General features: G+C 69.3%; 53 protein-coding genes, 2 tRNA genes and 1 riboswitch (2 of these 56 cut by a window edge). Of the genes, 21 read left to right on the top strand and 34 right to left on the bottom strand.

All coding sequences use genetic code 11. The features are described 5' to 3' along the window. From GVY64_RS03780 to GVY64_RS03750, 7 genes are all read left to right on the top strand, one after another. Positions 1-1756: the 3' portion of a sensor histidine kinase gene (locus GVY64_RS03780; RefSeq protein WP_159838720.1), read on the top strand. The gene continues 791 nt to the left of window position 1, outside the view; 1756 of the gene's 2547 nt are visible here — the last part of the coding sequence; its start codon lies off the left edge, out of view; it ends in the stop codon at positions 1754-1756. Between the two features lie 52 nt (positions 1757-1808). Beyond that, positions 1809-2492 carry a response regulator gene (locus GVY64_RS03775; RefSeq protein ID WP_159838905.1) on the top strand — a complete coding sequence of 228 codons (684 nt, stop codon included), beginning with the start codon at positions 1809-1811 and terminating at the stop codon, positions 2490-2492. Between the two features lie 101 nt (positions 2493-2593). Continuing rightward, on the top strand, positions 2594-3061 hold the full coding sequence (locus GVY64_RS03770; RefSeq protein WP_159838718.1) for an OsmC family protein: 468 nt from the start codon (positions 2594-2596) through the stop codon (positions 3059-3061). Continuing rightward, the gene (locus GVY64_RS03765; RefSeq protein ID WP_159838716.1) at positions 3061-3339 is read left to right on the top strand and encodes an acylphosphatase; all 279 of its coding nucleotides are present in this window, start codon (positions 3061-3063) and stop codon (positions 3337-3339) included. The genes GVY64_RS03770 and GVY64_RS03765 overlap by 1 nt, the downstream gene beginning before the upstream one ends. A gap of 31 nt (positions 3340-3370) precedes the next feature. Further along, entirely contained in the window at positions 3371-4186 is an 816-nt protein-coding gene (locus GVY64_RS37650) for a hypothetical protein (protein WP_236566587.1), read from the top strand. Beyond that, positions 4187-5350 carry a glutathionylspermidine synthase family protein gene (locus tag GVY64_RS03755; protein ID WP_159838714.1) on the top strand — a complete coding sequence of 388 codons (1164 nt, stop codon included), beginning with the start codon at positions 4187-4189 and terminating at the stop codon, positions 5348-5350. It begins immediately after the preceding gene. Positions 5351-5414: 64 nt separating this feature from the next. Further along, positions 5415-5870 (top strand): DUF350 domain-containing protein, encoded by a 456-nt coding sequence (locus GVY64_RS03750; protein WP_159838712.1) that lies wholly within the window; start codon positions 5415-5417, stop codon positions 5868-5870. 68 nt (positions 5871-5938) lie between these two features. On the opposite strand, the gene GVY64_RS03745 is transcribed toward GVY64_RS03750, so the two are convergent. From GVY64_RS03745 to GVY64_RS03690, 12 genes are all read right to left on the bottom strand, one after another. After that, positions 5939-6127, bottom strand: a complete 189-nt coding sequence (locus GVY64_RS03745) for a hypothetical protein (protein WP_159838710.1) — start codon at positions 6125-6127, stop codon at positions 5939-5941. A 97-nt stretch (positions 6128-6224) separates the two neighbouring features. Then, the gene (locus GVY64_RS03740) at positions 6225-8354 is read right to left on the bottom strand and encodes an amylo-alpha-1,6-glucosidase (RefSeq protein WP_442939510.1); all 2130 of its coding nucleotides are present in this window, start codon (positions 8352-8354) and stop codon (positions 6225-6227) included. A 2-nt stretch (positions 8355-8356) separates the two neighbouring features. Continuing rightward, complete coding sequence (locus GVY64_RS03735; RefSeq protein ID WP_236566599.1) at positions 8357-9547, bottom strand: glycosyltransferase family 4 protein; 1191 nt, start codon at positions 9545-9547, stop codon at positions 8357-8359. A gap of 348 nt (positions 9548-9895) precedes the next feature. Continuing rightward, positions 9896-11002 (bottom strand): winged helix DNA-binding domain-containing protein, encoded by a 1107-nt coding sequence (locus GVY64_RS03730; RefSeq protein ID WP_159838708.1) that lies wholly within the window; start codon positions 11000-11002, stop codon positions 9896-9898. A gap of 54 nt (positions 11003-11056) precedes the next feature. Continuing rightward, positions 11057-12583: a PstS family phosphate ABC transporter substrate-binding protein gene (locus GVY64_RS03725; RefSeq protein ID WP_159838706.1), complete on the bottom strand. Its 1527-nt coding sequence runs from the start codon at positions 12581-12583 to the stop codon at positions 11057-11059. 103 nt (positions 12584-12686) lie between these two features. After that, positions 12687-13748 (bottom strand): PHP domain-containing protein, encoded by a 1062-nt coding sequence (locus tag GVY64_RS03720; RefSeq protein WP_236566586.1) that lies wholly within the window; start codon positions 13746-13748, stop codon positions 12687-12689. 3 nt (positions 13749-13751) lie between these two features. Continuing rightward, entirely contained in the window at positions 13752-14333 is a 582-nt protein-coding gene (locus GVY64_RS03715; RefSeq protein ID WP_159838704.1) for a dihydrofolate reductase family protein, read from the bottom strand. Between the two features lie 64 nt (positions 14334-14397). Then, positions 14398-15258 (bottom strand): bifunctional DNA-formamidopyrimidine glycosylase/DNA-(apurinic or apyrimidinic site) lyase, encoded by an 861-nt coding sequence (mutM, locus tag GVY64_RS03710; RefSeq protein WP_159838702.1) that lies wholly within the window; start codon positions 15256-15258, stop codon positions 14398-14400. Between the two features lies 1 nt (position 15259). Then, positions 15260-15973: a ribonuclease III gene (gene rnc, locus GVY64_RS03705; protein ID WP_159838700.1), complete on the bottom strand. Its 714-nt coding sequence runs from the start codon at positions 15971-15973 to the stop codon at positions 15260-15262. 22 nt (positions 15974-15995) lie between these two features. Then, positions 15996-16178, bottom strand: coding sequence for a 50S ribosomal protein L32 (rpmF, locus tag GVY64_RS03700; RefSeq protein WP_014987105.1), 183 nt, complete (start codon positions 16176-16178; stop codon positions 15996-15998). Between the two features lie 52 nt (positions 16179-16230). Further along, a complete protein-coding gene (locus tag GVY64_RS03695; RefSeq protein WP_159838895.1) occupies positions 16231-16860 on the bottom strand; it encodes a YceD family protein in 630 nt (209 codons plus the stop codon). 96 nt (positions 16861-16956) lie between these two features. Then, positions 16957-17703 (bottom strand): DivIVA domain-containing protein, encoded by a 747-nt coding sequence (locus tag GVY64_RS03690; protein WP_159838893.1) that lies wholly within the window; start codon positions 17701-17703, stop codon positions 16957-16959. A 380-nt stretch (positions 17704-18083) separates the two neighbouring features. Here GVY64_RS03690 and GVY64_RS03685 point away from each other — a divergent pair, with 380 nt between their 5' ends. After that, positions 18084-18602 (top strand): GtrA family protein, encoded by a 519-nt coding sequence (locus tag GVY64_RS03685; RefSeq protein ID WP_159838698.1) that lies wholly within the window; start codon positions 18084-18086, stop codon positions 18600-18602. Between the two features lie 89 nt (positions 18603-18691). On the opposite strand, the gene coaD is transcribed toward GVY64_RS03685, so the two are convergent. The 3 genes from coaD to GVY64_RS03670 are packed head-to-tail and all read right to left on the bottom strand — an operon-like array spanning position 18692 to position 23194. Further along, complete coding sequence (coaD, locus tag GVY64_RS03680; RefSeq protein WP_159838696.1) at positions 18692-19177, bottom strand: pantetheine-phosphate adenylyltransferase; 486 nt, start codon at positions 19175-19177, stop codon at positions 18692-18694. 52 nt (positions 19178-19229) lie between these two features. Then, complete coding sequence (gene rsmD, locus GVY64_RS03675) at positions 19230-19793, bottom strand: 16S rRNA (guanine(966)-N(2))-methyltransferase RsmD (protein WP_159838694.1); 564 nt, start codon at positions 19791-19793, stop codon at positions 19230-19232. Continuing rightward, positions 19790-23194 (bottom strand): pyruvate carboxylase, encoded by a 3405-nt coding sequence (locus GVY64_RS03670; protein WP_159838692.1) that lies wholly within the window; start codon positions 23192-23194, stop codon positions 19790-19792. Before GVY64_RS03670 ends, rsmD begins: the two co-directional genes overlap by 4 nt. A 264-nt stretch (positions 23195-23458) precedes the next feature. Continuing rightward, positions 23459-23688: riboswitch (cobalamin riboswitch) on the top strand. A 148-nt stretch (positions 23689-23836) separates the two neighbouring features. Here GVY64_RS03670 and metE point away from each other — a divergent pair. Then, the gene (gene metE / locus GVY64_RS03665; RefSeq protein ID WP_159838891.1) at positions 23837-26107 is read left to right on the top strand and encodes a 5-methyltetrahydropteroyltriglutamate--homocysteine S-methyltransferase; all 2271 of its coding nucleotides are present in this window, start codon (positions 23837-23839) and stop codon (positions 26105-26107) included. 329 nt (positions 26108-26436) lie between these two features. Here the strand turns inward: metE and GVY64_RS03660 are convergent, their stop codons facing one another. The 4 genes from GVY64_RS03660 to GVY64_RS03645 form a co-directional block, all read right to left on the bottom strand. Next, positions 26437-26808 (bottom strand): nuclear transport factor 2 family protein, encoded by a 372-nt coding sequence (locus tag GVY64_RS03660; RefSeq protein ID WP_159838690.1) that lies wholly within the window; start codon positions 26806-26808, stop codon positions 26437-26439. A gap of 96 nt (positions 26809-26904) precedes the next feature. Further along, positions 26905-28029 carry a bifunctional 2-methylcitrate synthase/citrate synthase gene (locus GVY64_RS03655; protein WP_159838889.1) on the bottom strand — a complete coding sequence of 375 codons (1125 nt, stop codon included), beginning with the start codon at positions 28027-28029 and terminating at the stop codon, positions 26905-26907. Positions 28030-28034: 5 nt separating this feature from the next. Next, complete coding sequence (gene prpB / locus GVY64_RS03650; RefSeq protein ID WP_159838688.1) at positions 28035-28943, bottom strand: methylisocitrate lyase; 909 nt, start codon at positions 28941-28943, stop codon at positions 28035-28037. Between the two features lie 199 nt (positions 28944-29142). Then, entirely contained in the window at positions 29143-30666 is a 1524-nt protein-coding gene (locus GVY64_RS03645; RefSeq protein WP_159838686.1) for an MmgE/PrpD family protein, read from the bottom strand. Between the two features lie 147 nt (positions 30667-30813). Here GVY64_RS03645 and GVY64_RS03640 point away from each other — a divergent pair, with 147 nt between their 5' ends. Next, the gene (locus tag GVY64_RS03640; protein ID WP_201297888.1) at positions 30814-32235 is read left to right on the top strand and encodes a short-chain fatty acyl-CoA regulator family protein; all 1422 of its coding nucleotides are present in this window, start codon (positions 30814-30816) and stop codon (positions 32233-32235) included. Positions 32236-32305: 70 nt separating this feature from the next. Here GVY64_RS03640 and recG read toward each other — a convergent pair whose 3' ends face one another. Both recG and GVY64_RS03630 read right to left on the bottom strand, forming a co-directional pair. Beyond that, positions 32306-34588, bottom strand: coding sequence for an ATP-dependent DNA helicase RecG (recG, locus tag GVY64_RS03635; protein WP_159838684.1), 2283 nt, complete (start codon positions 34586-34588; stop codon positions 32306-32308). Positions 34589-34591: 3 nt separating this feature from the next. Next, positions 34592-36364: a DAK2 domain-containing protein gene (locus GVY64_RS03630; protein ID WP_159838885.1), complete on the bottom strand. Its 1773-nt coding sequence runs from the start codon at positions 36362-36364 to the stop codon at positions 34592-34594. A gap of 332 nt (positions 36365-36696) precedes the next feature. On the opposite strand from GVY64_RS03630, the gene rpmB reads away from it, so the two are divergent. The 3 genes from rpmB (at position 36697) to GVY64_RS03615 (ending at position 38368) form a co-directional block, all read left to right on the top strand. Beyond that, complete coding sequence (gene rpmB, locus GVY64_RS03625) at positions 36697-36888, top strand: 50S ribosomal protein L28 (RefSeq protein WP_063019880.1); 192 nt, start codon at positions 36697-36699, stop codon at positions 36886-36888. Positions 36889-36990: 102 nt separating this feature from the next. Continuing rightward, the gene (locus tag GVY64_RS03620) at positions 36991-37521 is read left to right on the top strand and encodes a GNAT family N-acetyltransferase (protein WP_159838682.1); all 531 of its coding nucleotides are present in this window, start codon (positions 36991-36993) and stop codon (positions 37519-37521) included. A 58-nt stretch (positions 37522-37579) separates the two neighbouring features. Next, positions 37580-38368 carry an enoyl-CoA hydratase/isomerase family protein gene (locus GVY64_RS03615; protein WP_159838680.1) on the top strand — a complete coding sequence of 263 codons (789 nt, stop codon included), beginning with the start codon at positions 37580-37582 and terminating at the stop codon, positions 38366-38368. Between the two features lie 7 nt (positions 38369-38375). On the opposite strand, the gene GVY64_RS03610 is transcribed toward GVY64_RS03615, so the two are convergent. From GVY64_RS03610 to thiL, 4 genes are read right to left on the bottom strand one after another with little or no spacing between them, the layout of a single operon-like run. Beyond that, positions 38376-39239 carry an alpha/beta fold hydrolase gene (locus GVY64_RS03610; RefSeq protein ID WP_159838678.1) on the bottom strand — a complete coding sequence of 288 codons (864 nt, stop codon included), beginning with the start codon at positions 39237-39239 and terminating at the stop codon, positions 38376-38378. A 58-nt stretch (positions 39240-39297) separates the two neighbouring features. Continuing rightward, positions 39298-39537, bottom strand: coding sequence for a hypothetical protein (locus GVY64_RS03605; protein WP_159838676.1), 240 nt, complete (start codon positions 39535-39537; stop codon positions 39298-39300). Positions 39538-39587: 50 nt separating this feature from the next. Next, positions 39588-40271, bottom strand: a complete 684-nt coding sequence (locus GVY64_RS03600) for a uracil-DNA glycosylase (protein ID WP_159838675.1) — start codon at positions 40269-40271, stop codon at positions 39588-39590. An 11-nt stretch (positions 40272-40282) separates the two neighbouring features. Next, a complete protein-coding gene (thiL, locus tag GVY64_RS03595) occupies positions 40283-41473 on the bottom strand; it encodes a thiamine-phosphate kinase (RefSeq protein ID WP_159838673.1) in 1191 nt (396 codons plus the stop codon). A gap of 408 nt (positions 41474-41881) precedes the next feature. Between thiL and GVY64_RS03590 the strand changes: the two genes are divergently transcribed. Continuing rightward, the gene (locus GVY64_RS03590; RefSeq protein ID WP_442939514.1) at positions 41882-42394 is read left to right on the top strand and encodes a DUF3515 domain-containing protein; all 513 of its coding nucleotides are present in this window, start codon (positions 41882-41884) and stop codon (positions 42392-42394) included. A 283-nt stretch (positions 42395-42677) separates the two neighbouring features. Here GVY64_RS03590 and GVY64_RS03585 read toward each other — a convergent pair whose 3' ends face one another. After that, positions 42678-43781: a D-alanine--D-alanine ligase family protein gene (locus tag GVY64_RS03585; RefSeq protein WP_159838669.1), complete on the bottom strand. Its 1104-nt coding sequence runs from the start codon at positions 43779-43781 to the stop codon at positions 42678-42680. Positions 43782-43867: 86 nt separating this feature from the next. Further along, positions 43868-44863, bottom strand: a complete 996-nt coding sequence (locus GVY64_RS03580; protein WP_159838667.1) for an NAD(P)H-dependent glycerol-3-phosphate dehydrogenase — start codon at positions 44861-44863, stop codon at positions 43868-43870. Between the two features lie 31 nt (positions 44864-44894). Between GVY64_RS03580 and cofC the strand changes: the two genes are divergently transcribed. From cofC to GVY64_RS03565, 3 genes are all read left to right on the top strand, one after another. Then, positions 44895-45578 (top strand): 2-phospho-L-lactate guanylyltransferase, encoded by a 684-nt coding sequence (gene cofC / locus GVY64_RS03575; protein WP_159838665.1) that lies wholly within the window; start codon positions 44895-44897, stop codon positions 45576-45578. 71 nt (positions 45579-45649) lie between these two features. After that, positions 45650-47821 carry an RNA degradosome polyphosphate kinase gene (locus GVY64_RS03570; RefSeq protein ID WP_159838663.1) on the top strand — a complete coding sequence of 724 codons (2172 nt, stop codon included), beginning with the start codon at positions 45650-45652 and terminating at the stop codon, positions 47819-47821. Further along, positions 47818-48780, top strand: coding sequence for an NUDIX hydrolase (locus tag GVY64_RS03565; protein WP_159838661.1), 963 nt, complete (start codon positions 47818-47820; stop codon positions 48778-48780). The genes GVY64_RS03570 and GVY64_RS03565 overlap by 4 nt, the downstream gene beginning before the upstream one ends. Before the next feature lie 196 nt (positions 48781-48976). Here the strand turns inward: GVY64_RS03565 and GVY64_RS03560 are convergent, their stop codons facing one another. From GVY64_RS03560 to leuC, 3 genes are all read right to left on the bottom strand, one after another. Beyond that, positions 48977-49624, bottom strand: a complete 648-nt coding sequence (locus tag GVY64_RS03560) for an HU family DNA-binding protein (RefSeq protein WP_159838659.1) — start codon at positions 49622-49624, stop codon at positions 48977-48979. A gap of 156 nt (positions 49625-49780) precedes the next feature. Further along, entirely contained in the window at positions 49781-50389 is a 609-nt protein-coding gene (gene leuD / locus GVY64_RS03555) for a 3-isopropylmalate dehydratase small subunit (protein ID WP_159838657.1), read from the bottom strand. 39 nt (positions 50390-50428) lie between these two features. After that, on the bottom strand, positions 50429-51850 hold the full coding sequence (gene leuC, locus GVY64_RS03550; RefSeq protein ID WP_159838655.1) for a 3-isopropylmalate dehydratase large subunit: 1422 nt from the start codon (positions 51848-51850) through the stop codon (positions 50429-50431). Between the two features lie 155 nt (positions 51851-52005). Between leuC and GVY64_RS03545 the strand changes: the two genes are divergently transcribed. From GVY64_RS03545 to GVY64_RS03535, 3 genes are all read left to right on the top strand, one after another. Further along, a complete protein-coding gene (locus tag GVY64_RS03545; protein ID WP_159838653.1) occupies positions 52006-52707 on the top strand; it encodes an IclR family transcriptional regulator in 702 nt (233 codons plus the stop codon). Positions 52708-52740: 33 nt separating this feature from the next. After that, positions 52741-53241: a PPOX class F420-dependent oxidoreductase gene (locus GVY64_RS03540; RefSeq protein WP_159838651.1), complete on the top strand. Its 501-nt coding sequence runs from the start codon at positions 52741-52743 to the stop codon at positions 53239-53241. A 148-nt stretch (positions 53242-53389) separates the two neighbouring features. Continuing rightward, on the top strand, positions 53390-53569 hold the full coding sequence (locus GVY64_RS03535) for a DUF5302 domain-containing protein (RefSeq protein ID WP_159838649.1): 180 nt from the start codon (positions 53390-53392) through the stop codon (positions 53567-53569). Between the two features lie 678 nt (positions 53570-54247). On the opposite strand, the gene GVY64_RS03530 is transcribed toward GVY64_RS03535, so the two are convergent. The 4 genes from GVY64_RS03530 to GVY64_RS03515 all read right to left on the bottom strand — a co-directional run bounded on the left by GVY64_RS03530 (position 54248) and on the right by GVY64_RS03515 (position 56930). Beyond that, positions 54248-54320, bottom strand: a tRNA-Glu gene (locus GVY64_RS03530). A 145-nt stretch (positions 54321-54465) separates the two neighbouring features. Next, positions 54466-54537, bottom strand: a tRNA-Gln gene (locus GVY64_RS03525). A gap of 115 nt (positions 54538-54652) precedes the next feature. After that, positions 54653-56143 (bottom strand): glutamate--tRNA ligase, encoded by a 1491-nt coding sequence (gene gltX, locus GVY64_RS03520; protein WP_159838647.1) that lies wholly within the window; start codon positions 56141-56143, stop codon positions 54653-54655. 13 nt (positions 56144-56156) lie between these two features. Then, positions 56157-56930, bottom strand: coding sequence for a fumarylacetoacetate hydrolase family protein (locus tag GVY64_RS03515; RefSeq protein WP_159838645.1), 774 nt, complete (start codon positions 56928-56930; stop codon positions 56157-56159). A 203-nt stretch (positions 56931-57133) separates the two neighbouring features. Here GVY64_RS03515 and GVY64_RS03510 point away from each other — a divergent pair, with 203 nt between their 5' ends. Beyond that, on the top strand, positions 57134-57671 hold the 5' portion of the coding sequence (locus tag GVY64_RS03510) for an MFS transporter (protein WP_159838643.1). Its footprint extends 644 nt past the window's final position; only the first 538 of its 1182 coding nucleotides appear in the window; it begins with the start codon at positions 57134-57136; its stop codon lies beyond the right edge, outside the window.

The following is a 57671-nucleotide window of genomic DNA, read 5'->3' as shown; positions in this document are numbered from 1 at the left end:
CGTGCACGTGGTGCGCGGCGACGGCCTGGCCGGGGTCTCCACCGAGCGGCTGGCCCGGCTGCGCGAGCTGGCGGCGAGCCTGGACGCCTCGCTGCATACCGTCACCGGCGAGGACGTGCCCACCGCGCTGCTCGAGTTCGCCCGCGAGGTGAACGCCACCCAGCTCGTGCTCGGCACCTCCCGGCGCTCGCGCTGGGCGCGCATCTTCGACGAGGGCATCGGCTCCACGGTGGTGCAGCGCTCCGGCAAGATCGACGTGCACATGGTGACGCACGAGGAGGCCCACCGCGGATTCCGGTACGCGGCTCTGCATCCGCGCCGCCCCGTGGCGGCCTGGCTCGCGGCGGTTCTCGTACCGGCCGTGGTCTGCGCCGTCAGTGCCGCCTACCTCGACGACGTGCTCGATCTCGGCGGGATCAGCGCCGTGTTCGTGGTCGGCGTAGTGGCGGTGGCGCTGCTCGGCGGCGTCGTGCCCGCGTCGTTCTCGGCGCTGCTGTCGGGCCTGTTGCTGAACTGGTTCTTCGCGCCGCCGCGCTACAGCCTCACCATCGCCGAGCCGAACAGCTTCATCACCGTGGTGGTGCTGCTCATCGTCGCCGTCGCGGTGGCGGCGCTGGTCGATCTGGCCGCGAAGCGAACCGCTCAGGCGCGCAAGGCATCCCGGCAGGCGGAACTGCTCACCATGTTCTCCGGCGCGATCCTGCACGGCGCGGATCTGCCCCGGCTGCTCGAACAGATCAGGGAGGTCTTCGCGCAGCGCGCCGTCGGCCTGGTGGCGGGCGACCGAGTGCTCGCCGAGGTGGGCACAGACCCGCCGCGGCAGCCCTCCGACGCGGACACCGTGGTGGAAGCCGGCGACGCCCACCACCGGCTGCTGCTGTCCGGCCGCCCGCTGGCGGCGGCGGACCGTCCGGTGCTCAACGCGGTCACCAACCAGGCCGTCGCGCTGGTGCGGCAAGCGCGCCTGGCCGAGGAGGCCGGCGCCGCCGCGGCCCTGCTGGAGGCCGACCGCCTGCGGCGGGCGTTGCTCTCGGCGGTAAGCCACGATCTGCGCACCCCGCTGGCAGGCGCCAAAGCGGCGGTCTCCAGCCTGCGCAGCGACGACATCGAATTCTCCCCCGAGGACACCGCCGAACTGCTGGAGACGATCGAGGAATCGGTGGATCAGCTCACCGCGCTGGTCGGCAATCTGCTCGACTCCTCCCGGCTCGCGGTCGGCGTGGTCACGCCGCAGTTGCGGCGGGTCTACCTGGACGAGGCGGTGCACCGCGCACTGGTGAGCGTCGGGATGGGCGCGCGGGGGCTGCGGCGCGCGGCGGTGGACCGGGTCCGGGTGGAGGTCGACGACGTCTCGGTGCGCGCCGACAGCGGCCTGCTGGAACGGGTGCTGGCGAACCTGATCGACAACGCGTTGCGGCACGCGCCGCGCGCGGGCACGGTCCGGATCACCGCCGAACGCGCGGGCGACCGGGTCGCGATCGCGGTCGTCGACACCGGTCCCGGTGTCCCGCACGGCACCGAGGAGCAGCTGTTCGAACCCTTCCAGCGCCTGGGCGACCGCGACAACACCACCGGCGTCGGGCTCGGCCTGTCGGTGGTGCGCGGGTTCGTCGAAGCGATGGGCGGCACGGTGCATGCCGAGCCGACCCCCGGGGGAGGATTGACCGTGCTGGTCGACTTGCCCGGCGGCGAGCCGCCGGACGCCCACGGCGCGGGCGGCGCCGTAGCGCACGAGACGACGAACGCGGGTGAGTGAGGTGTCCGCGACGACACAGGAGGCGGCGGTGGTGGCGAAGACGTCCGAGGCGGTGGCGACGAAGGTGCTCGTGGTCGACGACGAACCGCAGATCGTGCGCGCGTTGCGGATCAATCTGTCCGTCCGCGGCTACGACGTGATCACCGCCGCGACCGGCGGGGCGGCCCTGCGCGCGGCCGCCGACCGGCACCCGGACGTCGTGGTTCTCGACCTCGGCCTGCCCGATATGGACGGCATCGAGGTGCTCGCCGGATTGCGCGGCTGGACCTCGGCGCCGGTGATCGTGCTGTCGGCGCGGACCGATTCCGCCGACAAGGTCGAAGCGCTGGACGCGGGCGCCGACGACTACGTCACCAAGCCCTTCGGCATGGACGAGCTGCTGGCCCGGCTGCGCGCCGCGGTCCGGCGCGGCGCCATCGATCCCGACGCCTCGGCGCCGGTCGTGACCACCGATTCGTTCACCGTCGACCTGGCCGCCAAGAAGGTCACCAAACGCGGCGAGACCGTGCACCTGACCCCCACCGAGTGGGGCATGCTCGAGATGCTGGTGCGCAACCGCGGCAAATTGGTCGGACGGCGTGAGCTGCTCCGCGAAGTGTGGGGCCCCTCCTACGCCACCGAGACCCACTACCTGCGGGTCTATCTGGCGCAATTGCGCCGCAAACTGGAGGACGATCCGTCGCGCCCCAAGCACCTGCTCACCGAGGCGGGCATGGGTTACCGGTTCCAGGAGTAGTAATCCCGGCCACGGGCCGCCGACCGCGCGGAATGGCGCGACCTGGCGCGGCGTTGCCAGGCGCGCGAGTTGATTGCGACGACAATGGCAGGATCGAACCCATGGCTGAACAGACCGCTACACCCGTCACCGCCACCGCGGCGCCGAGCGCGCCGGAACCGACCACCTTGTGGGTCGAGCGCACCGGTACCAGGGCCTACACCGGGCGCAGCTCCCGCGGTGCCGAAGTCCTGATCGGTTCGCAGGGCGTTCCCGGTGTGTTCACCCCCGGCGAGCTGCTGAAGATCGCGCTCGCCGCCTGTTCCGGCCTGAGCGCGGACTTCCCGCTGTCGCGCAAACTCGGCGACAACTTCGACGCGACCATCCGTGTCTCCGGCGACGCCGACCGGGAGAACGAGGTGTACCCGCACCTGGCGGAAGTGTTCGAACTCGACCTCAGCGAGCTCGACGACGAGGCCCGCGAACGGTTGCTGGTCACCGTGCAGCGGGCGATCGACAAGGTCTGCACGGTGGGACGGACGCTGAAGGCGGGATCGAGGGTGACGCTGTCGTTCGATGTCGAGGCCTGATGGACGAGGCCGTTCGGTTGAGCGCCTGGGTGCACGGCCTGGTGCAGGGTGTGGGTTTCCGCTGGTGGACCCGGTCGCGGGCTCTGGAACTCGGCCTGGTCGGGCACGCCACCAACGCCAGGGACGGCCGCGTGCACGTGGTCGCCGAGGGGCCGCGAGCGGCGTGCGAGCGGTTGCTCGCCCACTTGCGATCCGGCGATACACCTGGTCAGGTGAGGTTGGTTGTGGAAAGCTGGGAGCCCGCGCGGGGTGATTTGACCGGTTTCGAGGAGCGGTAGTGGTGGTTCGGGCGACGAGGGGGACGCAGCGGTGAGCACGCGGAATCCGGGTGAGGGCGAGCGCCGGGACGAGCCCGAACGGCCGTCCGGGCCGCAGCGCCCGAGCGAGGACGAGCAGCCCGCTACTGCGGCTACGCCCGCGTCCGGCGACGAACAGGATTGGTCGACGCCCGTCTCCCGGGGCACGGAGCGGCCGGATGCCGGTGACGCCGAGCAGCCCGGCGTCGACTGGTCGACGCCGGCTTCGGTGCCGCCCGGTGAGGCGAGCGGTCCGGGCGGCGAACCTCCCCCGGCATCCGTCCCGCCGCGGCCCGGCCGTATCCAGCGCCAGGAAGCAGGCGTCACCCAGCCCCGTCCGCCCACCGTGGCCGAGGCGCGGGCGAGGGAGAAGGCCCGCAGGCGCGCCGAGGAGGAACAGCGCGCGGCCGCCTGGGCCGAGGAGGCCAAGAAGCGCACCCGCAAGCGAGTCATGATCGGCGGTGTCGCCATCGTCGGCGTCGCCGCCCTGGTCGGCGGCGGCTATCTGGCCTATCGCGCGCTGGCCGCGCCGGACCGGGTGACGGCGCAGTGCGTGAAGACCGAGAACGGCCAGGAGATCGTGGTCGACGACTCGTACTGCGGCGACGGCCGTCCCGGCTTCATCGGCGATACCGGCGTCAATCCGGGCTTGATCATCCTGGGCGGCGGGCCGCAGTACCGCTACTACTACGGCGGCACGGGCACCATCGGCAAACCGCCGACGGGCGGCACCACGATCAAACCGAAAGGCGCCGAGATCAAGACCAAGAGCGGCACCACGATCCAGCGCGGCGGTCTGGGCAGCAAGAGCACCGGCGGAGGGTCGTAGATGCGACGCGTGCGGGATACGCCCCGGGCGGGCTGGCAGCAGACCATCGAAAGCCAGGGCCTGGTCTACGGGTCGCCGGGCCGGGATGCGAGCGGTCAGCCGCGCCCGTACTGGGACGAGTCGGTGCACTACGAGTTCGAGATGTCGGAGATCCTCGCGTTGGAGGCCGACGTCGAACTCCTGCATTCGATGTGCCTGAACGCGGTGGAGCACATCGTGCTCACCGAGCGGTACGCCGATTTCGGCCTGCCCGAGTGGAGCTGGGGTCCGATCGCGGAATCCTGGCGGCGCTCCGATCCGTACGTGTACGGGCGCTTCGACCTGCGCTACGACGCGCGGCGTCCGGCGAAGCTGCTGGAGTACAACGCGGACACGCCGACATCGCTGCTGGAGGCGGCGATCGTGCAGTGGCACTGGCTGACCGACCGCTACCCGGGCGGTGACCAATGGAACTCGTTGCACGAGAAGCTGGTCGAACGATGGGGCGAGCTGCGCGACGTGCTGCCCACCGCGCAACTGCACTTCAGCTGGTCGGGCGCGGACGCCACCGGCGAGGACAACGTCACCACCGCCTACCTGCAGGAGACCGCGGCCGAGGCCGGGTTCGACACCGTCGCTCTGCCCATCGAGGAAATCGGATTCGATTCGGAGCTGGAACGCTTCGTGGATCTGGCGGAGGCCCCCATCGAGGCGATCTTCAAGCTCTACCCATGGGAGTGGGTGCTCGACGACGAGTTCGGCAAGCGCGTCGTGGACAGCCTGCCCGAGACCATGTGGATCGAACCGCTGTGGAAGACGCTGTTGAGCAACAAGGCGATCCTGGCGGTGCTGTGGGAGATGTACCCCGGCCACCCGAATCTGCTGCCCGCCTACCTCGACTCGCCGCACGAGCTCACCGAGTACATCCGCAAACCGAAGCTGGGACGCGAAGGCGCCAATATGACGATCGTCGGCGCCGGTCTGGAAACCGCGACCGGCGGTGTCTACGGCGAGGAAGGCTACGTGTACCAACTGCTCGACCCGCTGCCGGAATTCGACGACATGCGCCCGGTGCTCGGCGCGTGGATCGTCGGCGACGCCGCGGCGGGCCTCGGCATCCGCGAGACCGCGGGACTGATCACCGACGACGGCTCCGCCTTCGTCCCGCACCGCATCACCGATTGAGCCTCGTCACCGTCGAACACGAATCCGTCTCGGCCGTACGCCAACCCGTCTCGGAAGGATCAAGATGACCGCAGTCGCCCTGGAATCGGGGTACTGGAGTTCGCTGGGCGAGGGTGTGGGAGCGATCATCCTCTACGCCCTCGCCGGCTTGGTGCTCATGCTCGTCGGCTTCTTCGCCATCGACCTGACCACGCCGGGCAAGTTGCGCACGCTGGTGATAGCGGGCAAGCCGAACGCCATCATCGTCACCGCTGCGGGCATGATCAGCATGGCGTTCATCGTCGTGCTCGCCATCTTCGCCGTCGGCGGCGGTGGCAAGCTGTCCGAGGGTCTGATCGCCGCGCTGGTGTTCGGCCTGGTCGGCATCGTCGCCCAGGTCATCTCGGTGCGCGTCATCGAGCGTGCGCTCGGCATCGACATCGGCGCCGCGCTGCACGCCGACACCTACACCACCGAGGTGCTCGTGGTGGCGGCCGCGCATTTCGCGCTCGGGCTGGTCGTCGCCTTCGCGATTCTGTAGGCGGCCGCGCGTATCCCGGCGTCTCGACGGGTGAAGAGTGCGCTACCCGTCGCCGCGGTGCCGCCGGGTCAGTGCTCGTCCCCGTGGTCGAGACAATACGCGGCCGCCGCGAGGTACTGGCGGCACTCGGGGCCGTGACCGGCGTGCACGCTGCGGATGAACAATGCGCGATCCATGTCGAGATCTGTCGACGGCTCCACGGAACAGTCCCGGTATCGGGCCCGCCACAGGTCTTGCGTATCCAGCGATGTCTGCATCGTGCACCTCCCGTGCTGTGGATCAGTGCGAGAAGGGCTTGCCGATATCCTTACGCCGGAGGCATACCCGCTCGTGCCTCGCGGCAACCGGTGCGCCTCATCTGGTCACCAGCCGCCAGTCGTCGGGCAGGCGCGCCGCGGTGATCTGCGCTCCCTCCGCCTCCAGGTCGACGGTGGTCGCGCCGAGCCGCAACGCGCGCAGCGAGACCTTCCCCCACCGCGCGGGCAGCTGCGGACGGACGGTGAGCGTCCGGGTCGGCGCGTCGGGATCGAGTCCGAGGAACGCGCGCACCAGCAGCAGCGGCGCCGCGCTCGCCCACGCCTGCGGCGAACAGGAAGTCGGGTACGGCACCGGCGTGGCGAATCGCGACCGGGGAAAGCCGCAGAACAACTCCGGCAGGCGCCCGTCGAACACCGCGGCCGCGTCCAGCAGACCGGTGGCCAGCCGCGTCGCCAACTCGATCGCGCCGGGCACGTGCCGGTAGCGCAGCAGGCCCGCCACCGCGATCGCCGTGTCGTGCGGCCACACCGAGCCACAGTGATAGCTCATCGGGTTGTAGGCGCCCATGTTCGACGCCAAGGTGCGCAGTCCGAAGCCGGAGTCCATCTCCGGACCCGCCAGGCGCGCCACCACTTCCGCCGCGTGCTCGTCGGTAGCGATGCCCGACCAGAGGCAGTGGGCCACATTGCTGGTCAGCGCGTCGACCTGGCGCTTACCGCCGTCCAGCGCCACGGCGTACCAGCCGCGGTCGGGCAGCCAGAACTGCTCGGCGAACTTGACACGCAACTCCGCGGCGCGTTCACGCAGCAGGCCGGCCAGCCGCGGGTCGTCGAACGCCTCGGCCAGCTCGGCCCTGGCCAGCATCGCGGCGTGCACGTAACCCTGTACCTCGCACAGCGCGATGGGCGCCTCGGCGATATGGCCGGTGACGTCGTTGATTCCGTCGAAGCTGTCCTTCCAGCCCTGGTTGATCAGGCCGCGGTCGGTGGCGCGGCGGTACTCGACGAAGCCGTCCCCGTCCCGGTCGCCGTAGTCGGTGATCCAGCGCAGCGCGGCGTCGGCGGCAGGCAGCATCTGCCGGATCACCTCCGGGTCGGCGCCCCAGCGATGGCATTCGGCGAGCAGCATGACGAACAGCGGTGTGGCGTCGGCGGTCCCGTAGTAGATGTTGCCGCCGAAGACCTGCCCGCCCGCCGGGCCGCGGCGCATCTCGTGCATGATGCGTCCGGGTTCCTCTTCGGTGAGCGGGTTGACGTCCTGGCCTTGCAGTTCCGCCAGCTGCTGCAACGTGCCCAGCGCCAGATCGACCTCCAGCGGCAGCGCCATCCACGCGGTGAGCAGGCTGTCGCGCCCGAACAGGGTCATGAACCACGGCGCGCCCGCGGCGACGAACGGCCGGGCATCGCCGGATTCGTCGTGCATCTGCAGCGCGCCCAGATCGCTTTCGGTGCGGCGCAGCACCCGGGTGAGCGCCGGGTCGGAGGCGGCGATGTCGGTGGCGGTGTCACGCCACGCCTCGATCTTGCGACCCGGTGCGCTGACCCCGTAGTGCTCGCCCGGCGAGATCGCCTGGAAGCGCTGATTGCCCACCGTCGGCTGCGCGATGATCTCGGTCTGCCAGCATTCGCCGACCGGCACGATCACCCGCCACAGCAGCGAACCCGGAAGAACTTCTGGTTCCACGGTCGCCGAGATCGAGATCCCCCGGCTGCGGTCGGCGTGATCGTGCAGCACGAGTTCGCCGTCGGCGACCGTCACGTCGGCCCGCGCGTGCCCCGCGCGACCCTCCTTCACCGCGAAGAGATCGACGAAGTCGGCGTCCACATGCAGCTCCAGCAGCACCGCGGTGGGCTCGCGGCCCATGTTCTCCAGCGTGATCAGCTCGTGCATGCCGTCGGCCACGATCCGTTCGCGCACCACCAGCAGCGTGCTGTCGGCCAGGCCCGCCTGCGGGGGCCTGCGCAACACGAACCTGGCGGCGAACGCCTCCGGACTGAGCACCGAAAGCGACTCGGCGGGCTTGCCGTTCACCAGCAATTCCCAGCGGGACAGCACCCGCGCGTCCCGAAAGAACAATCCGTGCGGTTTGCCCGGTTCGACGTCGCCGAGCCGATTGGACAGGCAGAACGTGCCGCCTTCGACCAGGGTCACCGAACCGCACCCCCCGAACCCGGTGGGCTCACCGGAGTTCAGGGGGGCGGGGCTCAACGGTGCGGAATCGGTCACGCCTATCCGCTCGCCGCGATCCGGATCGGCGCGGCGCCGGGCGCCGGCGCGTCGAGCGGCGCGGCAGCAGGCGCCGCGAGGTCCACCGGCGCGGCACCGAACCGCTTCTTGGAACGCAACACGCGGCGATATACCTGTTCGTAGCCGAATCCGAGCGTGTCGGAGCCGAAATGCGCCTGCACGTGGGCTCGGCACGCGTACGGGTCGATGCCCCTGACCTCCTCGATGGCCGCGGGCAATTCGGCGGGATCCTCGCAGATGCGGCCGGTCACGCCGTCGACGATCACCTCGGACACCGCCCCGCCGCGCAGCGCGACTACCGGCGTGCCACAGACCATGGATTCGATCATCACCATGCCGAACGGTTCCTCCCAGCGGATCGGGAACAACAGGCAACGCGCGTTCGCAAGCAGCTTACGCTTGGCCGCCGCGTCGGCGAGACCGAACACGTGATCGTTTTCCGTCAACAGTGGCCGCACCTTGGCCTCGAAGTATGCCTGCTCCGGACGCTCGCTGCACTTGCCCGCCAGCACGAGCGGGATCCCCGCGGCGTGCGCGGCCTCCAGCGCCAGGTGCGGCGCCTTGCACTCGTTGAACCGGCCGAGGAACAGCGCGTAGTCGTCCTTCTCCACCCGGAACGGCCAGTCGTCGACGTGCAGCGCGTTGTGCACGCGCCCGGACCAATTCAGACCCGGCGCCAGTTCGCGCTGGCGGTCGCTGATCGCCACCAGCGCCACTTCGTCGCCCAGATCCTGGTAGTAGCGGTAGATGTCGTCCTCGACCGGGCCGTGCACGGTGAGCACCGTCGGTAAGCCCATGTTCTGGAAGACGGTCGCGTTGAGCGGGCCGGCGAAGGTGTGGTCGTGCACCAGGTCGATACCCGATGTGGCCACGAGCTTCTCGATGGCGCGGCGCACCCGCAGCGCGTGCACGACCTCGGGGAACGGCTCTCCGAGGCGCTCGGGCAGCGCTCGCTCCCACACCGGCACGAACTTCGCCTTCGTCCCCGGCTCCCCCGCGCCCAGCAGCGTGACGTCATGGCCACGGGCCACCAATGCGTCGACCAGATCGGCCACCACGGCCTCGACGCCGCCGTATGCCTTGGGCGGCACGTCGAAGTACGGCGGCACGACCATCGCGATGCGAAACGGGCCGCTGGAACGGTCTGTCGACAAGTAGTCGCACGACGGCATCTCCAGATCGGACGACGCCTGCGCGGAAATCGGCACGGAAAGCGCGCTCATGACCCTCCTTCCAGGGACAACCAAATAGCACTCACTCGCATTCACCCAGCACTCGGAGTACCGGGCGCCGAACTGAACTAAGTGGCCGCCGCGGCGGGGGTGAAGACCTAGCTGCACCGCCGTCCATGGGGCTTGGTTGGCCTGGTCACGCCGTCGGTGTGAGCAGGGGGGCCGAGTGGGAGGTACCTCAGGCGGGGAGGTTCAAACCAAACAGTTCGGGAAAAATCGCGCCGCCCAGCGTTCGTTCGGCAACCGATGGGTAAGCCGGTGGCCCCGCCTTGTCGGCCGCAGCGCGCATCACCCGTCGACAACAACCTGTGGGTCGTGGCCTGCCGGGGTGGCGTCGCCGCCCGCCAGGACGAACCGCAGCAGGTCTTCGGCTTCCGCCCGCACCGCCGCCTCGTCGGCGGCGGACAGCGGGTGCCAAGGAACGATGCGCAGCGTGGCGCCGTCCAGCGACCAGCGGCCGTGCGCGAAACCGTCGACCAGGTATACCGGAACGCCCGCGGAAGCTTCCTTGGCGGTGCGCTTGCGGTCGTCCTCGCTGATGATCCTGCGGCGGTCCTTGTGGCCGAGCAGCACATTGTCGAAGGCGGGCAGGAAACGCACGGGCGCCGGAAGTTCCGGCTCGGCCAACGGCGCCTCCGGCAGATCGAACAGCACGCGATGCTCGTCGTCGGTGAACACGCGCAGCCGGGAGCGCATATCGTCGACGACTTCGGCCAGCCGGGTGACGCCCGCCCACGCCTGCATGTCGGCCACCGTGGCCGGACCGAAGGCGGCCAGGTAACGCAGCACCAGCGTCGCGGGCTGCGGCACCGCCGTCGGCGCGCCCGTCCATTCCTCGGCCGACCCCACCGTGACGTGCCGATTGCGCCACCGTCCCCACGCGCCGGTCTCGGGGCCATGCGTCAACGGCACCAGCAACTCGACGGTTTCGGCGAGTCTGCGCGGGTGCCTGCCCGGGAAACGCCGGGCGAGCAGTTCGCCGAGTTCGCGGCGGCGCAGCTGCCGCCCGGCCAGCAGCTCACGCCCCGCCGCCGCGAGTGCGGCCAAGTCGACGCCGTCGATCTCGGCACGGAAGTACGGCGCTTTCAGCGCGGCGTCGACCACGGGCTGCACCGTCGGCCGCAGCCAGCGGTAGTCCGCGGCGTCGGCCAAGTGCACGGTCCGGCGAATCATGGTGGAGCGCACCAGCGAGCGATCGCGCAGCAGCGCGGCCAAGTCGTCGTGCCGGAAGTTCACCAGGCGCGACCACAGGCCCACATAGGGCCAGTTCGGTTCCTGGCCCTGTACCGCGACCAGCTGCCGGACCAGTTCCAGCGGCGGCATGCCCACCCGCTCCACCAACTTCTGCCGGACCAGCAGCGTCCGATTCAGCTCGCGCCGTGACAGTTTCGTCATGCGGCTATCGTCGCCCACCCCACCGACACCTCGGCGCTGCGGCGCCCGCGGAGTTCACTGATCCGGGAGGCAGCGGCCGGGGTCGGGCAGGTCGGCACACGGTGCGTTGCCGTGCGCACGCAGCACCTCCTTACCGGTCTGATCGGTCAGGAAGTGCAGGAAACTCGCGGCCAGTGAGTCCCCGGGCAACTCGCCGTTGCTGTAGGCGTACTCGACTCCCCAGAACGGATAGGTGCGCCGCATCGCGGCGTCGCGGCCGGGGCCCACACCGTCGATCATGAGAGTCGGCAGACCCGCGTCGAGGGCCTCGGAGAACTCGGCATAGCCGATGGCGCCGGGGAGCTCGGCCACCGCCTTGCGCATGTCGGCGGTCACCTGCACCTCGCAGTGCGCGGGCTCGGTGACGACCGTGCCCTTCAGCGCCGTGCAGCTCAGGTGCGGGCGATCCGGCTGGGAGCCGTCGAGCAGCCTGCGCTCGAGCGTGTTCCGCGAACCCGAGCCCGGGGTGCGGTTGACCAGTACCACCGGCAGGTCCGGACCGCCCACCGCCCGCCAATTGCCGATCTTCCCGCGGTACAGATCCTGGACCTGGGCTACGGTGAGACCGCGGACCCCGACGCCGGGATGCACGACCAGGGCGAACAGTGACAACGCGAGCGGTCGGTGCACCAACGCCGGATAACCGCTGCCCTTCGCGCCGTCGGTGACGGCGAGCAACCCCGCGTTGCCCGCGCCCTCTTCGGCGAGCCGGTCCAGTCCGCGCTCGGTGCCTTCGAAGCCGAACGCGAAATCCGCCTCCGTGCAACGCTTCCGGTACTGCCGGGCGGCTTCCTCGAGCACCGGTCCGAACGCCGAGGACCCGACCACGGTCAGTTTTCCCGAGGCGCAGTCCAACGGCATCGGCGACGGCTCCAGCGCGGCCACCACCAGTTGGACGACGATCACCAGCACCAGGAAGAGCGTGAGCGCGACCATCATCAGGGGAATGCCGGTGCGGCTGCGGGTCTCGGTGATCCGGCCGCCTTTGATGCCGCCCCGCACCACCGGTTGCGGGTATTCGCCGACACCTTCGGAACGCTGCAGGATCGCCAGGATCTTGTAGTGATCGCCGGGGCCGAGCGGCACCTTCGGCAGATCGATCACGCCGATGTGCCCGCCGGTGTCCTCGCGCACCGCGATGCCGGAGTCGGCGTCGAGATTGTCGGCCAGCGCGGGATCGCTGAGTTCGTTCACCGCCATCCCGATCACCCTGCGCTGGGGAAAGCGCAAGTGCAGACCGATCCGCGCGGCCTCAGGCGCCTTGTAGTCATGGGTATCGATCGTCGTGACGCCGCTGTTCTCGATGCGCACCAAGACAACCGAGATGTCCTTCAGGTCCGGACTGGACCCGTCGGAGGCGGGGCGCAGCTGCGGCAGCACTCCCGGGAACACCGACTCGATCTCGCCGGTGACCGGGGTGTCCATCTGCACCCGATAGCCGAGCCGCCTACGGCCTGCGAAGACGAACTCCCACAGGAACGCCCCGATGGGCACGGCGATACCGATGAGCGCCAGTACGATTTCGAGCGGAAAGTCGCCCACCAGTCGATCCCACCCCCAGCAATCCGTGTGGCCCTCATTCTCGGCGGCAATCCCGTTCCGACACAGGCAATGTCGGAGTATTCGACAATAGTTAACCTCGCGGTCACCCTTGCGCGCGAGTCCAGGCGAGGAGATCCGCCAGCGGCCAGGTGTTGATCACCCGTTCCGCCGCGACACCGTTCGCGACCGCGCGCTCACAGCCGTAACCCTGCCAGTCGAGCTGGCCGGGTGCGTGCGCGTCGGTGTCGATCGAGAAGTGACAGCCCATCTCGGCCGCCAGTCGCAGCAAGCGCGAAGGAGGATCGAGGCGTTCGGGCCTGCTGTTGATCTCCACGGCGGTGCCGTAGGTGCGGCAAGCCTCGAACACCACCTCGGCGTCGAATGCCGACTCCGGCCTGGTGCCGCGTCCACCCGCGACCAGCCGCCCGGTGCAGTGGCCGAGCACGTCGACATCGGGGTCGGCGACCGCGTACGCCATCCGTTTGGTCATGGTCGCGCTGTCGTCGCGCAGGTGCGAATGCACGCTCGCGACGACGATGTCCAGCCGGGCCAGCAGATCCGCCTGCTGGTCGAGGCTGCCGTCGTCGAGAATGTCCACTTCGATGCCGGTGAGGATGCGGAACGGCGCCATCCGCTCGTTGAGCTCGGCGACCACGTCCAGTTGCTTGCGCAGCCGGTCGGCGGACAATCCGTTGGCCACGGTCAGACGCGGCGAATGATCGGTCAGAGCGCAATATTCGTGCCCGAGCGCGGCCGCCACCCGCATCATCTCGTCGATCGGGCTGCCGCCGTCGGACCAATTCGAGTGCGTGTGCAGATCGCCGCGCAGCCGCTCCCGCAACGGCTTGCCCGGGGCTCCGATCGGCTGCGCGGCCGCGCGCAACTCGGCCAGATAGCGCGGCACCTCACCCGCGTACGCCTGTTCGATGACGGCGGCGGTCTTCGGTCCGATGCCCGCGAGCTCGGTCCAGCTGCGGGCCGCCCGGCGCGCCTCGCGCTCGTCGTCGGGCAATCCCGCCACCACGTCGGCGGCGCGCCGGTACGCCTTCACCCGATGGGTTTCCGCCCGTGAGCGCTCCAGCCAGAAGCCGATCTCCCGCAACGCCGCCTCCGGACCGGGCGCCGCGGCCCGGTCCGGTATGCCACTCGGTTGCTGGTCCGGCACGTGCTACGGCACCCGGCTGTACTTGACGAACGCCACGCCGTCCTCGAACACCGTGCTGGTGATCACCCGGAACTTGGCCGGCTCCGGCAGCCGCGACCCGGCGCCGAACAGCGCGCGGCCGCGGCCGAGCACGATCGGGTAGAGCTTGAGGAAGATCTGGTCGATCTCCGGCAGCAGCACCTGCGCCAGCTCGCCACCGCCGCACAGCCAGATGCCCAGTCCGCTCTCTCGCTTGAGTGCACGGACCTTCTCGACCGGGTCCGCCGAGATCAGCTCGATGGCCGGATCCGGGCTCTCGGGCAGGGTGGTCGAGACCACGAACTGCCGCAGGTGCGCGTACGGCGCCGAAGTGCCGGTGCGGACACCGAAGTCGTGCGTCTTGCGTCCCATCAGCACTGTGTCGAAGTAGCGATTGCGTTCCTCCACCCCGATCGCCTCACGCACCTTGGTAGGCAGTGTCTCGGGGTACTGCGCAGTGATCGACGGACCGTGATCGCCGCCGACGGGGAAGAAATCGACCGAGCCGTCCTCGGTGGCGATGAATCCGTCAATGGTCGACGCGACGTAATAGGTGAGCTTGCGCATGCTTCCCTTCCTCACGGTCGGCTGACATTCCGAACCGCCCTGAGGAAACGGTAGCTCGCCCGCGCTAACGACGACGAGGCTTCGGCTGGCAGCGCGGGCAGGAGTAGGACGAGCGGTTCATGAACCGCTCCCGGATGATCGGCGCGCCACACCGGCGACACGGTTCGTGCTCCCGACCGTATACGGCGAGCGCGCGTTCGAAGTAGCCCGACTGGCCGTTGACGTTCACATAGAGCGCATCGAACGACGTGCCTCCCGCGGCGAGCGCTTCGCCCATCACCGCGCCGACGTCGGCCAGCAGCCCGCGCACCGTGGGCCGCGACAGCCCCGAGGCGAGCCGGCCACCGTGAAGCTTCGCACGCCACAGCGCCTCGTCGGCGTAGATGTTGCCGATCCCGGAGACGACGCCTTGATCGAGCAGGACGCGCTTGATCTCACTCTGCTTGCCCCGGATGACGGCGACCACGGACTCGACATCGAAACGCGGGTCCAGCGGGTCGCGGGCGATGTGCGCCACCGGCTGCGGCAGCAGCGTGCCGTCCACCTCCACCAGCGGGGCGAGCGCCCAGCCGCCGAAGGTCCGCTGGTCGACGAAGCGCAGCTGGGTGCCGTCGCCGAAGGTGGCGCGGATGTGCGCGTGCTTCTCCAACGGCGCGTCGGCGGGCTGGACCAGCATCTGACCGCTCATGCCGAGATGCACGACCAGGGCCGCTTCCGGGTCGTCGAAGGTGAGCCAGAGGAATTTGCCGCGCCGCTCGGCGGACTCGACCTTCAGGCCGGTCAGCCGGGCGGCGAGATCGGCGGCGCCTTCGAGATGGCGGCGCACCGAGCGGGGATGGGTGATCGCCACCGATTCGACGACCCGGCCGACCACGTTTTCGGCGAGCCCGCGGCGCACGACCTCGACCTCGGGTAGTTCGGGCACGTCAGGTTTCGGCGGTCAGCGCCTCGTAGGCGGCCCCCGCGGCCTTCTGCTCGGCTTCCTTCTTGGACCGGCCGACGCCCTGCCCGTAGGCCCGTCCGCCGACCACCGTGGTGGCGGTGAATTCCTTGTCGTGGTCCGGCCCTGTCGAGGTGATCTCGTAGCTGGGCACGCCGAGACCACGCTCGGCGGTGAGTTCCTGCAGGCTCGTCTTCCAGTCCAGGCCGGCACCCATGCGCGGGCCGCGCTCGAGCAGTTCCGCGAACAGCCGCAATACCACGGAGCGGGCCACTTCGATGCCGTGCTGCAGATGCACGGCGCCGAGCAGCGACTCCATGCCGTCGGCGAGGATGCTCTCCTTGTCTCGGCCGCCGGTGAGTTCCTCACCTTTGCCGAGCAGCAGGTGCGAACCGAGGCCGCCTTCGCCGAGCCCGCGGGCCACTTCCGCGAGGGCGCGCATGTTCACCACGCTCGCGCGCAGTTTGGCCAGCTCACCCTCGCTCTTGGAGGGATGTTCGTGGTACAGCCGTTCGGTGATGCTCAGCCCGAGCACGGAGTCGCCGAGGAACTCGAGACGTTCGTTCGTCGGCAGACCGCCGTTCTCGTACGCGTACGACCGATGGGTCAGCGCGAGACGCAGCAGGTCCGGCTGGACATCGACGCCCAACGCGGCGAGCAGGCTCGCGTGTTCACCGGACGAGTCGGGTTCGTCGGTCACGTTGCTACGACAGGTCGAACGATCAGACCGCGGCGGTGACCTGGCGGCCCTTGTAGGTGCCGCAGGACGGGCAGGCGATGTGCGGGAGAGTCTTCTCGCCGCAAGCGCGGTTCGGGCAGGTGATCAGGGTCGGCGCGGTGGCCTTCCACTGGCTGCGCCGCGACCTGGTGTTGGAACGGGACATCCGGCGCTTGGGAACGGCCACGACTACTTCTCCTCTGTCTGATTGCTCTGCCGGTTCGGCTGATCGGTCTTGCTCAGTGGTCTCGGTCGGCCGCACCCTCGTCGGGGCTGCCGGTGCCGGGCGATCCGGAGGCGTATTCAGCCAGTCCGGCCCAGCGAGGGTCAAGTATCTCATGCCGGTGGTCGGATCCCGCAATCGCCATCCGTACGCCGCATTCCGGGCACAATCCCGCGCAATCGGGCGTGCACAGCGGCTGCAGCGGCAGCTCGAGGCCGACGGCGTCGATCACCACGGGCTCCAGGTCGATGAGGTCGTCGACCATGCGGTAGACCTCGTCGTCCTCAGTGGTCTGCTCGGTGGTGCTGTCCGGGTAGGCGAACAATTCGGTCAGCCGCACGGTGATCTCGTCACCGAACGGCTCGAGGCAGCGCGAGCACTCGCCTTCGACCGGCGCGGACACCGTGCCGGTGACCAGCACACCCTCGGACACCGCCTGCAACTGCAGGTCGAGTTCCACCTGCGCGCCCACGGGAACGGCGTTCAGATCCAGTCCGATCCGCTGCTCGGTGGTGACGGTGCGGTGCAGCTCGCGCATGGTCCCCGGCCTGCGACCGATGCTGCGGGTGTCCAGCACGAAACCACCGTCCGGCGGCCGGCGCTTGGCCGACTGCGGACGCGACGCGGAACCGGAACCGGCGGACATCACGAACTCACTCACGATCGAGGGATACGGGCAACCACTCAACAATACGCGATCATGCGGTACGGACCCAAACCCGCCCCACCCCGTTCGATGCCGCTACCTGCGGAATTCGCCGGCGTAGTCGGGTGCGCCCGCCCCGCTGCGCAACTGATGCCGCCCCCGTCCGACCGTGCGCAGCGTGCTGGTCAGCGTCTCCTCGAAATCGGCCAGCCGGGAGTCGACGTAGTGGTCGCATTCCTCGCGCAGGCGATCGGCTTCGGCGTGCGCGGCGTCGATCACCCTGGCCGATTCGGCGTGCGCGGCGCGGACCACCTCGGTCTGCGTGACCAGACGCTCCTGCTCGGCGAGCCCCTCGGCGACGGAACGGTCATAGGCGGCCTTGCCCGCCTCGATCATCCGCTCGGACTCGACGCGCGCCCGTCCGGTCACCGCCTCGTATTCGGCATTGCCGTCGGCCACCACGCGGTCGGCTTCCTCCTGGGCGGAGGCGACGAGACGATCGGCGTGCGCGCTCGCCTCGGCGACCATGCGGTCGGCATGCGCCTTGGCGTCGGCCAGGATGCGGTCGGCCTCCTCGCGCGCGGAGCCGATGGTGCGCTCGGCCTGCTCGTTCGCGCCGGTCACGGCGGTCTCGGCCGCGGTCCTGGCATCGGAGACGATCTTGTCGCGATGGTCGAGCACGTCCTGGGCGTCGTCGAGTTCACCGGGCAGCGCGTCGCGCACGTCGTCGAGTAGCTCGAGCACGTCGCCGCGCGGCACGATGCAGCTGCGGGTCGGCGGGATGCCGCGGGCCTCTTCGACAATGGCGACCAGTTCGTCGAGCGCTTCGAATACGCGATACATGCTCACTACCCTCCTGCGGACTCACGGCGAAACTTTCCGCCGAGCCCCAGTGTGCCCGTCGTCACCGCTCGTGCCGAGTCACTTTCCGGTGTGTCGGCCCAGTGTCTCGCACGCCACAGAAATCAAGTGGAGACTGCCTCTCCGCTTCGTGTTACATTTTTCTGGAAGGTCGACCAAGATCTTCACCACCTACCGCGATCCCCGGATCGTGGACCAGGAAGCCGGAGGTACGGGCAACCTGCCGTCGAATGTCGACAGGCTCCGACGCGTCAGCGATCGCTGATTGCGCGCGAGGAACGGAACCTGCCAAGAGTCGACGGGGGCGGGCGATCACCATCGCCGTTGTCTCTGCCGAGGGCCTGTGTTCGATCGGAAAGACGATGACTGTTCTGGAACTACCCCGACCGGGTGGAGGGAGCGCCACCAGCTTCTTCGTGCCGTGGGTGGGCCCATACCCGGTGTTGCCGACGAGCTCGGTCGCGACCAGGTTCGGACAGCTCACCCGCTATCTGCGCGGCGATCGCGCCTTCGCGCAGCTGATCCGCTTCGCGCTGGTCGGCGGGTCCAGCAACATCGCCTACGTCCTGCTGTTCTTCGGCATGCACGGCGTCGGACCACTGGTCGCCAACGTCGTCGGCTCCATCGTCAGCACGATGATCGCCAACGAGCTGCACCGTCAGCTCACCTTCCACGCCGCGGCACGGGTCGGCTGGTTCACCGCCCAATGGGAAGGCGGCGGACTCGCGCTGGTCGGCCTCGGCGTCACGACCGCGGCGCTGGCCGCACTCGGCCTGTGGGCTCCCGGCCTCGGAGACACCGCGCAGGCCGCCGCCATCCTGGCCATCACCGCAGCGGTCGGTGGCATGCGCTTCCTCGCCCTGCGCGGCCTGGTCTTCTAGGGGGACCGCCTCGCCGGGTCGCTACTCCGCCGCCGCACCGGTGTTCGCAGAATGTGCCGGTGCGGGGCGGGGTGCCTGCGGGTTCACCGTCAGTTCTTGCGCTCGGCCAGACGGTCGACGAGGCGCTTGTGCACCGAAGGGGGCAGCATGTCGGTGACGTCGCCGCCGTACGCGGCGACCTCCTTGACCAGTGAGCTGGACAGGAAGCTGAAGGACGGGTTGGTGGCGATGAAGAACGTGTCCACCCCGGAGAGCTTCTTGTTCATCTGCGCCATCTGCAGTTCGTAGCCGAAGTCGCCCGCGTCGCGCAGACCCTTCACGATCGCGGTGATGCCCTGCTCGCGGGCGAAATCCACCGTCAGGCCCTGCCACGACTCCACCCGCACGTTGCCCAGGTGCGCGGTCGACTCGCGCAGCATTTCCATGCGCTCCTCGACGGTGAACATGCCCTGCTTCTTCGGATTGATCATGACGGTGATGACGACCTCGTCGAACTGGGCCGCGGCCCGGGTGAAGACGTCGAGATGTCCGTAGGTCACGGGGTCGAACGATCCGGGGCACAGTGCTCCTGCCATGAGGCGACGCTAGCAGGACATACCCGGCCGGGCGCGAGTGGCCGGTCCGCGTCTAGGCTTCCGGCTCGTACTCCGCCAGATCGATGCGGGTTTCGCCGTATCGGCGCGACTTGGCCGGGACGAAGCCTGCGGGCCAAGCCGTTTCGGGCGACCGCGCCGAACGCTCCAGCACGACGAACGCGCCGGGACGCAGCCAGCCGCGCTCGGTCAGCGACCGCAGGTCGGCGAGCACCGCCGCGTTGTCCACCGCGTAAGGCGGGTCGGAGAACACCACGTCGAAAACGCCCGCCCCGCCCAGTTGCAGCACACTGGCCACGGTCCCGACGCGCAATTCCGCGCCGGGCAACCCCAGCTCGGCGATATTGCCGCGGACCACCGCCGCCGCCTTGCGGTCGGACTCGACCAGCAGCGCGTGCTGCGCGCCGCGCGACAGCGCTTCCAGCCCGAGCGCGCCGGAACCCGCGTACAGGTCCAGCACCCGCGTGCCCGCGAAGTCCAGCCTGGCGTCCAAGGCGCTGAACAGCGCCTCCCGTACCCGGTCGGAGGTCGGCCGGGTGCCGGCGGGCGGCACCCGGAGTCGCCGCCCGCCCGCCGTCCCCGCGACGATCCGCGTCATCCGGCGGACGACTCCCGGACCGTCAGCTCGATGAGCAGGTCGCCGCCTTCGACCTGTTGCACGGCGCCGATGGCGACGCGGCCGACGGTGCCCGCCCGTGGCGCGGTGATCGCGGCTTCCATCTTCATCGCCTCGATGGTGCCGATGGTGTCGCCCGCCGCGACCGAATCGCCTTCGGACACCGCGAGAGTGACGACACCGGCGAACGGCGCCGCGACATGGCCGGGGTTGGCCTTGTCGGCTTTCTCCGCGGCCGGGATCTCGCTGGCGATCGAGCGGTCGCGCACCGACACCGGCCGCAGCTGTCCGTTGAGGATGCACATCACCGTGCGCATGCCGCGCTCGTCGGGTTCGGAGATGGCTTCCAGGCCGATGAGCAGCGTGACGCCCTTCTCCAGTTGCACCCGGTGTTCCTCGCCACGGCGCAAACCGTAGAAGAACTGGTTGGCCGACAGCCCGGAAGTGTCGCCGTACTTCTCGCGGTGGGCGAGGAATTCGGCGGTGGGACCGGGGAACAGCAGCCGGTTCAACGTCGCCCGCCGCTCCTCGGAGCTGCCCGCCAGGCCCTTTTCGTCCGCGGGCGTCAACGGTGTCTCCGGCTTGGCCGCGCTGCGCCCGGCCAGCGCTTTGCTGCGGAACGGTTCGGGCCAGCCGCCTGCGGGTGTGCCGAGTTCGCCGCGCAGGAACCCGATCACCGAATCCGGGATGTCGTAGCGGCCCGGATCGGCGGCGAAGTCCTCCACCTCGACACCGGTGCCGACCAGCGCCAGCGCCAGGTCACCGACGACCTTCGAGGACGGTGTGACCTTCACCAGACGCCCGAGCAGCCGGTCGGCGGCGGCGTATTTCGCCTCCACCTCCTCGAACCGGTCGCCCAACCCGAGCGCGATCGCCTGCTGGCGCAGGTTCGACAACTGACCGCCGGGGATCTCGTGGGTGTAGACGCGTCCGGTGGGCGCGGGCAACCCGGACTCGAACGGCGCGTAGACCTTCCGCAACGCCTCCCAGTACGGCTCCAGGTCGCACACCGCCTGCAGGTTCAACCCGGTGTCGTATTCACTGTGAGCGGCCGCGGCGACGATCGCCGAGAGCGCGGGCTGGCTGGTGGTGCCTGCCATCGCGGCACTGGCGCCGTCGACGGCGTCGGCGCCGGCCTGCCACGCGGCCAGATAGGTGGCCAGCTGCCCGCCCGGGGTGTCGTGGGTGTGCACGTGCACCGGCAGGTCGAAATTGCTGCGCAACGCCGTGACCAGCGTGGTCGCGGCCGGGGCGCGCAGCAGGCCTGCCATGTCCTTGATCGCCAGCACGTGCGCGCCCGCGTCGACGATCTGCTCGGCCAGCTTCAGGTAGTAGTCCAGGGTGTAGAGCGACTCGTCCGGATTCGACAGATCCCCGGTGTAGCTGATCGCGACCTCCGCGATCGCGGTCCCGGTCTCGCGGACCGCGTCGATGGCCGGGCGCATCTGGTCGACGTTGTTGAGCGCGTCGAAGATCCGGAAGATATCGATGCCCGTCGCGGTCGCCTCGGAGACGAACGCGCGGGTCACCGCCTCCGGATACGGGGTGTAGCCGACGGTGTTGCGGCCGCGCAGCAGCATCTGCAGGCAGATATTCGGGATCGCCTCCCGCAACGCCGCCAGCCGCTCCCACGGGTCCTCGTAGAGGAACCGCAAGCCCACGTCATAAGTCGCGCCGCCCCAGCACTCCACCGACAACAGCTCCGGCGTCAACCGCGCCACATGCCCCGCCACCCCGAGCAGGCCGTTGGTGCGCACGCGGGTGGCCAGCAGCGACTGATGCGCGTCACGGAAGGTGGTGTCGGTGACGCCGACCGCCTTCTGCTCGCGCAACGCCCGCGCGAAGCCTTCCGGTCCCAGCCGCAGCAGCCGCTGCCGGGAGCCGTCCGGCGGCGGCACGCTCGGATCGATCGCGGGCAGTTTGTCGTGCGGGTACACCGTGGTCGGCCGCTCACCGTGCGGCTTGTTCACGGTGACGTCGGCCAGATAGTCGAGGATCTTGGTGCCGCGGTCGGCGGACTGCCGCAGCGTCAGCAGCTGCGGGCGCTCGTCGATGAACGAGGTGGTGACCCGGCCCGCCTTGAAGTCGGGATCGTCCAGCACCGCCAGCAGGAAGGGAATGTTGGTGGCCACACCACGGATCCGGAACTCCGCCAGCGCCCGGCTCGCCCGCGCCACCGCCGCACCGAAGTCGCGGCCCCGGCAGGTGAGCTTGACCAGCATGGAGTCGAAGTAGGCTCCGATCTCGGCGCCCAGGTTGGCCCCACCGTCCAGGCGGATGCCCGCGCCGCCGGGTGTGCGGTAGGCGGTGATCCGGCCGGTGTCCGGACGGAACCCGTTCGCCGGGTCCTCGGTGGTGATCCGGCACTGCAATGCCGCACCCCGGATGGTCACGGCGTCCTGGCTCAGACCCAGCTGCTCGAGCGTCTCCCCCGCGGCGATGCGCAGCTGTGACTGGACCAGGTCGACGTCGGTGATCTCCTCGGTCACCGTGTGTTCCACCTGGATGCGCGGGTTCATCTCGATGAAGACGTGGTTGCCGCGCTCGTCCAGCAGGAACTCCACGGTGCCCGCGCACGAGTAGCCGATCTGCCGGGCGAAGGCCACCGCGTCGGCGCAGATCCGCTCGCGCAGGGCGGGGTCCAGATTCGGCGCGGGCGCCAGCTCGATCACCTTCTGGTGCCTGCGCTGTAGCGAGCAGTCCCGCTCGAACAGGTGCATCACATTCCCCTGCTGGTCGGCCAGGATCTGCACCTCGATGTGACGGGGATTCACCACCGCCTGCTCCAGGAACACCGTCGGGTCGCCGAACGCAGACTCCGCCTCCCGGGAAGCCGCCTCGATCGACTCGCGCAGCTGCTCGGGCGCGGCGACCCGGCGCATCCCGCGCCCGCCGCCGCCGGCGACGGCCTTGACGAAGATCGGGTATTCCAGCTCGTTCGCCGCGGCCAGCAGCTCCTCCACGTCCGACGACGGTGCGCTCGAACGCAACACCGGCAGACCGGCCGCCCTGGCCGCCTCGATGGCGCGCGCCTTGTTACCCGCCAGTTCGAGCACCTCGGCCGACGGGCCGATGAAGGTGATGCCCTCCCGGGCGCATGCCGCCGCCAGATCCGGGTTCTCCGACAGGAATCCGTACCCGGGATAGATGGCGTCGGCGCCCGCGGACTTGGCCGCCTCGATGATCGCCTCGATCGACAGGTAGGCCCGCACCGGATGGCCGGGCTCGCCGATCTGATACGACTCCGCCGCCTTCAACCGATGGACCGAATTGCGGTCCTCGTACGGGAACACGGCGACCGTCCCGATGCCGAGTTCGTAAGCCGCGCGGAAGGCTCGGATGGCGATCTCGCCACGGTTGGCAACCAAGACTTTCGAGAACATTGACCTAAGGTACCCGGCTGCGTGAACCGCACCGACACGGAATCCCCCTTCGCGAAGTTTTTCACAAAGCCGACTAGCACCGTTGCGAAGTTGCGTTCACCGTGCCGACACAAATGCGGCGCGCCGGCAACCGGTGCGCCGCCGCGCGACCGGGTCCGGTTCGACGCGCTCGCCCCATCGCGTCCTATGCTGAGGAGGCAGCTGGTTCACCGCAGCGCGACGAGATGGAGCCCCGACGTCGCGCCACGGAGTCGAGCCCGCCCGTGCGGCGACGTCACGGCGGGTGAGAGGGAACCCGGTGGGAATCCGGGACTGTCCCGCAGCGGTATGCAGGAACGACCGCCGTCACCAGGCACTGAGTTCACCGGGCCGGAAGGCTCCGCGACTCGGGAAGCGACGGCCAGTAGGTCGGCCATCGGGAGCACTCCGGCGTACGCCGGCCCGCACGGCCGGTGCCCGCGAGTCCGAAGACCTGCCAGCCGTGCCGAGTACGCCGTACCCGGCGGCCACCGCCTCGTGGATTGGGCGCGCGGATCACCAGCTGACGTGTCGGGCTCCTCGGCCGGGAACATTCACCGGCATGTCATCAGGTTCTCCGCCTGCCCGTAAGGCGATGGCTTTCGTCCTCAGCAATGGAGAAACATCGTGACTGTTGCACAGCAGAAGCCGTTCACCGCGACGGTTCTCGGGCTTCCACGAGTGGGGCCACGACGCGAACTGAAGCGGGCTACCGAAGCCTATTGGGCGGGCAAGCGCGACGCGGGCCGGTTGCACGCCGCGGCGCGCGAGCTGCGGCAGGCCCAGTTCGCCGAACTGCGCGCCGCGGGCTTGGACTCGATCCCCGTCGGCACGTTTTCCTACTACGACCACATGCTCGACACCGCCGAGCTGCTGGGCGCGCTGCCGCCCCGGGTCGCCGGGATCACGGATCCGCTGGACCGGTATTTCGCCGCCGCCCGTGGCACCGACACGGTCGAGCCCTTGGAGATGACCAAGTGGTTCGACACCAACTACCACTACCTGGTGCCGGAAATCGGCCCGGAGACCGCGTTCTCGCTGCATCCGGAGAAGCTGCTGACGGAACTGCAGGAGGCGCTCGAGCTGGGTGTGCCCGCGCGGCCGGTGGTGATCGGCCCGCTCACCTTCCTGAAGCTGGCGAAGGCGACCGGCGGCCAGGCACTCGCCCGGCTGATCGAACTGCTGCCGCTCTACCGGGAACTGCTGCGCAGGCTCGCCGTCACCGGCGCCGAGTGGGTGCAGATCGATGAGCCGGTGCTGGTCACCGACCTCACCGCAGAGGAAATCGACCTGCTGCAGGTCACCTACGAGGAACTCGCCGACGCCACCGAGCGCCCGGCGATCCTCGTCGCGACCTACTTCGGACAGCCGGACGCCGCTCTCGGGGCGCTGGCCCGCACCGGGATAGAAGGAGTAGCCCTCGACTTCACCTCCGGCGTCGACATCGCCGCGGTGGCGGCCGTGCCGGCGCTGACCGGCAAGCTGGTCGTCGCCGGTGTCGTGGACGGGCGCAACGTTTGGCGCACCGATCTCGACCGAGCCGTGGCCACGCTCGGTTCGTTACTGGGATCCGCCGGGCACGTGGCGGTTTCGAGCTCGTGCTCGTTGCTGCACGTGCCGTACACGCTGGCCGGGGAGACCGGGTTGGACGAGCGTCTGCGGTCCTGGCTGGCGTTCGGCGCCGAGAAAGTGACCGAGATCCGGCTGCTCGCGACCGGCCTGAGCGAGGGCGCGGAGGCGATCGACGCCGAATTGGCCGCGGTCCGCGAGGCGCTGGCGTCGCGGACGTCGGATCCGCGGCTGAACGATCCGGGAGTGCGCGCGCGGCTGGCGGCGCTCGGGCCGGACGCCGCCCGCCGCGCGCCCGCCGAACAACGGCGGGAACTGCAACGGGACCGTTTGCGGCTGCCTGCACTGCCGACCACGACGATCGGTTCCTACCCGCAGACCTCGGCCATCCGGCTGGCGCGCGCCGCGCTGCGCAAGGGCGAGATCGACCAGGCGGAGTACGTGCGCCGGATGCGCGCCGAGATCGCGGAGGTCATCACGCTGCAGGAAGCACTGGGGCTGGATGTGCTGGTGCACGGCGAGCCGGAACGCAACGACATGGTGCAGTACTTCGCCGAGCATCTCGACGGGTTCGCGGCGACCGAGCACGGGTGGGTGCAGTCCTACGGGACACGCTGCGTGCGGCCGCCGATCCTGTTCGGAGACGTCGCGCGGCGGAAGCCGATGACCGTCGACTGGATCGAGTACGCGCAGTCGCTCACCGACAAGCCGGTGAAGGGCATGCTGACCGGGCCGGTGACCATTCTGGCGTGGTCGTTCGTGCGCGACGACCAGCCGTTGGGCGAGTCGGCCCGCCAGGTGGCGCTGGCCATCCGGGACGAGACCGTGGACCTGGAGTCGGCGGGCATCCGGATCATCCAGGTCGACGAGCCGGCCTTGCGCGAACTGCTCCCACTGCGCGCGGCCGACCAGCCCGGGTATCTGGAGTGGTCAGTGCAGTCGTTCCGGCTCGCGACCTCCGGGGTGTCCGATGCGACGCAGATCCACACGCACCTGTGCTACTCGGAATTCGGCGAGGTGATCGAAGCGATCGCCGGGCTGGACGCCGATGTCACGTCCATCGAGGCGGCGCGGTCCCGTATGGAGGTGCTCGACGACCTGAACGCCGCGGGATTCGACCTGGGGGTCGGCCCCGGTGTGTACGACATCCACTCGCCGCGGGTGCCCAGCGTGGAGGAGATCACCACATCGTTGCGGGCGGCGCTGAAAGCCGTTCCGGCCGAACGGCTGTGGGTGAATCCCGACTGCGGGCTGAAGACCAGGGGACGCACCGAGGTGGAAGCCTCCCTGCGCAACATGGTCGCCGCCGCGGCGGCGGTACGGTGAGTTCGACCGCCGATCGATGATCGGTGCCCCCTTCGCCTGTCGAAGGGGGCACCGAATCGACTACGCCGTCAATCGGATTCCGGCTCCGGTCGCGGGGGCTGCCGCCGCCGTAAGGTGTACCGATCACACGGTTCCTCCCGCCGCGTCACCGGCAACTCCCGCGCCCGCGCCCGCATCCCCCGCCGCCATGCCGTATGACACCCGGAACAACGCTCCATCGGCTACCCCTCCTCACAAGTCGACCACGACACCGTCTTTCCCTCTTGCCTACTTTCGACGCACCCACCACTGATTCGGTTCCGAGCAGGGGAAGGAATTTTCCGACGTCGCTACAGGCCGAAGGCCCGGTTGATGGCGGCCATGTCGAAGTAATCGCGCCATACGGCGATCTCGCCGTCGGCGACTTCGAAGAAGCCCATGACCGGGAGCGGAGTCTCGCGGCCTGCGGAGCGGAGGGTGTCGGTGCGCTCGTTCATCACCACCGTGCCGGAGGCGACCTGGTGGTGGATGTCGAAGTCGATGGCGTCGAAGGTGGTCAGAAAACCCGCGATGAAGTCGCGGATGGCGGTGCGGCCGACGATGGGTTCCATCGGGATGTTGTGGTAGACGGCATCCTCGGCGAAGTACGCGCTGATCCGATCCGGATCGGGGTCGGACCAGCTTCGGCACATCGCACGCACGAGTTCGTCGGGATCGGGCATTCGTTCTGCTCACTTCCTGCTGCCGGACGCCGGACCGGATAATTCAACCAAGCAATTGCTCGGCACGGAAGGGGGTGCGCCCGTCGGCCGCTCCGGTCAGCGGCTGACCGCCAAGTCGCGTTGCGGGACGCCGATGTACTCCGACAACGGCCGGATCAGCGCGTTGGATGCCGTCTGCTCGATGATGTGCGCGGTCCACCCGGTGATCCTGCTCATCACGAAGATCGGCGTGAACATCGCGATGTCGAAGCCCATCAGGTAGTAGGCGGGGCCGGTCGGGAAATCCAGATTCGGCTTGATGCCGGTGGCCTCGTCCATCGCGCGTTCCAGCGCGACGCACACCCGCAGCCACCGCTCGCCGCCGGTCACCGCCGCGACCTGCGCCAACTGTGCCCGCATGGTCGGCACCCTGGAGTCGCCGTTCTGGTAGACCCGGTGCCCGAACCCCATTACCTTCTGCTTGTCCGCGAGCTTCGCGCGCAGCCATTCGCGGGCTCGTTCCGGTTCGCCGATCTCCAGCAGCGCGTGCATGACGGCCTCGTTGGCACCGCCGTGCAGCGGGCCTTTCAGCGCGCCGATCGCGGCCGTGACCGCGCTGTAGATGTCCGATCGGGTCGAGGTGACCACCCGGGCGGCGAAGGTCGAGGCGTTGAAACCGTGCTCGGCGTAGAGGATCAAGGAGGCCTCGAACGCCTCGACGATCCGGGGATCGGGCACGGCGCCGAAGCACATGTTCAGGAAGTTCTCCGCGAAACCCAGGTGAGGATGCGGCGCGACGAAATCCAGTCCGCGCCGCCTGCGCATGTCGGCCGCGATGACGGTGGGCAGCATCGCGGTCAAGCGCAGCGCCTTGGCCTGCAGCACCCGCAGGCCGGGAGCGCCGGTGAGATCCTCCTCCGGGTCCTCGGCTCCCAGATAACTCACCACCGTCCGCACCACGTCCATCGGATGACAGGAGTCGGGCATCTTTTCGATGAGCGACAGCACGGATCGCTCGATCCGGCGCTGGGCGCGCTCGCGTCTGCACAGCAGTTCCAGTTGCGCGGCGTCCGGTAGTTCGCCGTACCAGAGCAGGTAGGCGACCTCCTCGAACCGGCAGTGCCGGGCCAGATCCGGCACCGCGTAGCCGCGATAGGTCAGGGAGTTGGTCTCGGGTACCACCTTCGAGACGGCGGTGGTGTCGGCCACCACGCCCGCCAAGCCCTTCTTGATCTCGGTCATGTCGTTCACTCGCTCACGGTGAAGGTGAATATTCCTGCGTCGAATTCGCTGTAGCGCTCATAGCGCAGCAGTTCGTAGAGGCGGGACCGGTGCTGCATACGGTCGAGCAGTGCGGCCTGGGTGCCGGTGCGGTCGATGTCGCGCAGCCCGTTCTCCACGGCGTGCATGGCCAGTCGCAAGGTGGTCACCGGATAGATGACGGCGTTGTAGCCGAGCTCTTCGAGCACAGGCGCGGGCAGCAGTTCCGACTTGCCGAACTCGGTCATGTTCGCCAGCAACGGAACCTGCACGGCAGCACGGAATCTCGCGAACTCCCCGGCGTCGGCCAGCGCTTCGGTGAAGATCAGGTCCGCACCGGCGTCGGCGTAGGCCTTGGCCCGATCGATCGCCGCGGCCAATCCTTCGGTCGCGCGGGCGTCGGTGCGGGCGCAGACGACGAAGTTCGGGTCGCGCCGAGCCGACACGGCGGCGCGCAACCGCCGCACCATCTGCTCGACCGGCACCACGGACTTGCCGTCGAGATGCCCGCAACGCTTCGGGTCGACCTGGTCCTCGATGTGGCAGCCCGCCAGCCCCGCGTCCTCCAGGACAGTCACGGTGCGCGCGGCGTTCATCGGCTCCCCGAAGCCGGTGTCGGCGTCGATGAGCACCGGAAGCTCCGTCGTGCGGGCGATCTGCTGCCCGCGGGCGGCCACTTCGCCGAGGGTGGTCAGCCCGATGTCGGGCAGGGCCAGCTCGGCCGCCAGCGCCGCGCCCGAGACGTACACGCCTTCGAACCCGATCTCCTGGATCATCCGGGCCACCAACGGGTCGAAGGCACCCGGCAGTCGCTGGATGCGCCCGGAGGACAGACCGGCCCGGAACGCCGTGCGCTTCTGTTCCGCGCTCGCCGCCGACGACAGCAGGCCGGTCACCGGACCCACCGCCCGGCGCCCAGCACAGCACGGCTTCGCGTGGCAGGCAGATCACGGGCATCGCCGTCGCTCGCCGCGGTACCCGCCCCGGCGGCTCGCGCGTGCCGGATTCTCGCCGCGGGCAGGCCGCGACCACCTGCCACAGCGAGCACGTCACCATCGCCCGGCCGGCGATCCCGGAAGAGCATCGGCGCGCGCATCAGAAGACTCCTTCCGGAATCCGCGGCGCTCGGCTCAGCACCTGCTCGGACACGGTGAAACTCAGCTGGTCCAGCTCCCCGGGCGCCAGTTCCGGCGCGCGCTGCGCCACGTCGAGGAAACGCTCCTGCTCGTCCTCGTCGAGCACACCCTCGGCCAAGGCCCGGAACTTGGCGATGTACTGCGCCCGGCCGAAGGGACGCGCCCCCAGCGGATGCGCGTCGGCGACCGCCAGTTCGTCGACGATCGTCTCCCCGTCCCGCAGCGTCACGACAGCTCGTGCGCCGAACGCCTTCTCGCGAGGATCGGTGGCGTGATAGCGGCGGGTCCATTCCGGATCCTCGGTCGTACTGATCTTGCGCCACAGCGCGACGGTGTCCGGCCGTCGCGCCCGCTCCGGCGCGTACGACCGCTCGTGGTGCCAGGTCCCGTCCTGCAGCGCGACCGCAAAGATATAAGGAACCGAATGGTCGAGGGTTTCGCGACTGGCGTGCGGATCGAACTTCTGCGGGTCACCGGAACCCGTGCCGATCACCACGTGCGTGTGGTGACTGGTATGCAGCACGATCGAGGCGATCTGCTCCGGGTCGCCGATCCGCGCGCGCATCCGGCGGGCCAGATCGATCGGCGCCTGGCTCTGGTATTCGGCCGAGTGCTCCTTGGTATAGCTGTCCAGGATGGCCCGCTTGGCCTCGCCCGGACCGGGCAGCGGCACCCGGTATTCGGCATCCGGCCCGCCGAGCAGCCGGGCGATCACGCCGTCGGCGCCTTCCCAGATCGGCGCGGGCGCACTCTCGCCCCGCAGCGCGCGATCCACCGCCTCCACCGCCGTCTTCCCCGCGAACGCCGGAGCGAACGCCTTCCAGCTGGAGATCTCGCCTTTGCGGGATTGCCGCGTCGCCGTGGTGGTGTGCAGCGCTTGACCGAGCGCCTGGTAGATGGTTTCGGTATCGAGCCGCAGCAGCGTTCCGATGCCGGCCGCGACGGAGGGGCCGAGGTGGGCGACATGATCGATCTTGTGCTCGTGCAGGCAGATCCCGCGGGCCAGATCGATCTGGATCTCGTAGCCGGTGGCCAGCCCGCGGATCAGGTCGGCGCCGCTGCGGCCGAGATGCTGGGCGACGGCGAGGATCGGTGGGATGTTGTCACCGGGATGCGAATACTCCGCGGCGAGGAACGTGTCGTGGAAGTCCAGCTCCCGCACCGCGACGCCATTGGCCCAAGCAGCCCATTCGGGCGAAACTCGCTGCGGGACAGGAAAACCGAACACCATCGCGCCTCGGCGGCCTGCGCGCGGCGAGTAGGGCTGCGCGGTGGCCTGGGCGCGCGCCGCGGCCACCGGGCGGCGTGTGAGCGACGCGGCGGCTACCGCGGCGTTGTCGATGATCCGGTTGACGATCATCGCGGCGACTTCGGTGGTGACTTCGATCGGGTCCGCGGCCACTTCGGCGATCTTCGTCGCGAGATGCTCCGCGCGCGGGAACTCCTCGGCGGCGGAACGGGCCCGTACGGTGTGTATTTTCATGCATCCTCCACGACAGGGCGGCAAAACCTCTCTTCGCACGCTACGCAGATCGCATACATTGCTGAACACCTTGCAAAAGCATATTTTCGTGGGTAATAACGCGTGTTTTTGCAATGATTGCGAATAATCGCAGCTACCATCGTGCACGTGCGCAAGATGTATGCGGGCGCCCGGCTTCGGCGATTGCGCGAAGAGCGGAGGATGACTCAGGCGGCTCTGGCGAAATCGCTGGACTTGTCGCCGAGCTATCTCAATCAGCTCGAGCGCGACCAGCGCCCACTCACCATTCCCGTACTGCTGAAACTCAATTCCACCTTCGACCTGGACGTCCAGTTCTTCGCCGCCGATTCCGACGCGCGTCTCGTGTCGGACCTGCACGAAGTACTCATCGACGCCGCGGGCGGGCACACCGCCCCGCTCACCGAGGTGGAGGAGCTGGCCACCCGCCAGCCGGAGGTCGCGCGGATCGTCGTGGCGATGCATCGCCGACTGCGCGCCGCCACCGATCAGCTCGATCTGCTCTCGGCGCGGGTCTCCGCGCCCGCGGGCGCGCCCGGAGTGCCCATGCCCTACGAGGACGTGCGCGACTTCTTCTACGACCATCACAACCACATTCCGCAGCTCGACATCGCCGCGGAGCAACTGTTCGAGAACTCCGGGCTCACCATCGGCTCGCTGGATCGCCAGCTCGCCCGCATCGCCGAGGAACGCGCCGGGGTCACCGTCCTGGTGCGCGGCGACGGCGCCGACCCCACCGTCCCCAAACGGCACTACGAACCGGAGACCCGGACGCTCACGCTCGCTCGCCGGTTGCGGCCCGGCCAGCGCGCCTTCCAGATCGCCACCACGCTCGGCTTCCTGTTGTACGGGGCCGAACTGGATGCCGTGCTGGCCGAAAGCCCGTCGCTGAGCGGCGAGTCCCGCACACTCGCACGGATCGGGCTGGCCAATTACTTCGCCGGCGCGCTGGTGCTGCCGTACGGGCGATTCCTGCGCTCCGCCGAGGAACTGCACTACGACATCGACCTGCTCGGTCTGCGTTTCGAAGTCGGCTTCGAGACCATCTGCCATCGGCTCAGCACGCTGCAGCGGCAGGGCCAGCGCGGCGTCCCGTTCTTCTTCGTGCGCACCGACCGAGCGGGCAACATCTCCAAGCGTCAGTCCGCGACCGCGTTCCATTTCTCCCGGGTCGGCGGCAGCTGCCCGCTGTGGGTGGTGCACGAGGCGTTCTCCAACCCCGGCCGCATCCTGACCCAGGTGGCCGAGATGCCCGACGGCCGCCGCTACCTGTGGGTTGCCCGCACCGCGGCGATCGCCCCGCACGGGTTCGGCACCGCCGCGAAGAACTTCGCGATCGGCCTCGGCTGCGATGTCGAATACGCCGACCGCTTGGTGTACTCGGCCGGATTGCAGTGGGACGACCCGGCGGCCTCGGTCCCGATCGGGGCCGGCTGCAAGGTGTGCGAGCGTCCCGCGTGCCCGCAGCGCGCCTTCCCGCACATCGGCAGTCCGCTGGCGGTCGCCGAACACACCAGCACCGACCTGCCCTATCCGCGGCTCGGGCGGTGACCGTGGCGATGTGGCCGGGTTCGTCCACCCCGTAGCTCGCCCCGATCGGCCGCGCCGACGTCGAGCGGCGTCAGGACTTGGCCAGGTACTCCAGCCGCTCGGAGTCCACCGCCGCGTGCATCATCCCGGCCAGACCGGGGTGCTTGCGCAGGCCCGGGTCGGACGCCACCACGGCCCTGGCGAACTCCTGGGCGGCGGTGATCACCTCCAGATCGTCCAGCAGCGACAGCAGCCGCAGTGACCGGGCCGTGCCGGACTGGGCGGCGCCGAGCACGTCACCCTCACGGCGGGTCCGCAGGTCGAGCACCGACAGTTCGAAGCCGTCGGTGGTGGCGGCGACCGCGTCCAGGCGCGCCATGGCCGACCCGCCCGGCGCGGCATCCGTGACCAGCAGGCACAATCCGGGGTGCTCGCCCCGGCCGATGCGGCCGCGCAACTGATGCAACTGACTGACGCCGAACCGGTCGGCGTCCACGATGACCATCACCGTCGCGTTGGGCACGTCCACGCCGACCTCGACCACGGTGGTGCACACCAGCACGTCCACCGATCCGTCGTTGAAGGCCCGCATCACCTGATCTTTCTCGTCGGCGGGGAGTCTGCCGTGCAGCAGCCCGACGCGCAGGCCGGACAGCGGTCCGCCGCGCAGCATCTCGAACACGTCGAGCACCGCCTGGGTGGTCGGGCCCTCCTTCCCGCCCTCGCCGGACTTCGAGCGTCCGTTGCGCGACTTGCCCGCCGTCTCCTCGTCGTCGCCGATGCGCGAACACACCACATACGCCTGGCGACCGGCGGCGACCTCCTCCACGATCCGCTCCCAGGCCCGATCCACCCAGTTCGGGTGCAGCCGGCGCGGCACCACCTTGGAGACGATCGGCGAGCGGCCTTTCGGCAATTCGGTCAGCGTGGAGGTCTCCAGATCGCCGAGCGTGGTCATGGCGATGGTGCGCGGGATCGGGGTCGCGGTCATCACCAGCAGATGCGGGCTGGTGCCCGCTTTCGCCTTGGCGCGCAGCGCGTCTCGCTGTTCCACCCCGAAACGATGCTGCTCGTCGACCACCACCATGCCGAGATCGAAGAACTCGACATTGTCCTGGATCAGCGCGTGCGTGCCGATCACGATGCCCGCCGCACCGGTCACCGCCTCCAGCAGCGCGGCCTTCTTGGCGGCGGCCGACATCGACCCGGTCACCAGCACCACGCGGGTGGCGTGGTCGGCCGCGCCCAGCTCGCCCGCGGCGCCCAGCTCGCCGAGCATGCCGCGCAGCGACCGATAGTGCTGCGCGGCGAGCACTTCCGTCGGGGCGAGCAGCGCGCACTGCAATCCCGCGTCCACCACTTGCAGCATGGCGTGCAAGGCCACGATCGTCTTGCCGGAGCCCACCTCGCCTTGCAGCAACCGGTGCATCGGCTGCTCGCGAGCCAGGTCGGCCGAGATCTCGGCCACGACCTGCTGCTGCCCCGCGGTCAGATCGAAGGGCAGGCGCTGGTCGAACGCGGCGGCGATGCCGTCGGCGCGCGGAACGCAGGCACGCGCCCGGCGCCCGGCCACCTCGTGCCTGCGCTCGGCCAGCACCAACTGCAGGGCCAGCGCCTCGTCGAAACGCAACCGGTCCTTGGCCTGGTCGATATCGGACTTGCGCTCGGGCAGGTGGATCAGGCGTAGCGCGTCGGACAGGTTCGGCAGCGCGCGCTCGGCGCGCACGTCCTCCGGCAGCGGATCGTCGAGCGGGTCGAGCTGGTCGAGCACCTGCCGAACGCAGGCCAGCACGTCCCAGCTCTGCACCTTCGCGGTCGCCGGGTAGACCGGGATGAACTCGCGTTCCATGAACGATGTGTCCACCCCGCCCGCACCTCGCGCGCTCTGCGCGAGGCCGCGCAGATCTCCGCCGCCGCGCACCTTGGTCAGCGCACCGACCGAGTCGGTGTCGTCCTCGGTCTCCGGCAGGATCAGGTAGCCGGGATGGCTCAAATTCCACTGACCGGGGCGCCAGTAGGTCACCGTGCCCGACATCATCGCCCGCAAACCCGCGCGGACCACGTGTTTCACCTTGTCGCCATGGAAGAAGGTGACGTCGACGCCGCGTCCGGAGCCGGTGTCGAGGACCACCTTCAGCAACGACCCGCGGCGGTTGCGCATCGGCCGCAGTTCGGCCTTGGTGATCCGGCCGATGACGGTGATGTGCGAACCGTCCTCGGGCGCCTCCTCGGTGAGCGGCTGCCCCTGCGTCGCGTACCGCAGGGGATAGTGCCGCAGCAGATCCTCGACGGTCTGCATGTCGAACGCGTCCGCCAGCGAGGCCGCCGCTTTCGCCCCGAGGATGTGGTCGAGCCGATCGCTCAGTGTCGCCATGCCCTATTCCACTCCGATCTGCACCGAATCACCGTGCTGCCCACCGGAATACACGATCACCTCGACCCCGGGAAAGTTCTGTTCGACGTGCGCGGCGAGTTCGTCGCCGAGACCTTCCGGCGCGGCCGCGCCCACCAGCAGCGTGACCAGCTCGCCGCCGAAGGCGAGCAGCCGGTCCAGCAGCGTCCGCCCGGCCGCGCGCACGTCGCGCTCGATCACGACGACGTCGTGCCCTGCCAGTCCGAGCCCGTCGCCCGGTTCGCAGGTGCCGACCATGGTGAGCGCGCGCCCGGTCGCGGCACGCAGCGATCCCCACCGCGTCGTGGCCGCCGCCTCCGACATGGCGAACGCGTCGTCCACCGCCATCCGTCCGCGGTCGTGCACGGCCAAGGCGGCCAATCCCTGCACCATCGACGCGCTCGGCAGCAGCAGCACGTCGCGATGGGCGTCGCGCGCGGCGACGCCGACGGCGACCAATTCGTGCGCGGGCAGCGCGCCGTTGGGCAGCACCAGCACTTCGCGGTTCGGCATCCGCCGGATCGCGGCCAACAGCGCCGCCGCCGTGACCGGCTCGTCGCCCGCCAGCACCACGGCGCCCGCGTCCTCGAACAACGCCGCGGCACCCGCGCCCGCGACCACGGCCAAGATCCCGCGATCCGCCGCAACCCCCGGCGTCGCCGCCGCGCCCGGGCCGAGCACACCGACCACCACATGATTCGTATCGGCAGCCGGCGCGGACCCTGCGAAACCGCCTTCCCGGGCGGATCGGGTCGGCAAGCCGGAAGTCTCGCCAGGAGCGAGATCGGCCCGGTTCGCGCGTTCGCCGACCGCGGCGGTGACGGAGTCGCCGGACCCGGCGCGCATGTCCGGATGCGACGTGCGCAGAACGTTCTCGATGCGGATCCGGCTGAGCACGCCCGCCGCGATGCCCGCCTCCACCGCCGCGCCCGCGTCGGCACAGTGCACATGCGCCGACCAGGAGCCGAGCCCGTCGCCGACCACCACGACCGAGTCGCCGAGTTCACTCAGACGGGCTCGCAGCGCGGCCACTCTCCGCTCATCGGAATCGGCCAGGAGATACATCACCTCGTACCGCGACTCGGCGTCGCCGACCGGAGCGCTGCGCGCCGCCGCAGGCCGGGGGTACTCCGGGCGCGTGGGCGCCTCGCCTCGGGTGACGGTGACCAAGCTGTCCAGCAGCACGACCAACCCGCGGGCTCCCGCGTCGACGACACCGGCCTGACGCAGCACACCCAATTGGAACGGAGTGTCGCCGAGCGCTTCGGCAGCGCCGTCCGCGGCCGCCAGCGCCACGTTCGCCAGCTCCTCGTCCGGGCACCGCGCCGCCGCCGCGGTCGCGCGGTCCAGCACGGTGAGGATGGTCCCTTCGATCGGCACGCTCAGCGCCTCCCGGACCAGCCCGGATGCCCTGGCCAGCGCGGCGCGCAGGCTGTCTCCCGTGAACGGGCCGCCGTCCACCACGTCCGCCACGCCGCGCAGCACCTGGGACAGGATGATCCCGGAATTGCCGCGAGCCCCGACCGTCGCGCCGTGCGCCATCGCGACGGCGACGGCACGGGCCGCGCTCCCGTCCGCGTTCGCCCGCGCCCCGGCCGCCTCGCCGGCCTCGACCGCGGCACGCATGGTGGCCAGCAGGTTCGTACCCGTGTCCGCGTCGGGGACGGGGAAGACGTTGAGCGCGTTGATCTCCTCGCGCCGGTGCGCCAAGCCGGCGAGACAGGTACGGCCCCAGCGCAGCAATGCCGTGCCGTCCATCACATCTCGCACTCCGGACACCGTCACCTCACTCCCTATCCGCCACCCGCGCACCACCGCCGCCCGCCAGGTTAGCGGGCGGTCCCGACAGGCAACCGGCAACATCGCGTCCTCAGAATGGAGATGCCCGGCACACGATCCGGCGCTCGTCCGCGGGGACCGGTTTGGTGGATCGGTGGCAGCACAGCTACCCTTGCAGGGTTGCCTCGCGCGGCCGTCGCCGGTCAGCGCTGGTCGGCTCTCCGCCGACAGGGCACATACTCGACATTGCACGAGGACGCGCCGCCCGCGAAAGCGGCGGTCCCCACCATGACATGAAGGAGTTCGCGACTATGGCTGCCGTCTGCGACGTCTGCGCCAAGGGCCCCGGCTTCGGGAAGTCGGTCTCGCACTCGCACCGGCGCACCAACCGTCGTTGGAACCCGAACATCCAGACCGTGCGCGCGCAGGTCGCCCCGGGCAACACCCGCCGCATGAACGTGTGCACTTCCTGCCTGAAGGCGGGCAAGGTCACCCGCGGCTGATCAGCCTCCGGCTGACCAGCACTGTCGGCACACGCCCCGGCACCCGTATCGGGTGGTCCGGGGCGTCGTCATGACTACCCGTGTCCGGCTGACGCAGCCGTGGTGACCGCCCATCCGTGGCGAGTCCGGCCACTGACCGCCGAGTACGTCCACAGCCTCGCCGAATGCCACATCGACTGCTGGCGCGAGGCGTATCGGGGGCTCGTGCCCGCCCACGTGCTCGACGCGTTCGACGTCGGGCGACGGGCCGAACAGTGGGAGCGCGACCGGGTGCGCTATCCGGGCCGCACGCACGTCGCGATCGTCGACGACATCGTGATCGGATTCTCCAGCGCGGGCCCGCCCGTCGACCCGGACGCGGTGACCCCACTCGAACTGCACGCCCTCTATGTGCGCTCCGCTTGGCACGGCAGCGGGGTCGCCGACGACCTGATCCGCGCCGCGCTCGATCCGGCCGCTCCGTGCTCGCTGTGGGTGTTCGAGCAGAATGCGCGCGCCCAGGCGTTCTATCGCAAGCATGGTTTCGTGCTCGACGGCACGCGCAAAGTCGAGGTGTTCACCGCCGCGATGGAGGTGCGCATGGTGCGCACGCCGACGATGCACGCGGATCGCGCGGCGGAGGGAATTCGCTAGGCGCAGCCTCCGCGCCAGGCGCGGACCGCGTTCGGCTGCGCCCGCTAGGGTGCAGATCATGACCACCAGCGAGCAAGCCGAGTACGTGACCACCGTCGACGGCGTCCTCCAGATCACCATCGCCACGTCCGCCAACGGCACGTCCATGGACTTCGCGGGCATCAAGGCGGGCACCTCGGCTCTGCACGCGCTCGGCGCCGACGTGGGCGCGGTGCTGTTGCGTGGTACCGGCGCCAACTTCTGCGCGGGTGGCGACGTGCGCGGTTTCGCCGCGGCGAAGGACCGCTCGGCGCACATTCACGATTTGGCCACCGACCTGCACGAATTCGTCCGCGCGCTGGACGCGATCACGGTCCCGGTGGTGGCCGCGGTCCAAGGCTGGGCGGCCGGCGCGGGCATGAGCCTGGTCTGCCTGGCCGATATTGCGCTCGGCGGACCCGGCACCAAGCTGCGCCCGGCCTATCCCGGCATCGGCCTGAGCCCTGACGGGGGCATGTCCTGGACGCTGCCGCGCATCGTCGGACGGGCACGGGCGCGGGAAATCCTGCTCGCCGACGCCATCCTGGACGCCGACGAAGCAGTGCGCCTCGGTGTGCTGAGCAGGCTGGTCCCCGACGGGGAGATCGCCGCGGAGGCACAGCGGCTGGCGCGCACCCTCGCCGCCGGACCGCGTTCGACCTACGCGAGCATCAAGTCGCTGCTGCGGCAGTCGGAGAGCGCGACGCTGAGCGACCAACTCGACAGGGAACGCGACGGTATCGCCGTGGCCGCGAGCTCCGCCGCCGGACGCGAGGGTGTGGACGCGTTCGCCGCGAAGCGCAAGCCCGATTACGCCACGCTCGCCTGAGCCGACGTCATTCCAGCGTCGCGAGTACGAACTTCGCCACCGCGTCGGTGAACGAGTCGTTGTCGTCACCGGCCGCGGTGTGCGCGGCGCCGCCGATCTCCACCAGTTGGGCGTGCGGCACCAACCGCTGGAACGCTTCGGCTCCTTCGGCGCTCACGACGTCCGAGCGCATGCCGCGGACCAGCAGCACCGGGATGCGCAGCGCCCGCGCCGCGTCCTCCATCGGCTCGATCATGGCGGACGGGTCCTCGACCCGGTCGCTCAGCATGTCCGGATCCCAGTGCCAGTACCAGCGGCCGTCGCGCTCGCGCAGATTGCGCAGCAAGCCCTCGGCGCTCTTCGGCCGCGGGCGGTGCGGCAGGTACGCGGCGACCGCGTCGGCCGCGTCCTCGATGCTGTCGAAGCCGTCGCGATGCTTGCCGAGGAAGTCGATCACCCGGGCGACCCCTTCCGGTTCGGGCCGGGTGACGATGTCGACGAGAACCAACGCGGAGATCGCCCGCCCGCCGGGCTGCGCGGTAGCGAGCAGCCCGGTGATGCCCCCCATGCTGGCGCCGACGACCACCGCCGGCGCGCCGAGCTGTTCCAGCACCAGCAGGAGGTCCTCGACCATGGTCTGCCGCCGATAGTCGCGATCCGGCGCCCACTCGCTGTCACCGTGACCGCGGGCGTCGACCGTGACCACCCGCATTCCCGACGCCCCCAGCCGAGCGCCGGTCTTCTTCCACGAGTGCCGGGTCTGCCCGCCACCGTGCAGGAAGACGACGAGCGGGCCGTCGACGGGGCCGAACTGATCGGCGGCCAGCTCGAGTCCGCCCGAACCGCGCAACCGGAGCCGAGACGGTTCGAGAAGATTGTTCGCATTACTCACGATCTGTAGGATCGCACAATGCCGTTCCGCGCCGGGGGGAACCCGGCGATTCGCGGATTCAGCAGCCGAGATTGCCCACGAAGAACAGGCACGCGATCTTGGCGTTCACCGAGGCGGAGATGGTGGAGGAGCCGCTGGAGGTGTACTCCTCGGCGACCGGAGCAGTCGCGGTCTCCGTGGTGGGCTCGAGCCGCAGCGGCGCCGCACCCGCGACGGCGGCGCCGCTGGTGAGAGCGGCGCAGAAGGCCAAGGTCGCGGTGGTGCCGCGCAGCGCGCCGCGGACGGTGGTGTTGTGCATGGAACAGCTCCTCACTCGTTTACTTCGGTCGATCACACACAGACGCCCGATCAGGGCAGGCGCCAGTCAACCGGTTCGGCCCCCAGTTCGTCGAGTAGTTCGTTCACTCGCGAGAAGGGGCGGGAACCGAAGAACCCACGAGACGCCGACAGCGGCGACGGATGCGCGGACTCGATGTAGGGGACCTCGGATTCGGCCAGCTGCGGCTTCAGCGTCGCCGCGTCGCGACCCCACAGGATCGCGACCAACGGCTCGTCCCGGGCGACCAGGGCGCGGATCGCCTGATCGGTGACCGCCTCCCACCCCTTGCCCCGGTGCGAGGCGGGCTTGCCGGGCGACACGGTGAGCACTCGGTTGAGCATCAGCACACCTTGATCCGACCACGGGCTCAAATCCCCGCAGGACGGCGTCGGGTGACCGAGATCCTTGCTGTATTCGGCGAAGATGTTCGCCAGGCTGCGCGGGATCGGCGAAACGTCCGGCGCCACGGAGAAACTGAGGCCCATGGGATGGCCCGGCGTCGGGTAGGGATCCTGGCCGACGACGAGGACGCGCACCGCCTCGAAGGGGCGCTGGAAGGCGCGCAGGACATTCTCACCGGACGGTAGGTAACCACGGCCCGCGGCGTTCTCGGCGCGAAGGAATTCGCCCATGGCGGAAATCCGATCCGCCACCGGCTCGAGTGCCTTCGCCCATCCCGGATCCATGATTTCCGACAGTGGTTTCGCGCCCATGACCGCACAACTTAGCGTGGCCGGTCGCCGGATGACGAGTCCGCCCCACGGAACGATTCCCACCCACCGCCACCCGTCTGGGCGACGCCGTCGACGGTGAGCCCGCGACCGGCCACGACGCGCCCGATCGCGACCCATCCCGCGGGTAGCGCGCGGTCGGGCGACCATGCGCCCGCGAAGGCATGGTCCTCGCCCCCGGTCAGAATCCATTGGGCGGCATCGGCGTCCAGCCGAGCGGCGACGAGTTCCAGCGCGGGGTCGCGCAGGGCCGCCGAAGCCAGGTCGATGCCCACACCCGAGGCCGCGGCGATGTGTCCGAGGTCGGCGAGCAATCCGTCGGACACGTCGGTCAGCGCGTGCAGCCCGGGGTCGGTCCCGCCATCCGCGACCGTACTTTCCGAGGTGGCTTGCGCTTCCCGGTACGCGCCGAGCGGCGCTGGTCCGGACGACTCGGCCGTCGCCCGGGGCGAACTCGACGCTCCGGCACGGCAGGAGACCGTCGCCGAACCTCTGGCGCCGGTATCGGATTGGATGTCGGAACGCGACGGAATCCCGTGCGGCCGAGAAACATCCGAGCCCGCGCGCGTCCCGCGGCGCAAAGCGTCCAAGACGACGGCGTACGGCGGCTGCGGGACGCGATGCGCGGCAAGCACTTCCGCGACTTCGGGTCCGGTCGCCCCGGCGGTGAAGGCGGCCAGCCCCGCGGCCGACCAGCCGAGCCGGCCCGCCACCGCGACGACATCGCCCACGCGCGCACCCGCTCTGGTGATCGGCGCGCCGACCGGATCGCCGAAGGCGGTGACGGAGACGACCAGTTCGCGGCTGCGGACCAGATCGCCGCCCGCGATGGACGCGCCCGCCCTGGCGGCCTCGGCCCACATGCCGTCCGCGAGTCCGTCGATCACCACGACCGGGGTGTCGGCCGGGCAGCCGAGCGCGACGACGAACGCGGTCGGCGTCGCACCCATGGCCACCACGTCGGCGGCGTTCTGCGCGATCGCCTTGCGGCCGATGTCCTCGGGGCTGGACCAGTCCAGCCGGAAATGCCGGTCTTGCACGAGCATGTCGGTGGTCACCACGAACCGGCCGTCCGGCGCCGCGACGAGCGCGGCGTCGTCACCGGGGCCCAGCAGCACACCCGGCGACTGCACCCGGCCCGCGTTGATGCGGTCGATCAGCGCGAACTCTCCCAGTTCACGCACTGTCTTCGGGGCCCTGCTGGCGCTGATGACCGATCCTTTCCGGCGCGCTGCTTGCTGGAACGAGCCCGACGGTACCCTTTCGGAGGCACTCGAGTACCACCGGCCCGGTCCGCCGCTGCGCGGCTGCCGACCGGGGGCGACGCGCAGCAGAAAGGATCGGTGACCATGGCGGCGGATTCGCCGGACCGCGATTCGGCGGAGCGGGACGAACACCCCGAAGCCGCGACCGGATCCCCGAAGCCCGAGGGCACGAAGGACGCGGACAGCGCCGACGCCGTTGCGTCGGCTGCCGCGGCACCGGACGACGCCGCGGCAGCCGGCCGGAGCGACGTCGAAGACGCGGCCGCAGCAGACGAGCCGGACGGCCCGCCCGCATCGGCCCCGCCACACCAGTACTCGCCCGCCCTCATCGCCACAGCCGTGGCCCTTCCGGTCGTGCTGGTCGTCGCGGTGCTCGTGGCCGCCGTGCTCGCGCGCCGCGCGCCGGTCGAACGCGAACCGCTGGTGCTCGGTCCCGTCCCGGCCCCGGCGGCGGAGGGTCCGGCCTGCGCCGCCCTGCTGCCCGCGCTGCCGGCGAACCTGGGTGAGTTCACCAAGTCGACACTGGTGGAGCCGGCTCCGCCCGCCACGCGCGCGTGGCAGCGTCCCGATGGCGGCACCGCGATCGTCCTGCGCTGCGGGTTGGATCGCCCGCTGGAATTCAACCGCGCCTCACCCCTGCAGATCGTGAACGGCGTGCAGTGGTTCGAGGTCCGTGACCAGGCCGCCGGGGCGAGCACCTGGTTCGCCGTCGACCGGGGCGCCTACGTCGCCCTCACCGTCCCCGACGGCTCCGGTCCGACCCCGCTGCAAGAAGTCTCCGACACCATCACCGCCCAGCTCCCGGCCCAGCCGATCGACCCGGGGCCGCTGCCCAACTGACGCCACGCGACCACGCGCTGATCCGGAGAAGCAGTCGGCGTGCGACTGGCCGAGGCGTACTCGCCGAGTCCCGGGCGCGCGATGCGCTGCGGCCCGGTCCGGATGAGCGGTACAGGAGGACGATGGAAGCCTGGCGACACCGGATCCGGTTCCGACGCCCGGTTGCCCCGGGCCCGATCTGTTCGACCGGCTGGGCGGAAATGCGGTGACACGCCTGACCGTCATCGAACTCTCGGCAGGTAACCCCCGGCTCGGCGGATCGGCTCAACCGCGAACCAGAGCCCTACCGCAGGCCGGTGCCGCGGACGAGCGCGGTTTCGATGAGCGTCGAGATCAGTGCGGCGTAATCGACGCCGGTGGCCTCCCACATGCGCGGATACATCGAGATGGCGGTGAATCCTGGCATCGTGTTGATCTCGTTGATCACCGGTCCCTGTTCGGTGACGAAGAAGTCGACCCGCGCCAATCCCTGGCAGTCGAGGGCCTGGAAGGCACGCACGGCCAGTTCCCTGATCTGCTCGGAGACCTCGTCGTCCAGCTTGGCGGGCACGTCGAATTCGCAGACGTCGTCGAGGTACTTGGTGTCGAAGTCGTAGAACGCGGGACTCTCGGCGGTGGTGCCGGTCTCCGGCATGCGGATCTCCGCGACCACGCTCGCCGCGACCCGGCCGTCCGGGAATTCCAGGACGCCGCATTCCACTTCGCGTCCGACGATGCCCGCTTCGACGATCACCTTCGGATCGTGCGCGCGCGCCGCCGCGATGGCGGCGTCCAGCTCCTCCCAGTCCGTGACGCGGGTGATGCCGATCGACGAACCGCCGCGGGCGGGTTTGACGAACACCGGCAAGCCCAGGAGCAGCCGGTCCGCCTCGGTGACCGTCGCGGTGCCGGGCCGCAGCACCACCTGGGTACCGATCGGCAATCCCTCCGCCGCGAGCAGTTTCTTGGTGAATTCCTTGTCCATGCCCGCCGCGCTGGCCAGCACTCCGGGGCCGACGTACGGAATTCCGGCGAGTTCCAGCATTCCTTGCAGCGTGCCGTCCTCGCCGAACGGTCCGTGCAGGATCGGGAAGACCACGTCGACCGTGCCGAGCGCGGCGGTCGGATCGTCGAGCGCGATCAGCGCCCCCGAGCGGCTCGGGTCCGCGGCGAGGGTCAGGGCCGTGCCGGTGGCGTCGACCGACGGCAAGGCGCGATCGTGGATGCCGAGCTCCGCCACGTCCGAACCGCCGAGCACCCAGCGACCCTCGGCGGTGATGCCGATCGGCACGACCTCGTACTTCTCCGGATCCAGGTGACGCAGCACGCTGCCGGCCGATACGCAGGACACGGCGTGCTCGTTGCTGCGCCCGCCGAACACCACAGCCACCCTGATCCGGTTCGTCATGCCCCGAACCGTACCCGTTTCGGTGCGCGCTCCCACCGCTGACCGTCTCGGACACTCCGGCCGCCGCCCTCGTGGAGCGGCCCGGATCACTCCGGCTTCATCCGCCGCCCGAGCAGGTTGCCGACGGCTTCGCGCACGGAGAGGCCTTCGTGACAGACCTGGTGCACGGCGGTGGTCAGCGGCATCTCGACGCCGTGCCGTTCGGCCAGCGCGCGCACCGATGTGCAGGACTTCACACCCTCCGCGACTTGGCCATGAGTCGCCGACTGGGCGGCCTCCATGGATCCGCCCGCGCCGAGCACGTGACCGAACGACCGGTTGCGCGACAACGGTGACGCGCAGGTGGCGACCAGGTCCCCGACTCCGGCCAGGCCGGCCAGCGTCACCGGTTCCGCCCCGAGGGCCACCCCGAGCCGGATGATCTCGGCCAGGCCACGAGTGATCAGACTGGCGATCGAATTGTCGCCCAGACCCATTCCCGACGCGATGCCGCAGGCCAGCGCGATGACGTTCTTGCAAGCGCCGCCGATCTCGCAGCCCACCACGTCGGTGTTGGTGTAGGGCCGGAAGTATCCGGTCGCGCAAGCGTGCTGCACCGCGACCGCGCGGTCTTCGTCCGAGCAGGCGACCACGGTCGCGGCCGGCTGGCACAACGCGATCTCGCGCGCCAGGTTCGGTCCGGACAGCACCGCGACCCGGCTCGGGTCGGCTCCGGTGACCTCCGCGATCACCTGGCTCATCCGCAGCAGCGTCCCGGTCTCGATGCCCTTCGCCAGGCTCAGCAAGGTGGCGTCGTCCGAGATCAGCCCCTTCCACTCCGCGAGGTTCGCGCGCAGCGACTGCGACGGCACCGCCAGCACGACGAGGTCCGCTCCGTCCAGCGCCACCGCCGGGTCGGAGGTCGCCGCGATCGGCGGCAGCGGAATATCCGACAGGTAATCGGGATTGCGATGTTCGGAGGCCAGCGTCGCGGCGACCTCTGGCCGCCGGGCCCAGATGGTGACCTCGGTTCCCGCGTCCGCCAACACCTTCGCGAACGCGGTGCCCCACGATCCCGCGCCCAGCACTGCCGCCCTCGTCATCAGCCCAATATGCCATGGAAGGATTGCTCGCATGCGCCCGCACGCCGTGCATGCCGTGATCGCGGTCAAGAGCCTCGATCGGGCCAAGAGCCGACTGGCCGACCGGTTGCGCCCGGAGCACCGGGCCCGGCTGGTGCTGGCCATGCTCGCCGACACCGTGACCGCCACCGCGGCGGTCGCCGAAGTCGTCTCGGTCACCGTGGTCACGCCCGACCCCGCCGTCGCGGATATGGCCCGCACGCTCGGCGCCGACGTTCATCCGGAACCGCGCCAATCGCAGGCCGAGGGGCTGAACACCGCGCTGGCCGCCACCGCCGCCGCGTTGCGCGATGCGCACGGCCCGGTCGATCTGCTCGCACTCCAAGCCGATCTGCCCGCCCTGCGCCCGGAAGAACTGTCCGACATGCTCGCCGCCGCCCCGCGCGGGCTGCGCTCGATCGTGATCGATCACGAGGGCAGCGGCACCGCGGCGCTCGTCGTCCGCGACCCGATCGCCGCGCTCGATCCCCGCTTCGGACCCGGCTCGGCGCGCAGTCATATCGACGCGGGCGCGGTAGACCTCACCGGGGACTGGCCGGGCCTGCGCCTGGACGTCGACACCCCCGCCGACTTGGACCGCGCGGTTGCCCTCGGGGCCGGAAACGCGACGCGTGCTGTCCTGCACGACATCGGGTGGCCGAGCGGCGTTCACGAACACGTTCCACACGTGTGCTAGCAGGTCGCCATGGTGGCGTGAGACACAGGACGATCACGCTCGCGGGATGCGCGCGGCCTGTCCGGTAAGGGATGATCGTTGGCGTGAGCGATACGGAAACCGTCAAGCAGCAGCCGTTGCTTCCCACGCCACCCCCGGCGGCGACACCCCTGTCCGCCGACTCGTCGGCGGCGCGGTTGCCACGCGATCGCTACCTCAATCGTGAATTGAGCTGGCTGGACTTCAACGCCCGCGTGCTCGCCCTCGCCGAGGACGCGTCGCTGCCGTTGCTGGAGCGCGCGAAATTCCTCGCGATCTTCGCCTCGAACCTCGACGAGTTCTACATGGTGCGGGTGGCGGGGCTGAAACGCCGCGCCGAGACCGGGTTGCTGGTTCGCTCGGCCGACGGCCGCTCTCCCAGCGAGCAGCTGGAACTGATCGCCGTGCGCACGCAGGAGATCGCGGTGCGGCATGCCCGCGTCTTCCTCGACAGCGTGCTGCCCGCGCTGACGGCCGAGGGCATCGCGATCATCGACTGGAACGATCTGGACGAGAGCGAACGCGAGCGTCTTTCGGGCTACTTCCAGGATCAGGTCTTCCCGGTCCTCACCCCGCTCGCGGTGGATCCCGCGCATCCCTTCCCCTACATCAGCGGACTGAGTCTCAACCTCGCGGTGACGGTCAAGGATTCCGCTACCGGCGGTGAGCACTTCGCTCGCGTCAAGGTGCCCGACAACGTCGACCGGTTCGTCCGCGTGCGCCGCACCGAACCCGGCTCCCCGATCGCCGCTTTCCTGCCGATGGAAGCGCTCATCGCCGCGCACCTGGATCTGCTGTTCCCCGGCATGGACGTGGTCGAGCACCACTCGTTCCGGATCACCCGCAACGCGGATTTCGAGGTCGACGAGGATCGCGACGAGGATTTGCTCCAGGCCCTGGAACGGGAGCTGGCCCGGCGGCGGTTCGGTTCGCCGGTGCGCCTGGAGGTGTCCGACGACATGACCGAGCACATGCTCGATCTGCTCCTGCGGGAGCTGGACGTCGACCCCGGCGACGTCATCCAGGTGCCCGGCCTGCTCGACCTGTCCTGCCTCTGGCAGGTGTACGGGGTGGACCGGCCGAATCTCAAGGACACTCCCTACGTCCCCGCGACACCGCCCGCTTTCGGCGAACGGGAGACGCCGCGCAACGTCTTCGCCGCGCTGCGCGAGGGCGACGTGCTCGTGCACCATCCGTACGACTCCTTCTCCACCAGCGTGCAGCGATTCATCGAACAGGCCGCCGCCGACCCCCAGGTGCTGGCCATCAAGCAGACGCTCTACCGCACCTCCGGCGATTCCCCCATCGTCAACGCGCTCATCGACGCCGCCGAAGCCGGCAAGCAGGTGGTCGCCCTGGTGGAGATCAAGGCGCGCTTCGACGAGCAGGCCAACATCAAGTGGGCCCGCGCGCTGGAACAGGCCGGAGTGCACGTGGTGTACGGCCTCATCGGCCTGAAAACCCATTGCAAGACCTGCCTGGTGGTGCGTCGGGAGGGCGCTACCATCCGGCGCTATTGCCACATCGGGACCGGCAACTACAACCCGAAGACCGCGCGTCTCTACGAGGACGTCGGGTTGCTCACCGCGGCACCGGAAATAGGCGCCGACCTGACCGACCTGTTCAATTCGCTGACCGGTTACTCGCGCAAGGAGAACTACCGCAACCTGCTCGTCGCACCGCACAGCGTGCGCTCCGGCATCATCGAGCGCATCCAGCGCGAGATCGAACTGGCCGGCCGCGGCGAGGACGCCCGAATCAGGCTGAAGGCCAATGCGATAGTCGACGAGGAGATCATCGACGCGCTGTACCGGGCCTCGCAGGCGGGCGTCCCGGTGCAGATCGTGGTGCGCGGCATCTGCGGTCTGCGCCCCGGTGTGCTGGGCATGAGCGAGAACATCGAGGTCCGCTCCATCCTCGGCCGGTTCCTGGAGCATTCCCGCATCCTGCACTTCCAGGCGCAGGACGAGTACTGGATCGGCAGCGCCGACATGATGCACCGCAACCTGGACCGCCGGGTCGAGGTGATGGCGCAGGTGAAGGACCCGCGGTTGACCGAACAACTCTGCGAGGTGTTCGAATCGGCCCTCTCGCCGACCACACGCTGCTGGGTGCTGCAACCGGACGGCACCTGGCGGGCGTCGCCGGGGACCTCCGGCGACGGGGACAAGATCAGAGACCATCAGGAATTCCTGATGCGGCTGCGGAGGCCAGATCAGCAGTGAACGCCACCACGGGGTTCGAACAGGAGGGGGGCCCGTTCTGGGATCCCCGCGTCACCGCCAACATCTACGCCGCCGGAGCGGTGCTGTGGCGCGAGTCGTCCACCGGGGCGATCGAGATCGCGATCGTGCACCGCCCCAAGTACGAGGACTGGTCGCTGCCGAAGGGCAAGCTCGACCCGGGTGAGACCCCGGTGCTGGCCGCGGTCCGCGAAGTCCGCGAGGAGACCGGGCTGGAGTGCAGGCTCGGCCGCTACCTCGGGCACGTGACCTACCCGATTCCGGGCCACCGCAAGCTCAAGCGGGTCGACTACTGGGCCGCGGAACTGATGAGCGGGGAGTTCACGGCCAACTCCGAGGTGGACGTGCTCAGCTGGCACCCGCTGGACCGGGTGATGGACCAGTTGTCGTATCCGATGGACCGGCAGGTGGTGCGCGCCTTCACCCGATTGCCCGCGCGTACCGACACCCTGCTGTTGGTCCGGCATGCCAAAGCCGGCCGTAGGAACCGCTTCAACGGTCCCGACGACCAGCGCCCGCTCGACCGCGATGGCGACACGCAGGCGCGGGCGCTCACGCCGAATCTCTTGGCGTTCGGCGCATCTCAGTTCTATTCGGCTCCTCCCCTGCGCTGCGTGCGGACCGTGGCGCCGTTGGCGGACAAGCTCGGCGTCGAAATCGTCGAGGAGCCATTGTTTTCCGAAGACGGGTACGCCGAGCGCCCGGACGAGGCCGAGGAACGGTTTCGAGCCCTGGTGTCGGACAAAGCGGTTCGCGTCGTCTGCAGTCAGGGCAAGGTGATCCCAGATCTGCTGGGCCGGCTGGCCGAACGCGACGGACTCGTGCTGCCGTCTGCGCGCAATCGCAAGGGCAGTGTGTGGGTGCTGTCGTTCGTCGGCCATCGCTTGGTGGCCGCCGACCATCTGGATCGATCGCTGTCAGCCTACGACGGGCAGTCCTGATACGACGGCAACTCCGTCGTCACCGCGCGGGTCGGCAGGCGCCGGTCGACGAGCACGGCCCGCCGCGAGGGTGACGTCACGGTAGGCGGACAGCCGAAAACGGCCCCGGGTGTCTCCCGGGGCCGTCTCGACGTTGAGGCGAATGGGCCCAGTCGTGGGGCCGCGCATTCAGCGCCGATCCGGCGGTGGCTCGAGATCAGCGGGTTCCACGAGCCGGGGCCTTCTTGGCCGCGGTCTTCTTCGCAGGGGCCTTCTTGGCGGCGGTGGTCTTCTTGGCCGCCGTGGCCTTGGTGGCCGTCTTCTTGGCCGGAGCCTTCTTCGCGACCGCGGTCTTCTTCGCGGGCGCCTTCTTCGCAGCGGTCTTCGTAGCGGTCGTCTTGCGGGCGGTGGTCTTGGCCGGGGCCTTGGCGGCGGCCTTCTTGGCCGTGGTCTTGGCGGGCGCCTTGGTCGGCGTCGATTTCTTGGCGGCGGTCTTCTTGGCCGCCGTCTTCTTCGCCGCCGCCTTCTTCGCGGCCACCGGCGCATTCACCCCGCGCTTCACAGCGGGCCCGGTCGCGGCCAGTTTCTGCTTGCCCGCGATCACCGCCTTGAACTGGGCGCCGGGACGGAACGCGGGTACCGAAGTGGGCTTGACCTTCACGGTTTCGCCGGTACGCGGGTTCCGGGCGACGCGAGCCGCCCGCTTACGCTGTTCGAACACACCGAATCCGGTGATTGTGACGCTCTGACCCTTGTGCACCGCGCGCACGATGGTGTCGACCACATGCTCGACTGCCGCGGTGGCCGTGCGCCTGTCCGTACCCAACTTTTCGGTCAGAACGTCGATCAGTTCCGCCTTGTTCATTGAATCCTCCGCAGACTAATGGCCCGTCGTCGGACCGACTAGGTACCACGGTAAACCCACTTTGGGCAAGAGTCTATGTGCCACGCCAAAATTCATGTGGTTTAGCACACGTCCAGCTACCGCAACTCCGGCCGTCCAGCTAACCGGCGAGGGTGATTACGTCTGCGAAATATGTACCGGCAGGGTCGTCGGTTTCCATGTTGGCCTTGCCTTTTCGAACCGGGCGATCGCGTCCTCCCGGCGCAGCGTCAGCCCGATGTCATCCAATCCCTCCAGCAGACGCCACCTGGTGTAGTCATCAATATCGAACGGCAACACGACGGTTCCGGCCGTCACCGTGCGCGCCTCGAGGCCCACAACCAATTCCAAGCCGGGCTGTTCCTCGAGCAACTTCCAGAGCATTTCGACATCGTTCTGTGACATCTGAGCGGCGAGCAGACCACCCTTGCCCGCATTGCCGCGGAAGATGTCGGCGAACCGCGATGAGATGACCACCCGAAAGCCGTAGTCAGACAGCGCCCAAACAGCGTGCTCACGTGACGATCCGGTACCGAAATCCGGGCCCGCCACCAGCACACTACCCCTGTTGTAAGGCGCGATGTTCAGAATGAAGTCGGGATCGGTCCGCCATGCGGCGAACAACCCGTCCTCGAATCCGGTCCGCGTCACCCGCTTGAGGTAGACGGCCGGGATGATCTGATCGGTATCGACATTGGAGCGGCGCAGCGGCACCCCGATGCCCTTGTGCACGGTGAAGGCTTCCATTACGAATCTCCTGGGTTTGTTTGAGGGAATCGGGGCCGGTCAGTCCAGATCCGCAGGCGACGACAGTGTTCCGCGGACCGCCGTCGCGGCCGCTACGAGGGGAGAAACGAGGTGCGTACGGCCGCCTTTGCCCTGCCTGCCCTCGAAGTTGCGGTTCGAGGTGGACGCGCAACGCTGGCCGGGCTCGAGCTGGTCCGGATTCATTCCCAGGCACATTGAGCAGCCCGCCTGCCGCCATTCGGCGCCGGCCGCGGTGAAAATCTCGCCGAGTCCTTCTTTTTCCGCCTGGGCGCGAACCCGCATCGACCCCGGTACAACCAACATTCGCACGCCGTCGGCGACATGACGTCCCTTCAAAATCCCGGCCACCGCACGCAAATCCTCAATGCGTCCGTTGGTGCACGAACCGACGAATACGGTGTCGATCGGTACTTGTCGAAGCGGAGTACCCGGCTCCAAGTCCATGTAACGCAGAGCTTTCTCCGCGGACTCACGGGCCACCTCGTCGGCGAAGGCGGCGGGGTCGGGCACCGCCTCGCCCAGCGGGGCGCCTTGGCCCGGGTTGGTGCCCCAGGTGACGAACGGAGTCAGCTCGGACGCGTCGATGTGCACCTCGGCGTCGAAAACGGCGCCCTCGTCGGTCTTCAGCGCCTCCCAGGCCGCCACGGCGGCGTCCCAGTCGGCTCCCTGCGGCGCGTGCGGCCGTCCTTGGAGGAATTCGTAGGTCGTCTCGTCCGGCGCGATCATCCCGGCCCGCGCGCCCGCCTCGATGGACATGTTGCAGATCGTCATTCGGGCCTCCATCGACATGGCCCGGATGGCCTCCCCGCGGTACTCGAGGACGTAGCCCTGGCCGCCGCCCGTGCCGATCTTCGCGATGACGGCCAGGATCAGGTCCTTGCTCGTCACGCCCGCGGGCATGACGCCGTCCACCGTGATCGCCATCGTCTTGAACGGGCGCAGCGAGAGGGTCTGGGTGGCAAGCACATGCTCGACCTCGGAGGTGCCGATGCCCATCGCCAGCGCGCCGAACGCGCCGTGCGTCGAGGTGTGGCTGTCGCCGCAGACCACGGTCATGCCCGGCTGGGTCAGGCCCAGCTGCGGCCCCACCACGTGCACGATGCCCTGGTCCAGGTCGCCCATCGGGTGCAGCCGCACACCGAATTCCGCGCAGTTGCGCCGCAGCGTCTCCACCTGGGTGCGCGAAACCGGGTCGGCGATCGGCTTGTCGATATCGACGGTCGGGACGTTGTGATCCTCGGTCGCGATCGTGAGATCCGGTCGTCGCACCGGCCGGCCCGCGGCCCGCAGGCCGTCGAAGGCCTGCGGGCTGGTCACCTCGTGGACCAGATGCAGGTCGATGTAGATCAGGTCCGGTTCGCGCGAGGCACTCTCGCCCTCCCCGCGAGCGACGACGTGCTGGTCCCACACCTTCTCGGCCAGCGTGCGCGGTTCGGCCATGGTCGATCACCTTTCGGACGAAGCAGCCGTTCCGCGATCTGGACTCCGCCGCGGCGACGGTTGCACGAATTGGGATAGCTGCGCCTGGTCCGGACGCTGAGGGGCGAAATCCGTGAAGGTGGATTTCTCAACATCCGAGACGCTAGTATCGTTCTATGAGACAGCATAGCGGCATCGGCGTCCTCGACAAAGCAGTGGCGGTCCTGTACGCCGTTGCCGAGCATCCGTCGGGTCTCAACGAGCTGTGCGCGCGCACCGGGCTGCCGCGCGCCACCGCGCACCGGCTCGCCGTCGGGTTGGAAGTGCACCGCCTGCTCGCTCGCGACAGCAACGGCACCTGGCGGCCGGGCCCGGCCCTCGCCGAGCTCGCGACCAGCGCCAGCGATCCGCTGCTCGAGGCCGCGTCGGCCATTCTGCCCCGGCTGCGCGAGATCACCGGGGAGAGCGTCCAGCTCTACTGCCGCGACGGCAACGCCCGCGTCTGCGTCGCGGCGCTGGAACCCCCCGTCGGACTGCGTGACACCGTGCCGATCGGCGCGCGGCTGCCGCTCACCGCCGGATCGGCGGCCAAAGTGCTGCTGGCGTGGGCCGACCCGGAGCTGCAGCGCACCATTCTGGCCGACGCGGTGTTCGGCGAGCGCGCGCTCGCCGAGGTGCGCAAGCGCGGGTGGGCGCAGAGCGCCGCCGAGCGCGCGGCAGGTGTGGCCAGCGTGTCCGCGCCGGTGCGCGATGCCGGAGGCAGCGTGGTCGCGGCGGTCTCGGTGTCCGGACCGATCGATCGGATGGGCCGCAGACCGGGCGCCCGGTGGGCGGCGGATCTGGTCGCGGCGGCCGAGGCTCTGCACAAGCGTCTGTAACACGTTTCAGTCCGGACTCTCTACAGTTGGCCCATGGGAGTCAACCAACGGGCACAGATCGTGATGTCCGACACCGAGATCACCGAGTTCCTGCAGCGCAGCCGGATCGCGACCCTGGCGACCATCGGCCCGAAGGGCACGCCGCACCTGACCGCGATGTGGTACGCGCTGATCGACGGCGAGATCTGGTTCGAGACCAAGGCCAAGTCGCAGAAGGCGGTGAACCTGCGCCGCGATCCCCGGGTCACCTGCATGATCGAGGCGGGCGACACCTACGACCAGCTCAGGGGCGTCTCGATCGAGGGCCGCGCCGAGATCATCGACGACGCCGGGAAACTCTTCGCCGTCGGCGTGAGCGTGTGGGAACGCTATACCGGCCCCTACAGCGAGGAGATGCGGCCGATGGTGGAGGCCATGCTGAACAAGCGGGTCGCCGTGCGCGTGGTGCCCGAGCGCACGCGCAGTTGGGATCACCGCAAGCTCGGTCTCCCCGCGATGCCCCTCGGCGGCAGCACTGCGCAGGCACTGGACTGATCCGGGCGCGATCGGGCCGCGCGACGCGCCCGAAATCCAACTGACACAACCACCTCGCACGGGCTAGCGTCGGGGTGTTCGACAGGAATCGGCCGGGCACCGCCGCCCGCGAGGACGCGCTGCGCGGCCGCGACGACGAGGAGCAGCGATGGCGGATTCGGGTAAGGCCACTGGCGCCGACGAGGTGAAGCGCAAGTTCCGGGAAGCACTGGAGCGCAAGAACCAGCAGAACGCCCGCGCGGCCGATCACCTCGACGGCCGGTCGAAGGCGTCCGGGGCGCACGCCGCGGTCGGCCACAAGCGGGAATTCCGGCGCAAGAGCGGCTAGTCCGCACAGACGGCGAAGGCCCTCCAGCAAGATCGCTGGAGGGCCTTTCTTTTGCGCAGGCTCGCGCCGGACGCATCGAGGGGACCCGCGTCACCACACCTGGGCGTGGCATCCCGGCACCGGACACCGCAACCCACCGAGCGAGTCGGGTTCCGCCGAGGGTGCGATGCGCCCGTCTGGCATGTCCGTGGGCCGGCACAGATGGCGGCAGCGCGCATCCGGTGACGGCCGCTTCACAGCTGCGTCATCAGGGACATCCCTACGCCGTCGCGGCACGGCACTACAGTGCGCTTGCGCATCACCGATGCGCAGCCTCACAGGGCACAGCCGCATGCGTGTCGTATCAATGGCAGGTAGCGCGATCGCGACCGTCGGCCACCGTGCTCACGAACTATCCGAGCATCGGATTGCCCAGCAGACAGATCAGACACAGTCGGCGAACCGTCGACAGCACCGGCAGCCAGCCGAACCGGACCAACCACTGCGCCCTTCCGGCCACACCCGAGACCGAAACCGCAGCTCACCCCGGTACAGAACCCACCACAATCCAGGCGGGGCGAAGTCCTCGCCGGGGGTCCGGGGGCGAAGCCCTCCGGGCGGGGTGTGGGGGGCACCCCCACAAGACATAGCGAAACGAGAAAAGGCCCATGCTCCATGAGCATGGGCCTTCCACTCGCGTAGCCCCGACGGGATTCGAACCCGCGCTACCGCCTTGAGAGGGCGGCGTCCTAGGCCGCTAGACGACGGGGCCAGGACTGCTTCTCACTGTCGCGAGGAGCGCCGTGGTGATCTTTCGATCAGGAGGCTCGGCTAGCTTATCCGGCCGAGGCCCGGCGACCAAATCGCCAGGTGCTGAGGGATTTCGGCCGCGAACCGAAGTCTTTCAACACACTCCGCTGGGGTACCAGGACTCGAACCTAGAATGGCTGAACCAGAATCAGCTGTGTTGCCAATTACACCATACCCCAATGACCAGGTCGTTCATCTGCAAGTCTGGGTGACTCGAGACCGCGTTCCGGGCCGAGAAGAAGAGTACCAAACGGCTACGGGTTAACTACAAATCGCCTGGTCAAAGCCCTATTTTCAGCCCTGCGGCGCGGCCTGGCCGGTCTCCTTCCAGTCCAGCGCGGAGCGCAACCGGTCCAGGGTGACGTCGCGGCCGAGCAGTTCCAGCGATTCGTACAGCGGCGGGCTGATATGCGATCCGGTGACCGCGACCCGCACCGGCGCGAAGGCTTTGCGCGGTTTGAGCCCGAGATCATCGATCAGCGCCTTTTTCAGCGCTTCCTCGATCGCCTCGGTGGTCCACTCGGCCAACGGCTCCACCGCGGCAATAGCGGCCTGCAATACCTCGGTCGCGTCGGAGCCGAGATTCTTGGCTCCCGCCGCGGGGTCGATCGCGAACTCTTCGGCCGGCGCGAACAAGAAACGCAACAGCTCCCAGGCGTCGGCCAGCACGACAATCCTGGTCTGCACGAGTTCCGCCGCCGCGGCGAACACCTTCTCATCGATTTCGGCGCCAACAAGGCCGTGTTCGGTGAGATACTCCCGCAGCCGGTGAGCGAAATCACCCGGCGCCAGCAATCGAATGTGCTCGGCGTTGAGCGCGTCCGCCTTCTTCTGGTCGAAACGGGCCGGATTCGAATTTACTTTCGAAATGTCGAAGGCTTCGACCATCTCCGCCATGGAGAACACGTCGCGGTCTTCCGACAGTCCCCAACCGAGGAGCGCGAGATAATTCAGCAAACCCTCAGGAATGAAGCCCCGGTCGCGGTGGGCGAACAGATTGGACTCCGGATCACGCTTGGACAACTTCTTGTTGCCCTGGCCCATGACGAACGGCAGGTGACCGAACTCCGGCGTGAAATCGGCGACCCCGATCCGGCGCAGCGCGGCGTACAGCGCGAGCTGTCGCGGCGTGGAGGAGAGCAAGTCCTCGCCGCGCAGCACGTGGGTGATCCGCATCAGCGCGTCGTCGACCGGGTTGACCAGCGTGTACAGCGGATCGCCGTTGCCACGGGTGAGCGCGAAGTCCGGGACGCTGCCCGCCTTGAAGGTGGTCTCGCCGCGCACCAGATCGTTCCAGGACAGGTCTTCGCCGGGCATCCGCAGCCGGATTACGGCGGGACGGCCCTCGGCGCGGTACGCCTCGATCTGCTCGGGCGTCAGGTCGCGATCGTAGTTGTCGTACCCGAGCTTCGGATCGCGTCCCGCGGCGCGATGGCGGGCCTCGACTTCCTCCGGCGTGGAGAACGATTCATACGCCTCACCGGCCTCCAGCAAACGCCGAACGACGTCCAGGTGCAGATCTTTTCGCTGCGACTGACGATATGGTTCGTAAGGGCCGCCGACCTCCGGCCCCTCGTCCCAGGTGAGCCCGAGCCAGCGCAGCGCATCGATAATCGCCCGGTAGGATTCCTCGGAATCCCGTGCGGCGTCGGTGTCTTCGATACGAAAGACGAATGCGCCACCGTGGTGGCGGGCGTAGGCCCAGTTGAACAGCGCCGTCCGGATCAGGCCGACATGCGGCGTTCCGGTCGGTGACGGGCAGAATCGGACCCGTACTTCAGTCATGGCTCTCTTTCGATCAGCGTTTGGCGGCAACGGGATTGGTAAGGGTGCCGATGCCCTCGACGGTCACCGAGACCTGCTGGCCCTCGCGCATCGGGCCGACACCCTCAGGGGTGCCGGTGAGGATGACATCGCCGGGCAGCAGCGTCATCACGGTGGTGATCCACTCGATGAGCTTCGGAATGTCGTGCAGGAGAAGCGAAGTGCGGCTGCGCTGGCGAACTTCGCCGTCGAGCTCGGTGACGACCTCCAGATCCGAAGGGTCCAGGGACGTTTCGATCCACGGACCCAGCGGGCAGAACGTGTCGTAGCCCTTGCCCCTGGTCCACTGACCGTCGTGGCGCTGCTGGTCACGGGCGGTCACGTCGTTGGCGGCGGTGTATCCCAGCACCACGTCCAGCGCGCGGGCGGCGGGCACGTCCTTGCAGGGGCGGCCGATGACGATCGCCAGCTCCCCTTCGTAGTCGACCTGAGACGAACTGGGCGGCAGGATGATCGGGGCATTCGGCCCCACGATCGCGGTGTTCGGTTTCAGGAAGATCACCGGGTCGGCAGGGGCGGGACCGCCCATCTCGGCGGCATGGGCGGCGTAGTTCTTGCCGACGCAGACCACCTTGCTGGCCAGGATCGGCGCGAGCAGCCGCACGTCGGCCAGCGGCCAGCTCTGTCCGGTGAACGTCGGTGTGCCGAACGGATGTTCCGCGATCTCCTTGGCCACGCTGTCGCTTCCGTCGCCTTCGATGCTGACGAAGGCGACCCCATCGGGACTGGCAACTCGACCTAGACGCATGCCCGGAGTCTATCGACCCGCCGTCACCTGCCCGAACGCGCCCGACCGAGTGGTCCGAACCGGCACGCCGTGGCTCCCGCCGGGCTGTGAGGAGTTCGACAGCCGCAGCCGTCGAACGGCGGGGCCACGCGGGTGTACGGTGAGCAGGATAGTTCACAAAGTGGGAACTCTTTCCCAAAATATGAGATCACGAGGAGTAGCCGATGGCGACCGTGACGCAGATCGACGAGGTTCGGCGCTGGTCCATGCTCGGTCTCGGTGTGTTCGCCCAGGCTTCCAGCGCGGTCTTCATCCACGGCGTCCCGTTCCTGCTGCCCGCGCTGACCGATCGCGGCATGGCGCTGGCGACGGCCGGCCTGCTGGTGGCCATGCCCACCGTCGGCCTGGTGTGCACCCTGATCGCGTGGGGTTATCTGGTCGACCGGATCGGCGAACGCAAGGTGCTGGTCGGCGGCCCGCTGCTGATGCTGGCGGCCGGCTGCGCCGCGGCGGCCACGACGAGTGACCTCGCCCTGGGCGCGCTGCTGTTCCTCGGCGGCGTCGGGGCGGCCAGCACGAACGGCGCGAGCGGCCGCGTGATCGTCGGCTGGTTCCCGCCGCATCGGCGCGGGCTGGCGATGGGCATCCGGCAGACCGCGCAGCCGCTGGGCGTTGGCGTCGGCGCGCTGGCGATTCCGGCCGTCGCCGCCGCACACGGGGTGCCTGCGGCGATTCTGGTTCCCGCGCTGATGGCCGGCGTGG

Origin of the sequence: Nocardia sp. CY41 (genome assembly GCF_009829325.1) — a bacterium.
Classification (GTDB): domain Bacteria; phylum Actinomycetota; class Actinomycetes; order Mycobacteriales; family Mycobacteriaceae; genus Nocardia.
Note: the sequence above shows the minus strand (reverse complement) of the source record. Positions and strands in the feature narration are given on the sequence as shown.

Coding starts and splice junctions, on each gene's coding strand:
- GVY64_RS03770 (WP_159838718.1), top strand. CDS start 2,594: ATGGCTGAACAGACCGCTACACCCGTCACCGCCACCGCGGCGCCGAGC.
- GVY64_RS03765 (WP_159838716.1), top strand. CDS start 3,061: ATGGACGAGGCCGTTCGGTTGAGCGCCTGGGTGCACGGCCTGGTGCAG.
- GVY64_RS03755 (WP_159838714.1), top strand. CDS start 4,187: ATGCGACGCGTGCGGGATACGCCCCGGGCGGGCTGGCAGCAGACCATC.
- GVY64_RS03750 (WP_159838712.1), top strand. CDS start 5,415: ATGACCGCAGTCGCCCTGGAATCGGGGTACTGGAGTTCGCTGGGCGAG.
- GVY64_RS03745 (WP_159838710.1), bottom strand. CDS start 6,127: ATGCAGACATCGCTGGATACGCAAGACCTGTGGCGGGCCCGATACCGG.
- GVY64_RS03735 (WP_236566599.1), bottom strand. CDS start 9,547: ATGCCGTCGTGCGACTACTTGTCGACAGACCGTTCCAGCGGCCCGTTT.
- GVY64_RS03730 (WP_159838708.1), bottom strand. CDS start 11,002: ATGACGAAACTGTCACGGCGCGAGCTGAATCGGACGCTGCTGGTCCGG.
- GVY64_RS03715 (WP_159838704.1), bottom strand. CDS start 14,333: ATGCGCAAGCTCACCTATTACGTCGCGTCGACCATTGACGGATTCATC.
- GVY64_RS03695 (WP_159838895.1), bottom strand. CDS start 16,860: ATGTCCGCCGGTTCCGGTTCCGCGTCGCGTCCGCAGTCGGCCAAGCGC.
- GVY64_RS03690 (WP_159838893.1), bottom strand. CDS start 17,703: ATGTATCGCGTATTCGAAGCGCTCGACGAACTGGTCGCCATTGTCGAA.
- GVY64_RS03685 (WP_159838698.1), top strand. CDS start 18,084: ATGACTGTTCTGGAACTACCCCGACCGGGTGGAGGGAGCGCCACCAGC.
- coaD (WP_159838696.1), bottom strand. CDS start 19,177: ATGGCAGGAGCACTGTGCCCCGGATCGTTCGACCCCGTGACCTACGGA.
- rsmD (WP_159838694.1), bottom strand. CDS start 19,793: ATGACGCGGATCGTCGCGGGGACGGCGGGCGGGCGGCGACTCCGGGTG.
- GVY64_RS03670 (WP_159838692.1), bottom strand. CDS start 23,194: ATGTTCTCGAAAGTCTTGGTTGCCAACCGTGGCGAGATCGCCATCCGA.
- GVY64_RS03660 (WP_159838690.1), bottom strand. CDS start 26,808: ATGCCCGATCCCGACGAACTCGTGCGTGCGATGTGCCGAAGCTGGTCC.
- GVY64_RS03655 (WP_159838889.1), bottom strand. CDS start 28,029: ATGACCGAGATCAAGAAGGGCTTGGCGGGCGTGGTGGCCGACACCACC.
- GVY64_RS03645 (WP_159838686.1), bottom strand. CDS start 30,666: ATGAAAATACACACCGTACGGGCCCGTTCCGCCGCCGAGGAGTTCCCG.
- recG (WP_159838684.1), bottom strand. CDS start 34,588: ATGGCGACACTGAGCGATCGGCTCGACCACATCCTCGGGGCGAAAGCG.
- GVY64_RS03630 (WP_159838885.1), bottom strand. CDS start 36,364: ATGGACGGCACGGCATTGCTGCGCTGGGGCCGTACCTGTCTCGCCGGC.
- rpmB (WP_063019880.1), top strand. CDS start 36,697: ATGGCTGCCGTCTGCGACGTCTGCGCCAAGGGCCCCGGCTTCGGGAAG.
- GVY64_RS03615 (WP_159838680.1), top strand. CDS start 37,580: ATGACCACCAGCGAGCAAGCCGAGTACGTGACCACCGTCGACGGCGTC.
- GVY64_RS03605 (WP_159838676.1), bottom strand. CDS start 39,537: ATGCACAACACCACCGTCCGCGGCGCGCTGCGCGGCACCACCGCGACC.
- GVY64_RS03600 (WP_159838675.1), bottom strand. CDS start 40,271: ATGGGCGCGAAACCACTGTCGGAAATCATGGATCCGGGATGGGCGAAG.
- GVY64_RS03585 (WP_159838669.1), bottom strand. CDS start 43,781: ATGACGAACCGGATCAGGGTGGCTGTGGTGTTCGGCGGGCGCAGCAAC.
- GVY64_RS03580 (WP_159838667.1), bottom strand. CDS start 44,863: ATGACGAGGGCGGCAGTGCTGGGCGCGGGATCGTGGGGCACCGCGTTC.
- cofC (WP_159838665.1), top strand. CDS start 44,895: ATGCGCCCGCACGCCGTGCATGCCGTGATCGCGGTCAAGAGCCTCGAT.
- GVY64_RS03570 (WP_159838663.1), top strand. CDS start 45,650: ATGATCGTTGGCGTGAGCGATACGGAAACCGTCAAGCAGCAGCCGTTG.
- GVY64_RS03560 (WP_159838659.1), bottom strand. CDS start 49,624: ATGAACAAGGCGGAACTGATCGACGTTCTGACCGAAAAGTTGGGTACG.
- leuD (WP_159838657.1), bottom strand. CDS start 50,389: ATGGAAGCCTTCACCGTGCACAAGGGCATCGGGGTGCCGCTGCGCCGC.
- leuC (WP_159838655.1), bottom strand. CDS start 51,850: ATGGCCGAACCGCGCACGCTGGCCGAGAAGGTGTGGGACCAGCACGTC.
- GVY64_RS03545 (WP_159838653.1), top strand. CDS start 52,006: ATGAGACAGCATAGCGGCATCGGCGTCCTCGACAAAGCAGTGGCGGTC.
- GVY64_RS03540 (WP_159838651.1), top strand. CDS start 52,741: ATGGGAGTCAACCAACGGGCACAGATCGTGATGTCCGACACCGAGATC.
- GVY64_RS03535 (WP_159838649.1), top strand. CDS start 53,390: ATGGCGGATTCGGGTAAGGCCACTGGCGCCGACGAGGTGAAGCGCAAG.
- gltX (WP_159838647.1), bottom strand. CDS start 56,143: ATGACTGAAGTACGGGTCCGATTCTGCCCGTCACCGACCGGAACGCCG.
- GVY64_RS03515 (WP_159838645.1), bottom strand. CDS start 56,930: ATGCGTCTAGGTCGAGTTGCCAGTCCCGATGGGGTCGCCTTCGTCAGC.